Annotated in this window: 33 protein-coding genes and 1 tRNA gene (1 of these 34 running past the window's edge); 18 read left to right on the top strand and 16 right to left on the bottom strand. The window is 71.6% G+C overall.

Features of this window, described 5'->3' with window-relative positions:
• The 3 genes in view from AB0J87_RS49765 to AB0J87_RS49755 are tightly spaced (at most 37 nt apart) and all read right to left on the bottom strand, a layout consistent with a single transcriptional unit that may run on beyond the window.
• Positions 1-1239, bottom strand: partial view of a type I polyketide synthase gene (locus tag AB0J87_RS49765; protein WP_363979369.1) — the 5' end (the start) only. It extends 9651 nt beyond the left edge of the window; 1239 of the gene's 10890 nt are visible here — the first part of the coding sequence; the start codon lies at positions 1237-1239; its stop codon lies beyond the left edge, outside the window.
• A 31-nt stretch (positions 1240-1270) separates the two neighbouring features.
• A complete protein-coding gene (locus AB0J87_RS49760) occupies positions 1271-26725 on the bottom strand; it encodes an SDR family NAD(P)-dependent oxidoreductase (RefSeq protein WP_363979366.1) in 25455 nt (8484 codons plus the stop codon).
• Between the two features lie 37 nt (positions 26726-26762).
• Complete coding sequence (locus AB0J87_RS49755; protein ID WP_363979363.1) at positions 26763-27512, bottom strand: alpha/beta fold hydrolase; 750 nt, start codon at positions 27510-27512, stop codon at positions 26763-26765.
• 336 nt (positions 27513-27848) lie between these two features.
• Between AB0J87_RS49755 and AB0J87_RS49750 the strand changes: the two genes are divergently transcribed.
• Both AB0J87_RS49750 and AB0J87_RS49745 read left to right on the top strand, forming a co-directional pair.
• The gene (locus AB0J87_RS49750) at positions 27849-28889 is read left to right on the top strand and encodes a MupA/Atu3671 family FMN-dependent luciferase-like monooxygenase (protein WP_363979360.1); all 1041 of its coding nucleotides are present in this window, start codon (positions 27849-27851) and stop codon (positions 28887-28889) included.
• Positions 28886-29404 (top strand): flavin reductase family protein, encoded by a 519-nt coding sequence (locus AB0J87_RS49745; RefSeq protein ID WP_350741595.1) that lies wholly within the window; start codon positions 28886-28888, stop codon positions 29402-29404. Before AB0J87_RS49750 ends, AB0J87_RS49745 begins: the two co-directional genes overlap by 4 nt.
• Before the next feature lie 43 nt (positions 29405-29447).
• Here AB0J87_RS49745 and AB0J87_RS49740 read toward each other — a convergent pair.
• The 3 genes from AB0J87_RS49740 to AB0J87_RS49730 form a co-directional block, all read right to left on the bottom strand.
• Positions 29448-29521: transfer RNA gene (locus tag AB0J87_RS49740), tRNA-Lys, on the bottom strand.
• A gap of 41 nt (positions 29522-29562) precedes the next feature.
• Positions 29563-30486 (bottom strand): nucleoside hydrolase, encoded by a 924-nt coding sequence (locus AB0J87_RS49735; protein ID WP_363979357.1) that lies wholly within the window; start codon positions 30484-30486, stop codon positions 29563-29565.
• Between the two features lie 237 nt (positions 30487-30723).
• The gene (locus AB0J87_RS49730) at positions 30724-31116 is read right to left on the bottom strand and encodes an OsmC family protein (RefSeq protein ID WP_363979354.1); all 393 of its coding nucleotides are present in this window, start codon (positions 31114-31116) and stop codon (positions 30724-30726) included.
• A gap of 52 nt (positions 31117-31168) precedes the next feature.
• Between AB0J87_RS49730 and AB0J87_RS49725 the strand changes: the two genes are divergently transcribed.
• Both AB0J87_RS49725 and AB0J87_RS49720 read left to right on the top strand, forming a co-directional pair.
• Positions 31169-31870 carry a hypothetical protein gene (locus AB0J87_RS49725; protein ID WP_363979351.1) on the top strand — a complete coding sequence of 234 codons (702 nt, stop codon included), beginning with the start codon at positions 31169-31171 and terminating at the stop codon, positions 31868-31870.
• Positions 31871-31920: 50 nt separating this feature from the next.
• Positions 31921-32697, top strand: coding sequence for an FAD:protein FMN transferase (locus AB0J87_RS49720; RefSeq protein ID WP_363979348.1), 777 nt, complete (start codon positions 31921-31923; stop codon positions 32695-32697).
• Between the two features lie 74 nt (positions 32698-32771).
• On the opposite strand, the gene AB0J87_RS49715 is transcribed toward AB0J87_RS49720, so the two are convergent.
• On the bottom strand, positions 32772-33047 hold the full coding sequence (locus AB0J87_RS49715) for a hypothetical protein (protein WP_185068012.1): 276 nt from the start codon (positions 33045-33047) through the stop codon (positions 32772-32774).
• Positions 33048-33181: 134 nt separating this feature from the next.
• On the opposite strand from AB0J87_RS49715, the gene AB0J87_RS49710 reads away from it, so the two are divergent.
• Complete coding sequence (locus tag AB0J87_RS49710) at positions 33182-33562, top strand: phage holin family protein (protein WP_185068013.1); 381 nt, start codon at positions 33182-33184, stop codon at positions 33560-33562.
• Positions 33563-33569: 7 nt separating this feature from the next.
• Entirely contained in the window at positions 33570-34928 is a 1359-nt protein-coding gene (locus AB0J87_RS49705) for an aromatic amino acid lyase (protein WP_363979345.1), read from the top strand.
• Positions 34929-35006: 78 nt separating this feature from the next.
• On the opposite strand, the gene AB0J87_RS49700 is transcribed toward AB0J87_RS49705, so the two are convergent.
• A complete protein-coding gene (locus AB0J87_RS49700) occupies positions 35007-35996 on the bottom strand; it encodes a LacI family DNA-binding transcriptional regulator (RefSeq protein WP_363979342.1) in 990 nt (329 codons plus the stop codon).
• A gap of 243 nt (positions 35997-36239) precedes the next feature.
• Between AB0J87_RS49700 and AB0J87_RS49695 the strand changes: the two genes are divergently transcribed.
• Entirely contained in the window at positions 36240-37100 is an 861-nt protein-coding gene (locus tag AB0J87_RS49695; protein ID WP_363979339.1) for an amidohydrolase, read from the top strand.
• Entirely contained in the window at positions 37097-37630 is a 534-nt protein-coding gene (locus AB0J87_RS49690) for a cysteine dioxygenase family protein (protein ID WP_350741611.1), read from the top strand. Before AB0J87_RS49695 ends, AB0J87_RS49690 begins: the two co-directional genes overlap by 4 nt.
• Here AB0J87_RS49690 and AB0J87_RS49685 read toward each other — a convergent pair.
• Both AB0J87_RS49685 and AB0J87_RS49680 read right to left on the bottom strand, forming a co-directional pair.
• Positions 37599-38267, bottom strand: coding sequence for a (2Fe-2S)-binding protein (locus AB0J87_RS49685; RefSeq protein WP_363979337.1), 669 nt, complete (start codon positions 38265-38267; stop codon positions 37599-37601). The genes AB0J87_RS49690 and AB0J87_RS49685 overlap by 32 nt on opposite strands.
• 10 nt (positions 38268-38277) lie before the next feature.
• Positions 38278-39450 (bottom strand): MFS transporter, encoded by a 1173-nt coding sequence (locus AB0J87_RS49680; RefSeq protein ID WP_363979334.1) that lies wholly within the window; start codon positions 39448-39450, stop codon positions 38278-38280.
• A 79-nt stretch (positions 39451-39529) separates the two neighbouring features.
• Between AB0J87_RS49680 and AB0J87_RS49675 the strand changes: the two genes are divergently transcribed.
• Complete coding sequence (locus AB0J87_RS49675; RefSeq protein ID WP_363979825.1) at positions 39530-40504, top strand: LacI family DNA-binding transcriptional regulator; 975 nt, start codon at positions 39530-39532, stop codon at positions 40502-40504.
• A 4-nt stretch (positions 40505-40508) separates the two neighbouring features.
• Here the strand turns inward: AB0J87_RS49675 and AB0J87_RS49670 are convergent, their stop codons facing one another.
• The gene (locus AB0J87_RS49670; RefSeq protein WP_350741616.1) at positions 40509-40829 is read right to left on the bottom strand and encodes a hypothetical protein; all 321 of its coding nucleotides are present in this window, start codon (positions 40827-40829) and stop codon (positions 40509-40511) included.
• A gap of 185 nt (positions 40830-41014) precedes the next feature.
• Here AB0J87_RS49670 and AB0J87_RS49665 point away from each other — a divergent pair, with 185 nt between their 5' ends.
• The 8 genes from AB0J87_RS49665 to AB0J87_RS49630 all read left to right on the top strand — a co-directional run bounded on the left by AB0J87_RS49665 (position 41015) and on the right by AB0J87_RS49630 (position 49711).
• Complete coding sequence (locus tag AB0J87_RS49665) at positions 41015-41980, top strand: sugar-binding domain-containing protein (protein ID WP_363979331.1); 966 nt, start codon at positions 41015-41017, stop codon at positions 41978-41980.
• Between the two features lie 135 nt (positions 41981-42115).
• Positions 42116-43210, top strand: coding sequence for a sugar ABC transporter substrate-binding protein (locus tag AB0J87_RS49660; RefSeq protein WP_363979328.1), 1095 nt, complete (start codon positions 42116-42118; stop codon positions 43208-43210).
• Positions 43210-43971: an ATP-binding cassette domain-containing protein gene (locus tag AB0J87_RS49655; RefSeq protein ID WP_357743857.1), complete on the top strand. Its 762-nt coding sequence runs from the start codon at positions 43210-43212 to the stop codon at positions 43969-43971. Before AB0J87_RS49660 ends, AB0J87_RS49655 begins: the two co-directional genes overlap by 1 nt.
• The gene (locus AB0J87_RS49650) at positions 43968-45200 is read left to right on the top strand and encodes a sugar ABC transporter permease (RefSeq protein WP_363979325.1); all 1233 of its coding nucleotides are present in this window, start codon (positions 43968-43970) and stop codon (positions 45198-45200) included. The genes AB0J87_RS49655 and AB0J87_RS49650 overlap by 4 nt, the downstream gene beginning before the upstream one ends.
• Positions 45200-46675 (top strand): FGGY-family carbohydrate kinase, encoded by a 1476-nt coding sequence (locus AB0J87_RS49645; protein WP_363979322.1) that lies wholly within the window; start codon positions 45200-45202, stop codon positions 46673-46675. The genes AB0J87_RS49650 and AB0J87_RS49645 overlap by 1 nt, the downstream gene beginning before the upstream one ends.
• Positions 46672-48096, top strand: coding sequence for an FGGY family carbohydrate kinase (locus AB0J87_RS49640; RefSeq protein WP_363979320.1), 1425 nt, complete (start codon positions 46672-46674; stop codon positions 48094-48096). The genes AB0J87_RS49645 and AB0J87_RS49640 overlap by 4 nt, the downstream gene beginning before the upstream one ends.
• Positions 48093-48710, top strand: coding sequence for a histidine phosphatase family protein (locus tag AB0J87_RS49635; RefSeq protein WP_363979316.1), 618 nt, complete (start codon positions 48093-48095; stop codon positions 48708-48710). The genes AB0J87_RS49640 and AB0J87_RS49635 overlap by 4 nt, the downstream gene beginning before the upstream one ends.
• Positions 48707-49711 carry a 2-hydroxyacid dehydrogenase gene (locus tag AB0J87_RS49630; protein ID WP_350741632.1) on the top strand — a complete coding sequence of 335 codons (1005 nt, stop codon included), beginning with the start codon at positions 48707-48709 and terminating at the stop codon, positions 49709-49711. The genes AB0J87_RS49635 and AB0J87_RS49630 overlap by 4 nt, the downstream gene beginning before the upstream one ends.
• Here the strand turns inward: AB0J87_RS49630 and AB0J87_RS49625 are convergent.
• The 5 genes from AB0J87_RS49625 to AB0J87_RS49605 all read right to left on the bottom strand — a co-directional run bounded on the left by AB0J87_RS49625 (position 49701) and on the right by AB0J87_RS49605 (position 56368).
• Positions 49701-50558 carry a carbohydrate ABC transporter permease gene (locus AB0J87_RS49625; RefSeq protein ID WP_363979314.1) on the bottom strand — a complete coding sequence of 286 codons (858 nt, stop codon included), beginning with the start codon at positions 50556-50558 and terminating at the stop codon, positions 49701-49703. The two genes, AB0J87_RS49630 and AB0J87_RS49625, sit on opposite strands and share 11 nt — an antisense overlap.
• Positions 50555-51442, bottom strand: coding sequence for a sugar ABC transporter permease (locus AB0J87_RS49620; RefSeq protein ID WP_363979311.1), 888 nt, complete (start codon positions 51440-51442; stop codon positions 50555-50557). Before AB0J87_RS49620 ends, AB0J87_RS49625 begins: the two co-directional genes overlap by 4 nt.
• 48 nt (positions 51443-51490) lie before the next feature.
• Positions 51491-52792 (bottom strand): ABC transporter substrate-binding protein, encoded by a 1302-nt coding sequence (locus AB0J87_RS49615; protein WP_363979308.1) that lies wholly within the window; start codon positions 52790-52792, stop codon positions 51491-51493.
• Positions 52793-52912: 120 nt separating this feature from the next.
• The gene (locus AB0J87_RS49610) at positions 52913-53686 is read right to left on the bottom strand and encodes an AMP-binding protein (protein ID WP_363979305.1); all 774 of its coding nucleotides are present in this window, start codon (positions 53684-53686) and stop codon (positions 52913-52915) included.
• A 327-nt stretch (positions 53687-54013) separates the two neighbouring features.
• Complete coding sequence (locus AB0J87_RS49605) at positions 54014-56368, bottom strand: LuxR C-terminal-related transcriptional regulator (RefSeq protein WP_363979303.1); 2355 nt, start codon at positions 56366-56368, stop codon at positions 54014-54016.
• A gap of 83 nt (positions 56369-56451) precedes the next feature.
• Between AB0J87_RS49605 and AB0J87_RS49600 the strand changes: the two genes are divergently transcribed.
• On the top strand, positions 56452-57671 hold a 1220-nt coding region (locus AB0J87_RS49600), incomplete at its 3' end, for an ABC transporter ATP-binding protein (RefSeq protein ID WP_363979300.1).

Here is a 57671-nt window from a genome sequence, read left to right as displayed (position 1 = left end):
CCGGGGCTCGGTGAGCAGCTCGACGGCGCCGGCCGACCAGTCCACGTGCGTGGACGGCTCGTCCACGTGCAGGGTGCGCGGCAGCGTCTCGTTGCGCAGCGCCATCACCATCTTGATCACGCCGCCGACGCCGGCGGCGGCCTGGGCGTGGCCGATGTTCGACTTCAGCGAGCCCAGCCACAGAGGCTGGTCCCGGTCCTGCCCGTACGCGGTGATGAGCGCCTGGGCCTCGATCGGGTCACCCAGGGTGGTGCCGGTGCCGTGGCCCTCCACCGCGTCCACCTGCGAGGGCGACAGGCCCGCGTCGGCCAGCGCCTCCCTGATCACGCGGATCTGGGAGGGGCCGTTCGGCGCGGACAGCCCGTTGCTGGCGCCGTCCTGGTTGACCGCGCTGCCGCGGATGACCGCGAGGACGTGGTGCCCGTTCTCCCGCGCGTCCGACAGGCGTTCGAGGAGCAGCACCCCCACGCCCTCGCTCCAGCCGGTGCCGTTCGCCGCGTCGGCGAAGGACTTGCAGCGGCCGTCGGCCGACAGGCCCCGTTGCTGGGAGAACTCGATGAAGGTGTTCGGGGTCGCCATCACCGTCACGCCGCCGGCCAGCGCCAGCGAGCACTCGCCGCGCCGCAGCGCCTGCGCCGCCAGGTGCAGCGCCACCAGCGACGACGAGCAGGCCGTGTCGACCGAGATCGCCGGGCCCTCGAGGCCGAGCGCGTACGCCACGCGGCCGGAGACCACGCTGCCGAGCGCCTCGGCGCGGAAGTAGTCGTGGTACATGACGCCGGCGTAGACGCCGGTCCGGCTGCCGCGCACGGAGTTCGCGTCGATGCCGGCGCGCTCGAACGCCTCCCAGCACGACTCCAGGAACATCCGCTGCTGCGGGTCGGTCCCGAACGCCTCACGTGGCGAGATCGCGAAGAAGCCGGCGTCGAAGTCGGCCGCGTCGTAGACGAAGCCGCCCGTCCGGGCCGTGGTCGTGCCCGGGTTGTCCGGGTCGGGGTGGTAGAGGTTCTCGTCCCAGCCGCGGTCGGTGGGGAACTCGGAGATCGCGTCGACGCCGTCGGCGACGAGCCGCCACAGCTCCTCGGGCGAGGTAACCCCGCCCGGGTAGCGGCAGGCCATGCCGACGATCGCGATCGGCTCGTGCTCCCGGCCCTGGATCTCCCGCAGTTGCTGCCTGGTTTGGTGCAGGTCGGCCGTGACCCGCTTCAGGTAGCCCCGGAGCTTGTCTTCGTTTGCCATCGAACGTAGCCCTTCTGAGCCGCTGCAACTGTCAAGAGATCTCGAGCTCGTTGTCGATGAAGGCGAACATCTCGTCGTCGCTGGCGGACTCGAGCTGGTCCGCGACGTCCGACTCGCCCGTGCCGTTCAGGCCCGACAGGAGCTCTTTGAGGCGCGCGGTGAGCCTGGCGCGCACCGTGCTGTCCTCGGCGAGTGTGGTCAGTGAATCCTGGATCTGGTCCAGCTCCGCGAAGATCCGCAGGATGCCGGCCTCCTCGTTCTCCGCCCCGGCTTCGCCGAAGTACCCCATGAGGTGGTCGGTCAGGGCCACCGGCGTGGGGTAGTCGAAGACGAGGGTGGCGGGCAGCCGCAGGCCCGTGGCCCTGCCGAGCTGGTTGCGGAACTCGACCGCGGTCAGGGAGTCGAACCCGAGGTCCTGGAACGGGCGCTGCGGGTCGATGGCGGATCCGTCGGAGAACCCGAGGACGGCCGCCACCTGGCCGCGGACGGTGTCCGACAGCGCCGACCGGCGCTCGGCCGGTTCCATCGCGGACAGCCGCTCGGCGAGCCCGTCGGTGGTTCCCGCCCGCCGCATGGAGGTCCGCGCGCTGGCGCGGGCCTGGACGAATCGGGCCGGGATGAGCAGTGACCGGCCGGACGCGACCGCGGTGTCGAACAGCTCCAGCCCGTCGGCCGCGGACAGCGGCGCCACGCCCATGCGCGCCAGGCGCCGCAGGTCGGCCTCGGTCAGCTCGCCGGACATGCCGCCCTGCTCCCACAGCCCCCAGGCCAGGGACGTGCCCGCCAGCCCTTCGGCGGCCCGCAGCTGGGCCAGCGCGTCGAGGAACGCGTTCGCCGCGGCGTAGTTGCCCTGGCCCGCTCCTCCCAGCACCCCCGACATCGAGGAGAACAGCACGAACGCCCGCAGGTCGAGCCCTCGCGTCAGCTCGTGCAGGTGCCAGGCGGCATCGGCCTTGGGCCGCAGGACCGTGTCAAGGCGCTCGGACGTCAGGGACGTGATCACCCCGTCGTCCAGCACGCCGGCCGTGTGCACGACACCGGTGAGCGAGTCCGCCACCCAGGCGACCGTCGCCGCCAGCGACTCACGGTCGGCCACGTCGCAGGCCGCCACCTCCACCTCCGCACCCAGCTCCGAGAGCTCGGCCACCAGCTCGGCCGCGCCCGGCGCCCCCAGGCCACGACGGCTGACCAGCACCAACCGCCTGACCTCGTGCTCGGTGACGAGGTGCCGGGCCACCAGCGCACCCAGCCCGCCCGTGCCACCGGTGACCAGCACCGTGCCCTCCGGCCCGAACACCGGACCCTGATCCTCCAGATCCGTGGCCCGGCCCAGCCGCGGCACCCACAGCTCGCCCGCCCGCACCGCGAGCTGCGACTCGCCCGACGCCAGCGCCCGGCCGATCACGTCCTCGGACGTGTCCCCGTCCAGGTCCAGCAGCACGAACCTGCCGGGCTGCTCGGCCTGCGCGGCCCGCACGAGGCCGCCGACCGCCGCCTGGGCGAGGTCCGGGCTCTCACCGGTGGTGGGTGCGAGGGCGCCGCGCGTGAGGATGACGAGCCGGGACGACGCGAGGTGCTCCTCCGCCAGCCAGCTCTGCAGCAGTTCGAGGACGCCGTGCGTCGCCGCGTGATGGTCCTGCCCGGTGGAGGGGCCGGTCAGGACCGCCTCCGGGAGATCGGCCGGGTCGTGCAGCGAGACCAGAGTGGCCAGGTCCGGATAGGTGACGCGGCCGGTGCCGAGGTCGTCGGCACCGAGCAGCGCCCAGCGCGGCGTCTCGGACGCGGGCGCGTCGGGGAGCCGGGTCCACTCGATCTGGTGCAGGGCGCCCTGGTTCCCGCCGCCTTGCCGGCCGCCGGCCATCGGGCGCAGGGTGAGGGTCTCGACGGCGGCGACCGGCGCGCCGAGCTCGTCGGCGATGCTCAGCGTGATGGCCGCGCCGCCGACGTTGGCGATCTTGACGCGCAGGCTGGTCGCTCCCGCCGCGAGCAGGGACACGCCCGACCATGCGAACGGCAGGTACGGCCGCCCCGGCTCGGGCCGCGGCAGCAGACCACCCAGGGCGGTGGCGTGCAGCGCGGCGTCCAGCAGGGCGGGGTGCAGCACGAACCGGCCGGCGTCCGCGTGCGCCTCCTCTGGCAGGACGATCTCGGCGAACACCTCGCCGCCCCGCTCCCAGGCGCTTGTCAGCCCCTGGAACGTCGGCCCGTAGTCCAGTCCGATCGCGAGCATGTCGTCGTAGAGGTCCTGGACCGGGACCGGCTCCGCGCCCGCGGGCGGCCACTGCCGCAGGTCGATGTCCGGCTCGGGCACGGTCGCGGTGAGCGTGGCCTCGGCGTGCTGGGTCCACTCGGTCGCGTCCTGCGTACGGGAGTGGATCGCCAGCGACCTGCGGCCCGGCTCCTCGGTGGCGGTGGACACCAGCTGGAGCTGGACGCCGCCGCCCTCGGGCAGGACCAGCGGGGCCTGCAGGGTGAGCTCCTGGAGGTGCGGGCAACCGCTCTCGTCCCCGGCCCGGACGGCCAGCTCGACGAGCGCGGTGCCCGGCACGATCACGCTGCCTCCCACGACGTGGTCGGCCAGCCAGGGGTGCGTGGCGACCGACAGCCGCCCGCTGAAGATCACCGTCTCGCCGCCGGCCACCTCGGTCGCGGCGCCGAGCAGCGGGTGCTCGACGGCGCCCAGGCCCGCGGTGGTGACGTCGCCGGTGTCGGGGCCGGGCATGAGCCAGTAGCGCTCGTGCTGGAAGGCGTACGTGGGCAGGTCCACCCGGGACGGGCGGGCCGGCGCGAAGAACGCTTCCCAGTCGACGGCGACGCCGTTCGCGTGCATCCGGCCCAGGGCCTCGACGAACGTACGGGTCTCGTCGCGGTCCTTGCGCGCGGCCGGTACGAAGGCGCCGTCCTCCAGGCTCTGCTGGGCCAGCGCGGTCAGAGTGGTGTCCGGACCGACCTCCACCCACACCTTCGCCCCGGCGGCACGAGCGGCAGCGACCCCGTCGGCGAACCGCACGGCCTGGCGCACGTGCTCCACCCAGTAGCTCGGGGTGGTCAGCTGGCCCGGCTCGGCCAGTTGGCCGGTGAGGTTGGAGACGATCGCGAGAGTGGGTTCGTGGTAGGTCAGACCGGTGATGGCCTGCTCGAAGTCGGCGAGCATCGGCTCCATCAGCGGCGAGTGGAAGGCGTGCGAGACCCGCAACCTGCGTGTCCGGACGCTGACCCGCTCCTCGATCTCCGCGATTGCCTCGGCGTCGCCGGAGATCACCACCGCTGCCGGGCCGTTGACCGCCGCGATCCCGACCTGGCCCTCCAGCAGCGGCAGAACCTCCGCCTCCGGTGCGGCGATCGCGAGCATCGCACCGCCGGTCGGCAGGGCCTGCATCAGCCGCGCCCGGGCCGCCACCAGCGCGCATGCATCGGCCAGCGAGAACACTCCGGCCACGTGCGCGGCGGCGATCTCGCCGATCGAGTGACCGACCAGCACATCCGCGCGGACGCCGAGGGACTCCAGCAGCCGGTACAGCGCGACCTCGAAGGCGAACAGTGCCGGCTGGGTCATGCCGGTCTCGTTCAACACGCCATCGGGGTCGTCGAACATGACTTCACGGATCGGCAGGAGCTGGTTGATCTCTTCGAGGGTCTCGGCGAACACCGGGAACGCCTCGGCCAACTGCCGGCCCATGCCGACCCGCTGGCTGCCCTGACCGGCGAACAGCAGTGCCAGCTTGGCCCGCGAGCGCACCAGCCCCGTCTGGGTCCTCGGCTCGTCCGGGCTGCCGTCGGCTAGCGCCGCCAGTGCTTCGAGCAGTTCGGCGCGGTCCGCGCCGGTGATCACCGTCCGGTGCTCCAGCACCGACCGGCCCGCCGCCAGCGACCAGCCGACATCGGCCACGTCCAGCTCGGGCCGCGACTCGATCCAGGAGCGGAGCCGTCCGGCCTGCGCCGACAGCGCCTGCTCGCTGCGTCCCGACAGCACCCACGGAACCATGGGCAGCTCGCCGGCGGGCTCCGGCTCGGGCGCGACCGGGGACTCCTCCAGGACGACGTGGGCGTTCGTGCCGCTGATCCCGAAGGAGGAGATGCCGGCGCGGCGCGCGTGCCCGTTCCGCTGCCAGGGCTGCGCGTCGGTGAGCAGCCGGACCGCGCCGGCCGTCCAGTCCACGTGCGTGGACGGCTCGTCCGCGTGCAGGGTCTGCGGCAGCGTCTCGTTCCGCAGCGCCATCACCATCTTGATCACGCCCGCGACGCCCGCGGCGGCCTGGGAGTGGCCGATGTTCGACTTGATCGAGCCGAGCCACAGGGGCTGGTCCCGCTCCTGGCCGTAGGTCGCGATCAGCGCCTGGGCCTCGATCGGGTCGCCGAGCACCGTGCCCGTGCCGTGCGCCTCGACCGCGTCCACGTCCGCGGCCGACAGTCCGGCGTTGGCCAGGGCTTGGCGGATCACCCGCTGCTGGGAGGGGCCGTTCGGGGCGGTCAGGCCGTTGCTGGCACCGTCCTGGTTGACCGCGGATCCGCGGACGACCGCCAGCACCTGGTGGCCGTTGCGGCGCGCGTCCGACAGCCGCTCCACCAGCAGCATGCCCGCGCCCTCCGACAGCCCGACGCCGCCCTCCGCCTCGCCGAACGCCCTGCACCGGCCGTCCACGGAGAGGTTGCGCTGCCGGGCGAACTCGATGAACGTCCACGGGGTGGCCATCACGGTCACGCCGCCTGCCAGCGCCAGGTCGCAGTCCCCCGACCGCAGCGCCTGAACCGCCAGGTGCAGCGCGACCAGGGACGACGAGCACGCGGTGTCCACGGTCATCGCGGGGCCCTCGAAGCCGAAGGTGTACGACACCCGGCCGGAGGCGACGCTGCCCGAGTTGCCGGTGCCGATCAGGCCTTCCAGCTCTTCCGGCACCGAGGACAGCTGGGACGCGTAGTCGTGGTACATCACACCGGCGAACACACCCGTCCGGCTGCCCCGCAGCCCGTGGGGATCGATTCCGGCCCGTTCGAGCGCTTCCCACGAGGTTTCGAGCAGCAGCCGCTGCTGCGGGTCCATGGCCAGCGCCTCACGCGGCGAGATCCCGAAGAAGCCGGGGTCGAACTCGGCGGCGTCGTACAGGAAGCCGCCGTGCCGGGCGTACGAGGTGCCCCGGTTGCCGGGGTCAGGGTCGTAGAGCCTGTCCAGATCCCAGCCTCGGTCCGCCGGGAACTCGCCCACGGCGTCCCCGGCCTGCGCCACCAGCCGCCACAGATCCTCGGGCGAGGCGACCCCGCCGGGGTAGCGGCAGGCCATGCCGACGATCGCGATGGGCTCGTCATCCGCCGCCGAGGTCCGTGCCGTGACCGCGACCTCATGCGTGCCCAGCAGCTCGCCGGACAGGAACCTGACGAGCGCCGCCTGGGTGGGATAGTCGAAGACCAGCGTCGCCGGCAGCCGGATGCCCGTGACCTCGCTGAGCCGGTTGCGGAACTCCACCGCCATCAGCGAGTCGAAGCCCAGCTCCTGGAACGACATGCCCTCGTCGAGGGCCGACCGGTCGGCGAAGCCGAGCACCACGGCCAGCTGATCGCGTACGAGGTCTTCCAGCACGGACTGCTGTCCGGCCGGCGGCATGCTCGCCAGCTGCTGCTTCAGCGTGGCGGCGGCCTCCGACGCGGCCGTCACCACGCGCCTGGCGGGACCGGACACGAGCCCGCGCAGCAGCGGGGGCAGCATGTCCGCGTGGGCGCCGAGGACCTTGAGGTTCAGCTGGGCGGGGACCAGCGTGGCCCGGTCGGTGCCGAGCGCCGCGTCGAGCAGGGCCAGCCCGTCCTCGGCCGACAACGGGTCGACGCCGGAGCGTGCGAGCCGCCGCAGGGCGGCGTCGTCGAGCTCCGCGAGCCCGCCTTCCCTCCACAGGCCCCAGGCCAGCGAGATCGCGGGCAGCCCGTGTGCTCTGCGGTGCTCCGCCAGGGCGTCCAGGTACGCGTTCGCCGCCGCGTAGTTGCCCTGGCCCGCGCCTCCCATGACGCCTGCCAGGGAGGAGAACAGGATGAACGCGGACAGGTTCAGATCGCGGGTGAGCTCGTGCAGGTGCCAGGCGGCGTCGGCCTTGGGCCGCATGACCGTGTCGAGCCGTTCGGACGTGAGGGAGGTGATCACGCCGTCGTCCAGGACGCCGGCCGCGTGCACCACACCGGTCAGCGAGTCCGCCACCGAGGTCACCAACTCCGCCAGCGCCTCACGGTCGGCCACGTCGCAGGCGGCGACGCTCACCTCCGCGCCCAGCGCGGACAGCTCGGCCACCAGGTCCGCGGCCCCCGGAGCATCCGGCCCGCGCCTGCTGACCAGCACCAGACGCCCCACCTGGTACACCGTGACCAGGTGCCGGGCCACCAGCGCGCCCAGACCGCTCGTACCGCCGGTGACCAGCACCGTCGACTCCGGCCCGAACACCGGCGCCCGGCCTTCCGGCACCGCCGCCCGCGCCAGGCGCGGAACCCGCGCCTCACCGGCCCGCACGGCCACCTGGGCCTCGTCGCCGGCCAGTGCCCGGCCGATCACGTCCTCGGACGTGTCGTCGTCCAGGTCGAGCAGGACGAACCGGCCGGGCTGTTCGGCCTGCGCGGCCCGTACCAGGCCCCAGATCGCCGCCTGTGCCGGATCCGGCACGTCCGCCGGACCCGCCGCCACCGCGCCACGCGTGACGACGGCCAGCCGCGACGACGTGAACCGCTCGTCCGCCAGCCACTCCTGCAGCAGGTCCAGCGTCTCGTGCACACCGGCCGGAGCCGCCACCGGCACGCATTCCGGAACCGTCCCGATCTCGGCGAGCCCTGCCAGGATCTCTTGCGGGTCGCCCGTCGCGCTCAACTCCACCGGCACCCAGTCGACCTGGAACAGCTTGTTCCTGCTCCTGGCCGCCGGGGTGGTCTCCAGCGGGCCGGCGGAAACCGGACGTACCGCCAGCGAGGCGACCGTGGCCACGGGCAGGCCGCCCGTGTCCGTCAATGTCACGGAAACCGCGCCCTGTGCCCGCAAGGAGATCCGTACGCGAAGCTTCGTGGCGCCGGAGGCGTGCAGCGCCACGCCGCTCCAGGCGAACGGCAGGGACGGGCGGCCGGGCTCCGCGTCCGGCGCGAACCCGCCGAGCGCGGTGGCATGCAGCGCCACGTCGAACAGCGCCGGGTGCAGCCCGAACCGGGCGGCGTCGCGCGCCATCTCCTCCGGCAACGCCAGCTCGGCGAAGACCTCGTCGCCCTTGCGCCATGCGGCCCGGAGCCCGCGGAAGGCGGGGCCGTAGCCGAGGCCCATGGCGGCGAACTGGTCGTACAGGCCGTCCAGCGCCACCGCCTCTGCCCGTTCCGGCGGCCAGACGCTCTCGGGCTCCGGCGCCGTCACGCCGGCTCGCGTCAGAGTTCCGGCGGCGTGCTGGGTCCAGGGCTCGTCCTGCGCGCCGTGGAGGCGGGAGTAGATCCCCAGCCGCCGGCGGCCGTCCTCGTCCGGGGCGCTGACGGCGACCTGGAGCTGGACCGCGCCGCGCTCGGGCACGACGAGCGGGGCCTGCAGGGTGAGCTCTTCGAGCAGGTCGCAGCCGGCCTCGTCGCCGGCCCTGATGGCCAGCTCCACGAAGCCCGTGCCGGGGAGGAACACCTGCCCGTTGACGGCGTGGTCGGCCAGCCACGGGTGGGTGGCGATCGACACGCGGCCGGTGAGAACCACCGCTCCGCCGTCGGCGAGGCCCGTGACCGCGCCGAGCAGCGGGTGTCCCGTGGCCCACAGGCCGAGGCTCTCCGCGTCGCCGGCACCGGCCGACTCCAGCAGCCAGAAGCGCTGGTGCTGGAAGGCGTAGGTGGGCAGTTCGACCTGGTTCGGGCGGGCGGGCTCGTACACCCCGGCCCAGTCGATCTCCGCGCCGCGTACCCACAGCTCGGCGGCGCTGGTCCACAGCCTGCGCAGGCCGCCGTCGTCGCGGCGCAGCGTACCCACCACCACCGCCTCGGCGCCGGCCTCCTCGACCGCCTCGCGCATCCCGATCTGCACCACCGGATGCGCGCTGACCTCCACGAAGAACCGGAAGCCCGAACCCGCCAGCTCACTCACCGCCGGGGCGAACCACACCGTCTGCCGCAGGTTCTCGTACCAGTACGCGGCGTCCACCTCGGTGCCGGTCAGCCAGCGCTGCCGGACGGTCGAGTACCACGGCACGTCGCTCGTTTGCGGGATGACCGGGGCCAGCAGTCTCGCCAGTTCGTCCTCGATCGCCTCGACATGGGCCGAATGCGAGGCGTAGTCCACCTCGATCCGCCGCGCCCGCACCCCTCGGGCCTCGTAGCCGGCGATCAATTCGTCAATGGCGTCCGCATCGCCTGACACCACTGTCGAGGAAGGTCCGTTCACGGCCGCGATGGAGATCCGGTCGTCTGCGGTCACTTCTGCAGCCGGTAGCGGGATCGATGCCATGCCGCCCTGTCCGGCCAGTGCCACGATGGCCTGGCTCCGCAGCGCGACCACCCGGGCGCCGTCCTGAAGCGACAGCGCGCCAGCCACGACTGCGGCGGCGATCTCGCCTTGGGAGTGACCGACCACGGCGGATGGTGTCACTCCGAGCGAGCGCCACACCTCGGCCAGGGAAACCATCACGGCCCACAGCACCGGCTGCACCACATCGACCCGGTCCAGACCTTCCCCGCTGCGCAGCACCTCTGTGAGGGACCAGTCCACGAACTCCGACAGCGCCGCCTCGCACTCCGCCATCCGCGCCGCGAACACCGGCGAGTCGTCCAGCAACTCGACGCCCATGCCGAGCCACTGCGACCCCTGACCGGGGAAGACAAAGGCCGTCTTGCCACCCGGCCCGGCCACGCCCCGCACCGCGCCCTCGTCCAGCCTTTCCAGCCGGGCCAGCAGTTCCTCCTGGTCGGCGCCGATCACCACCGCGCGGTGGTCGAACGCCGAGCGGCCGAGCAGCGACCAGCCGACATCTGCCGGCCGGATCCCGGTCACCGCATCGGCCAACCGGCCCGCCTGGGCCCGCAACGCCTCCGCGCTACGGCCCGACAGCACCCACGGCACCACCGGCGGCTCGTCAACGGGCTCCGGCTCCACCGGGGCCTCGATCGGCGGCTCCTCCAGCACCACGTGCGCGTTCGTGCCGCTGACGCCGAAGGAGGAGACCGCTGCCCGGCGCGGGCGGTCCTGCCGGTCCCACGGCTGCCGCTCGTTCAGCAGTTCCAGCGCGCCCGCCGACCAGTCCACGTGCGGGCTGGGCTCGTCCGCGTGCAAGGTCCTGGGAAGCACGCCGTTGCGCATCGCCATGACCATCTTGATGACGCCCGCCGCGCCGGCGGCGGCCTGCGTGTGGCCGATGTTCGACTTGATCGAGCCGAGCCACACCGGCTGGTCCCGGTCCTGGCCATAGGTGGCGAGCAGCGCCTGGGCCTCGATCGGGTCCCCCAGCGGGGTCCCTGTGCCGTGCGCCTCGACCACGTCCACGTCGGTGGCCGACAGCCCGGCGTTGGCCAGGGCCTGGCGGATCACCCGCTGCTGGGAGGGACCGTTCGGCGCCGTCAGGCCGTTGCTGGCGCCGTCCTGGTTGACCGCCGTACCGCGAATGACCGCCAGCACCTGGTGGCCGTCGCGCTGCGCGTCCGACAGGCGCTCCACCAGCAGCACCCCGATGCCTTCGCTCCAGCCGGCGCCGTCCGCCTCGGCCGAGAACGCCTTGCAGCGGCCGTCGGTGGACAGGCCGCGCTGCCGGCAGAACTCGATGAACGTGCCCGGCGTCGCCATCACGGTCACGCCGCCGGCGAGGGCCAGGTCGCACTCGCCGGACCGCAGCGCCTGCACCGCCAGGTGCAGCGCCACCAGCGACGACGAGCAGGCCGTGTCCACGGTCACCGCGGGGCCCTCGAAACCGAAGGTGTACGACACCCGGCCGGAGGCGACGCTGCCCGAGTTGCCGGTGCCGATCAGCCCTTCCAGCTCTTCCGGCACCGAAGTGAGCTGGGAGGCGTAGTCGTGGTACATGACGCCGGAGAACACGCCGGTCCTGCTGCCGCGCAGCCCGTGCGGGTCCATTCCGGCCCGCTCCAGGGCCTCCCACGAGGTTTCGAGGAGCAGCCGCTGCTGCGGGTCCATCGCCAGCGCCTCGCGCGGCGAGATCCCGAAGAACCCGGGGTCGAACTCCCCCGCGTCGTACAAGAACCCGCCGTGGCGTACGTAGGAGGTGCCCCTGGTGTCGGGGTCGGGATCGTACAGTTTGTCCAGGTCCCAGCCGCGGTCGGTGGGGAACGCCCCGATCGCGTCCGTACCGGAGAGCACGAGCTCCCAAAGGCCCTCGGGAGACACCACGCCACCGGGATAGCGGCAGGCCATCCCCACGATCGCGATCGGCTCGTCGTCGATCACCGTCCGGGCCACGGCGACGGACGCCGCGGACGCGGCTCCCGTCAGCTCCGAGTCCAGGTAATCGGCGACCGCGGCGGCGGTCGGGTAGTCGAAGACGAGGGTGGCGGGCAGGCGCAGCCCGGAAACGGCGTTCAGCCGGTTACGGAGCTCCACCGCGGTCAGCGAGTCGAAGCCCAGCTCCTGGAAGGCGCGATCGGGCTGCACCGCGTCCCCTGAGGCGTGGCCCAGCACGGTCGCCACCTCCTGGCGTACCAGCTCCAGCAGCACCTGCCGGCGCTCCGCCGGCTCCAGACCGGCCAGCCGCCGCCCCAGCGCCGACGCGTCCGAGCGCGCCACCCGCCGGGCCGAGCCGCGTACCAGGCCGCGCAGCAGCGCCGGAAGGCCGTCGCCCCGCGAACGCAGCGCTTGCGCGTCGACCCGCAACGGCACCAGCACCGCCGCCTCCGCGGCCACGCCCGCGTCGAACGACGCCAGGCCCTCGTCCACCGACAGCGCCGGCAGACCCTGACGCCGCATCCGCTCCAGGTCGGCCTCGCTCAGCCAGGCGCTCAGCCCCGTCTCGGCGTCCCAGAGCCCGTACGCCAGGGACGTCGCCGGCAGCCCCAGCGAGCGACGGTGCACCGCCAGCGCGTCCAGGAACACGTTGGCCGACGCGTACGCCGCCTGCCCGGCCGCCAGCACCAACCCGCCGGCCGACGAGAACAGCACGAACGCCGACAGGTCCAGATCGCGGGTCAGTTCGTGCAGGTGCCAGGCTCCGTCGGCCTTCGCCCCCAGCACCCCGTCGATCCGCTCGGCCGACAGCGAACCCACCAGCCCGTTGTCGGCCACGCCCGCCGCGTGCACCACGCCGACCAGCGGATGCTGCTGAGGGACGGAGGCGATCGCCTCGGCCAGCGCGTCCCGGTCGGCGACATCACAGGCCGCCACCGACACCTCGGCCCCGAGCTCGCCCAGCTCGGCCACCAGATCTGCCGCGCCTGCAGCCGATGGCCCGCTGCGGCTGGCCAGAAGCAGGTGCCGCACTCCGTGGGTGACCACCAGGTGCCGGGCGACCAGCGCGCCGAGCCCGCCGGTGCCACCGGTTACCAGCACCGTGCCGTCCGGCCCGAACGCCGGTGACCCGCCTTCCGCGCTCGCGGCCCGCGCGAGCCGCGGCACCCACACCTCGCCCTCGCGCACAGCGGCCTCGGGCTCCCCGGAAGCGACCACCGCGCCCAGAGCGCGCCAGGACTCCTCGCTGCCGTCCACGTCCACCAGGACGAACCGGCCCGGGTTCTCGGCCTCGGCCGCCCGCACCAGCCCCCATACCGGGGCCACGCCGACGTCCACGGACTCGTCGGGCCGCACCGCCGCCGCGCCACGCGTGACGATGACCAGCCGCGACGACGCGAACCGCTCGTCCGCCAGCCACTCCCGCACCGATTCCAGGACGGGACGGATGGCCTGCCGTACGGCGGTGGGGACGTCCGTCGCGGGGTCGGTGGCCGGGCACTCCAGGAACGCCCACTCAGGCACCGCATCCCCCAGAGCCGCCAGGTCCGGGTATTCACCCACTTCGACGGGCGCTGCCGGAACCTCGGCCGGCTTCGTCCAGGTCACCTGGTAGAGGGGGTTCTGACCCGTTTGCAGCTGGCCGGTGGACAGCGGCCGGACGGTGAGCGCGTCGATGTCGGCCACCGGAGCGCCGGTGCCGTCCGCGATGGTCAGCGAGACGGAGGTGCTGCCGGCGGCGGTGTTCTTGGCGGCCTTCACGCGCAGGCCGGTCGCTCCGGTCGCGTGCAGCGACACTCCCGACCAGGCGAAGGGCAGGAAAGGCTGACCCGGCTCGGGCGTCGGCAGCAGATCGCCCAGTGCGCTGGCGTGCAGCGCGGCGTCCAGCAGGGCCGGATGCATCCCGAACCGCGCCGCCTCGGCGTGCGCCTGGTCCGGCAGCGTGATCTCGGCGAACACCTCGCCCGGCCGGGTCCACGCGCTCGTCAGGCCCTGGAAGAGCGGGCCGTACTCCAGGCCGATCCCCGCCAGGTTCTCGTACAGGTCCTCGACATCGACCGGCACCGCGTCCGCCGGCGGCCACTGCGCCACGTCGAAGCCCGGCTCCGCGGCCGTGGCCGCCAGGACGCCCTCGGCGTGCCGGACCCACTCGTCCCCGTCACCGGACCGGGAATGAATGCTCACCGACCGCTGGCCGGACTCCTCCGCCGCGCCGACCACCACCTGCAGCTGCACGCCGCCCTCGGCGGACACCACCAGCGGAGCCTGCAGGGTCAGCTCCTGCAGGCACGAGCAGCCCACCTCGTCACCGACGCGAACCGCCAGCTCCACCAGGCCCGCGCCGGGAAGCAGGACCGTGCCGTTGACCAGGTGATCGGCCAGCCAGGGCTGCGTGGCCAGCGACAACCGGCCGCTGAAGACCACCGACTCGCCGCCGGCCACCTCGGTCACCGCGCTCAGCAACGGATGATCGACGGCGCCCAGCCCTGCGGCGTCCACATCGCCGGTGCTCTGAGCGGCGGGCACCCAGTACCGCTCCCGCTGGAAGGCGTAGGTGGGCAGATCCGCCCGCTGCGCCCCCACGGGGGCGAAGAACGCCTCCCAATCGACGGTCAGACCACAGGCGTGCATCCGTCCCAGGGCTTCGACCAGGGTACGGACCTCGTCGCGGTCCTTGCGGGTGGCGGGGATGAACACGCCGTCGGAGATGCTCTGCTGGGCCAGCCCGGTCAGTACTCCATCCGGGCCGACTTCCAGGAAGTGGCTCGCCCCGGCGGCCGTCACTCCGTCGGCGAACCGCACGGCCTGGCGCACGTGCTCCACCCAATAGGTCGGGGTGGTCAGCTGGCCCGGCTCGGCCAACTGGCCGGTGAGGTTGGAAACGATCGCGACCGTCGGCTCGTGGTAGGTCAGACCGGAGATGGCCTCCTCGAAGGAAGCCAGCATTGGCTCCATCAGCGGCGAGTGGAAAGCATGGGAGACCCGCAGCCTGCGTGTCCGAGCGCTGACCCGCTCCTCGATCTCAGCGATCTTTTGGGCGTCTCCGGAGACCACCACCGCTGCCGGGCCGTTGACCGCCGCGATCCCGACCCGGCCCTCCAGCAGGGGCAGAACCTCTGCCTCGGGTGCGGCGATCGCGAGCATCGCACCGCCGGTCGGCAGGGCCTGCATCAACCGAGCCCGAGCCGCCACCAGCGCGCACGCATCGGCCAGCGAGAACACTCCGGCCACGTGCGCGGCGGCGATCTCGCCGATCGAGTGACCGACCAGCACATCAGCGCGGATACCGAAGGACTCCAGCAGCCGATACAGAGCCACCTCGAAGGCGAACAACGCCGGCTGCGTCATGCCCGTCTCGTTCAACACCCCATCGGGGTCGTTGAACATGACCTCGCGGATCGGCAGGAGCTGGTTGATCTCTTCCAGGGTCTCGGCGAACACCGGGAACGCCTCGGCGAGCTGTCGGCCCATCCCGACTCGCTGACTTCCTTGACCGGCGAACAACAACGCCAGCCGGCCACCAGAGCCACTCTCGGAAACCACGTCCGAGGCCAGCGCCCGCAACCCGGCCAACAGCTCGTCACGGTCGGCGCCCACCACGACCGCACGCTGCTCCAGCACCACCCGGTTCAACGCCAGCGCCGCGCCCGTACCGGCGATCGAGGTCTCCTCCGAGACCCACGACTCCAGACGCCGGGCCTGGGCCTGCAGCGCTTCGGTGGTCCTGGCCGAGATCAGCCACGGCACCATGGGCAGAACCGCGTCATCACTCGCGACCTCGGCATCAGCCTGCTCGATGATCACGTGGGCGTTCGTACCGCTGATCCCGAATGAGGAGACCGCCGCCCGGCGCGGCCGGTCCTGCCGCTCCCACGAGCGGGCCTCGGTCAGCAGCTCAACGGCACCGGCCGACCAGTCCACGTGCGGCGACGGCTCGTCCACGTGCAAGGTCTGAGGCATGAGGCCATGGCGCATGGCCATCACCATCTTGATGATCCCCGCCACACCGGCCGCGGCCTGCGTGTGACCGAAGTTCGACTTCAGCGAACCCAGCCACAACGGCCTGTCCCGCTCCTGGCCGTAGGTCGCGAGGAGCGCCTGGGCCTCGATCGGGTCACCGAGCTTGGTGCCCGTGCCGTGCGCCTCGACCACGTCCACGTCCCCGGCCGACAGACCGGCGTTCGCCAGCGCCTGCCGGATCACCCGCTGCTGCGAAGGACCGTTCGGAGCCGTGATCCCGTTGCTCGCACCGTCCTGGTTGATCGCCGAACCCTTGACGACCGCCAGCACCTGATGCCCGTTGCGGCGGGCGTCCGACAGCCGCTCCACCAGCAGCACGCCGGCGCCCTCGCCCCAACCGGTACCGTCCGCCGCGGCGGCGAAGGACTTGCACCGGCCGTCCGTGGCCAGGCCACGCTGGCGGGAGAACTCGATGAACGTGCCCGGCGTCGACATCACCGTCACACCACCGGCCAGCGCCAGATCGCACTCACCGGACCGCAGCGCCTGCGCCGCCAGGTGCAGCGCGACCAGGGACGACGAGCACGCCGTGTCCACGGTCACCGCCGGGCCCTCGAACCCGAACGTGTACGACACCCGCCCGGACACCAGGCTGCCGCCGCTGGTCGACGCGGGAGTGCCCAGCCCGTAGTCGTGATACATCACACCGGCGAACACACCGGTCCGGCTGCCGCGCAGCGCGACGGGACTGACACCGGCGCGCTCAAGCGCCTCCCACGAGGTCTCCAGCAGCAGCCGCTGCTGCGGATCCATGGTCAACGCCTCGCGCGGCGAGATCCCGAAGAACCCGGGGTCGAACTCGGCGGCCTCGTACAAGAACCCGCCGTGGCGTACGTAGGAGGTGCCCTTGCTCTCCGGGTCGGGGTCGTACACCCTGCCGAGGTCCCAGCCGCGGTCGGTGGGGAACTCCCCGATCGCGTCCGTGCCGGAGGAGACGAGCTCCCACAGACCTTCCGGAGACACCACGCCACCCGGGTAGCGGCAGGCCATCCCCACGATCGCGATCGGCTCGTCGTCGATCACCGTCCGGGCCACGGCGGCGGACGCCGCGGACGCGGCTCCCGACAGCTCCGAGTCCAGGTAATCGGCGACCGCGGCGGCGGTCGGGTAGTCGAAGATCAGCGTGGCCGGCAGGCGCAGCCCGATGACCGTGGTGAGCCGGTTGCGGAACTCGACCGCGGTGAGGGAGTCGAAGCCGAGATCCTGGAACGTCCGATCGGGCTGTACCGCGTCGGCCGAGGCGTGGCCCAGGACGGTCGCCACCTCTTGGCGCACCAGGTTCGACAGTGCCGACTGGCGTTCGGCCGGCTCCATCCCGGCCAGCCGGTCGGCGAGCCCGTTGACCGCGGCGGCCCGCCGCGGCTGGGTACGAGCGCTCCTGGCCTGCGCGAACCGCGCCGCGACCAGCACCGGCCGATCGGAGCACAGCGCGGCGTCGAAGAGCGTCAGCCCTTCTGCCTCCGACAGCGGCTTCAGCCCCACGCGCTCCATGCGACGCAGGTCGGCCTCGGTCAGCTCCTCGGTCATGCCACCCGTGTTCCACAGGCCCCAGGCCAGCGAGATCGCGGGCAGCCCCTGTGCCCTGCGGTGCTCCGCCAGGGCGTCCAGGTACGCGTTCGCCGCCGCGTAGTTCCCCTGGCCAGGGCCACCCAGCACCCCGGCGATCGAGGAGAACAGGACGAACGCCGACAGCTCCAGATCCCGGGTCAGCTCGTGCAGGTGCCAGGCGGCGTCGGCCTTGGGCCGCAGGACCGTGTCGAGCCGTTCGGACGTCAGGGAAGTGATCACTCCGTCGTCCAGGACGCCGGCCGCGTGCACGACCCCGGCCAGCGGACGCTGCATGGAGGCGATCAGCTCGGCAACGGCTTCACGGTCGCTCACGTCGCAGGCGGCCACACTCACCTCGGCGCCCAGCGCGGACAGCTCCGCCACCAGCTCTGCGGCCCCCGGAGCGTCCGCGCCCCGCCTGCTGACCAGCACCAGATGCCCCACCTGGTACGCGGTGACCAGATGCCGGGCCACCAAGGCGCCCAGACCGCTCGTACCGCCGGTGACCAGCACCGTCGACTCCGGCTCGAACACCGGCCTCAGGCCCTCGGGCACCGCCGCCCGCGCCAGGCGCGGCGCCCACACCTCACCGGCCCGGACCGCCACCTGGGCCTCACCGCAGGCCAGCGCCCGGCCGATCATGTCCTCAGGTGTGTCGTCATCCAGGTCGAGCAGCACGAACCGGCCCGGCTGCTCGCCTTGCGCGGCCCGTACCAGACCCCACACCGCCGCCTGCGCCGGCTCCGGCACATCCTCCGGACCGGCCGCCACCGCGCCACGCGTGACGACGACCAGCCGCGACGACGTGAACCGCTCGTCGGCCAGCCACTCCTGCAGCAGGCCCAGCACCTCATGCACTGCTCCCCGTCCGGCCGGGGCCGCCACCAGCACGCACTGCGGAACCGTTCCGGCTTCGGCGAGTCCCTCAAGCAACGCCCATGTGGGCGCCTGAGCCGCGTGATCGGCCGGAACCGTGCTCCACTCGAGGTGGTGCAGCGACTCGAGGCTGTTCCTCTTGGCCGCGGCGAGCTGGTCAGCCGAGATCGGGCGTACGGCGAGCGACTCCACCGACAGGACCGGAGCCCCGGTGGGATCGGCGATGGTCAGGGCGATGGCGTTGTCGCGCAAGGGGGAGATCCGCACCCGTACGCTGGTCGCGCCGGCCGCGTGCAGATCCACTCCGGCCCAGGAGAACGGGAGGACCGTCGGCCCGTCCCCGGCGACCAGCTGCGCGTGCAGCGTGGCGTCCAGCAGAGCCGGGTGGATCCCGAAGCGTCCCGCGTCGGCGAACGCCTGCTCCGGCAGCGCGACCTCGGCGAATATCTCTTCGCCGCGCCGCCAGGCCGCCTGCAGCCCCTGGAAGACCGGCCCGTACTCGTAACCGCGGTCCAGCAGCATGTCGTAGGCGTCTGCCACATCGATCCCGACGGCATCGGACGGCGGCCACTGCTCCAGCCTGGACGCCGACACCGACACCGGCGGAGCCGTGGTCAGCGCGCCTTCGGCATGCCCCGTCCACGCGCCCGCGGCGTCGGTCTCGACACGGGAGTGGATCGAGACCGGCCTCGTCCCGGACTCGTCGCTCGCGCCCACCACGACCTGCAGCTGACAACTGGCATCCGCAGGCAGCAGCAGCGGCGCCTGAAGAGTGAGCTCCTGCAGGCGCGAGCAGCCCACTTCGTTCCCGGCGTGCAGCGCCAGCTCCAGGAACGCCGTGCCGGGGAGCAGGATCGTGTCGTTGACCATGTGATCGGCCAGCCAGGGCTGCGTGGCCACCGACAGCCGGCCGCTGAAGACCACGGACTCTCCGGCGGCCACTTCGGTCATGGCGCCCAGCAGCGGATGGTCCACGTCCGCCAGCCCGACGGAACTCATCTCGCGGGCCTCGACCTGCGCGTTGACCCAGTACCGCTCCCGCTGGAAGGCGTAGGTGGGCAGGTCTACGTGCCTGGCCGGGGTCAGCACCGCTGTCCAGTCCACGGCGATGCCGTGGGTGTGCAATCGGCCGAGCGCCTCCATCAGCGCGCGGACCTCGTCGCGGTCCTTGCGGGTGGCGGGGATGAACACCCCGTCGGAGATGCTCTGCTGGGCCAGCCCGGTCAGCACCCCGTCCGGGCCGACCTCCAGGAAGCAACCGGCCTCCGCAGCCGCAACCCCGTCGGCGAACCGCACGGCCTGGCGCACGTGCTCCACCCAATAGCTCGGAGTGGTCAGCTGGCCCGGCTCGGCCAGGCGGCCGGTGAGGTTGGAAACGATCGCGACCGTCGGCTCGTGGTAGGTCAGACCGGAGATGGCCTGCTCGAAGTCGGCGAGCATCGGCTCCATCAGCGGCGAGTGGAAGGCATGGGAGACCCGCAGCCTGCGTGTCCGAGCGCTGACCCGCTCCTCGATCTCAGCGATTGCTTGGGCGTCGCCGGAGATCACCACGGCTGCGGGGCCGTTGACCGCTGCGATCCCGACCTGGCCCTCCAACAGGGGCAGAACCTCTGCCTCGGGTGCCGCGATCGCGAGCATCGCACCGCCTGTCGGCAAGGCCTGCATCAACCGAGCCCGAGCCGCCACCAGCGCACACGCGTCGGCCAGCGAGAACACTCCGGCCACATGCGCGGCTGCGATCTCCCCGATCGAGTGACCGACCAGCACATCGGCGTGGATGCCGAAGGATTCCAGCAGCCGGTACAAGGCCACCTCGAAGGCGAACAACGCCGGCTGGGTCATCCCGGTCTCGTTCAACACCCCATCGGGGTCGTCGAACATGACCTCACGGATCGGCAGGAGCTGGTTGATCTCTTCGAGGGTCTCGGCGAAGACCGGGAACGCCTCGGCGAGCTGTCGGCCCATGCCGACCCGCTGGCTGCCTTGACCGGCGAACAGCAACGCCAGCCTGCCTCCAGCCGCCACCTCCGGGGAACCCTCGGCCAGCGCCCGCAACCCGGCCAGCAGCTCGTCACGGTCAGCGCCCACCACGACCGCACGCTGCTCCAGGACCGCCCGCTCCGTGGCCAACGACCAAGCGGCATCGGCCGTCTTCAGCTCCGGCCGCTCCTCCAGCCACGACGCCAGTCGAGACGCCTGGGCCTGAAGCGCCTGCGGATCCTTGGCCGAGACCACCCACGGCACCACCGGCGGCTCGTCAACAGGCTCCGGCTGCTCCTCTGCCCCCGGCCCCTGCTCGATGATCACATGCGCATTGGTGCCGCTGATCCCGAACGAGGAGACCGCCGCACGACGGGCGTGCCCGTTCTGCTCCCACGGCTGCGCCTCGGTCAGCAGCTCAACGGCACCGGCCGACCAGTCCACATGCGGCGACGGCTCATCCACGTGCAAGGTCCGGGGCATGAAGCCGTTCCGCATCGCCATGACCATCTTGATCACGCCGCCCACACCAGAGGCTGCCTGCGTGTGACCGAAGTTGGACTTCAGCGACCCCAGCCACAACGGCCGGTCCCGCTCCTGGCCGTAGGTCGCGATCAAAGCCTGCGCCTCGATCGGGTCACCCAGCGTCGTACCAGTCCCGTGCGCCTCGACCACATCCACATCAGCGGCCGACAACCCGGCGTTCGCCAGCGCCTGCCGGATCACCCGCTGCTGGGAAGGACCGTTCGGAGCCGTGATCCCGTTGCTCGCACCGTCCTGGTTGATCGCCGAGCCCTTGAGGACCGCCAGCACCTGGTGACCGTTGCGCTGAGCGTCCGACAGCCGCTCCACCAGCAGCACACCGACACCCTCACCCCAGCCCGTACCATCCGCCGAGGCCGAGAACGCCTTGCACCGCCCATCCGCCGCCAGCCCCCGCTGCCGCGAAAACTCGATAAACATCCCCGGCGTCGACATCACCGTCACACCACCGGCCAGCGCCAGATCACACTCCCCCGACCGCAACGCCTGCGCAGCCCAATGCAACGCCACCAACGACGACGAGCAAGCGGTGTCCACGGTCACCGCCGGACCCTCCAACCCCAACGTGTAAGAGACCCGACCCGACACCAGACTCCCGCCACTGGTGTTCGCCGGCGTCCCCAACCCGTAGTCGTGATACATCACCCCGGCGAACACACCCGTCCGACTCCCCCGCAACCCCGTCGGATCGATCCCCGCCCGCTCAACCGCCTCCCACGACGTTTCGAGGAGCAGCCGCTGCTGCGGATCCATCGCCAACGCCTCACGCGGCGAAATCCCGAAAAATCCCGAATCGAACTCCGCCGCGTCATACAAGAACCCGCCATGCCGCGCATACGACGTCCCACGGCTGTCCGGATCCGGGTCATACAACCTCTCCAGATCCCAACCCCGATCAACCGGGAACTCCCCAACCGCATCCCGACCCGAGAACACCAACTCCCACAAACCCTCCGGCGAGACCACGCCACCCGGATACCGGCACGCCATCCCCACAATCGCGATCGGCTCGTCCGTCGCCGTCGTGGTGGCCACCACGGCCTCCGACGACCGCCCACCGGCCAGCTCACCCGCCAGATACCCGGCCACCGCCTCAGCCGTCGGGAAATCGAACACCAACGTCGCCGGCAACCGCAGCCCGGTGGCGGCGATCAGCTGGTTGCGGAACTCCACGGCGGTCAGCGAGTCGAAGCCCAGCTCCTGGAAGGCGCGATCCGGCTGGACCGCGTCCATCGAAGCGTGTCCGAGCACCTTGGCGACCTCTTGCCGGACCAGCTCCAGCAGCGCCCGGTCCCGCTGGTCGGCCTCCATCCCTGCCAGCCGCCGTGCCAGCCCCGTTCCCGCCGCACGCGCCACCTGCCGCGCGGGACCGCGTACGAGCCCGCGCAACAGCGCCGGAAGCCCTTCACCGCGGTTCCGCAGGGCCGTCGCGTCCACCCGCAACGGCACCAGCACCGCCGCGTCACCCGCCGACCCGGCGTCGAACAGCGCCAGCCCCTCCTCCACCGACAGCGCCGGCAGGCCCTGGCGCCGCATGCGCTCGAAGTCGGCCTCGCTCAGCGCGCCGCCCATGCCCGCGTCGGTATCCCACAGGCCGAACGCCAGCGACGTCGCCACCAACCCCATCGACCGCCGGTACGACGCCAGGGCGTCCAGGAACACGTTCGCCGCCGCGTAATTGGCCTGCCCCGCCGCCAGCACCAGGCCACCGGCCGACGAGAACAGCACGAACGCCGACAGGTCCAGACCCGCCGTCAGATCATGCAGATGCCACGCCGCTGCCGCCTTGGCCCCCAGCACCCGCGCGAGCCGCTCCACCGACAGCGACCCCACCAGGCCGTTGTCACTCACCCCGGCCGCGTGCACCACCCCGGTCAACGAGTCCGCCACCGAAGCGACAACCCGGGCCAGCGCCTCCCGGTCGGCCACGTCGCAGGCCTCGACCGCGACCTCGGCTCCCAGCTCGGCCAGCTCCGCCACGAGGTCAGCGGCGCCGGGCGCCTCCAGGCCACGCCGGCTCACCAGCACCAGCCTGCGCACTCCATGCGCCGTCACCAGGTGCCGGGCCACCAGGGCACCCAGCCCGCCCGTGCCACCGGTCACCAGCACCGTGCCGTCCGGGCCGAACACCGGCTCGCCCGCCGACGCCTGCGCCTTCACCAGCCGGGGAACCCGCACCTGCCCGTCGCGAACGGCCGCCTCCGGCTCCCCCGAAGCGACCACCGAACCCAGGGCACGCCACGACTCCGCGCTGCCGTCCACGTCCACCAGCACAAACCGGCCCGGATTCTCCGCCTCGGCCGCCCGTACCAGGCCCCACACCGGGGCCGTACCGACGTCCAGGCCCTCGGCGGCCTGCACGGCCACCGCACCACGCGTCACCACGACCAGCCGCGACGACGTGAACCGCTCGTCGGCCAGCCACTCCTGGATCACGCCCAGGGCCTCGGCGGTGATCTCGTGGACGGCGTCGAGGACCTCGCCCTCCGGCGCGGACACCACGTACGTCACGGCCTCGGGCACGGCGGCATCCTCGGCGACGGCCGTCAGCTCGGGCAGCTCCTCGGCCCCGGCGGGGGCGAGCGAGAGCGGTGTCCAGTCCACGCGGAACAGCGCGTCGGCGTGGTCGCCGCGAGCGGCGATGAGCTGACCGGCCGAGACGGGCCGCACGGCCAGCGACTCGACCGACAGCACCGGCGCGCCGTCGGCGTCGGCGATGGTCAGGGCGATGGAGGTGTCCCGGATGCGGGAGATCCGCACCCGGACGCTGCTCGCGCCGGCCGCGTGCAGCCGCGCTCCGCCCCAGGAGAACGGCAGGACGGTCTGCCCGTCCCCGGCGATCAGCTGCGCGTGCATGGCGGCGTCCAGCAGAGCGGGGTGCAGTCCCGACCTGGCCGCGTCGGCGTGCGCCTGCTCGGGCAGCGCGACCTCGGCGAACACGTCGCGGTCTCGGGACCAGGCCGCCTGCAGGCCCTGGAAGACGGGCCCGTACTCGTATCCCATGTCCAGGAGGAGGTCGTAGGCGTCGGACACGTCGATCACGGCGGCGCCGGACGGCGGCCACTGCTCCAGCCCTTCGACGGGCGTGGACGCGGCAACGGCCAGCGTGCCGTCGGCGTGCAGCACCCAGGGGGCGTCGCCGTCGGCTCGGGAGTGGATCGAGACCGGCCTCACCCCGGCGCCGTCACCGCTGCCGACCAGCACCTGCAGCTGGCGCCCGCCGTCGGCGGGCAGCAGCAGCGGCGCCTGAAGAGTGAGCTCCTGTACGACCGGGCAACCGACCTCGTCCCCGGCCTGCAGTGCCAGCTCCAGGAACGCCGTGCCGGGCAGGAGAATCGTCCCGTTGACGGCGTGGTCGGCCAGCCACGGCTGCGCGGCCACGGAGAGCCGGCCGCTGAGGATCACGGACTCGCCGCCGGCGATCTCGGTCACCGCGCTCAGCAGCGGGTGATCGACTGCCGCGAGCCCGGCCCCGGCCATGTCCCCGGCGTCGGCCCGCGCCGACATCCAGTACCGCTGGTGCTGGAAGGCGTAGGTGGGCAGATCGACCTGCCTGGCCGGTGCCAGCACCGCGGTCCAGTCCACGGCGATGTTGTGGGTGTGCAGCCGGCCGAGCGCCTCGATCAGAGAGCGGACCTCGTCGCGGTCCTTGCGGCTGGCGGGGATGAACACACCGTCGGCGATGCTCTGCTGAGCCAGCCCGGTCAACACCCCGTCCGGGCCGACCTCCAGGAAGTGGCTCGCTCCTGAAGCCGTCACCCCGTCGGCGAACCGCACGGCCTGCCGCACGTGCTCAACCCAGTAACCAGGGGTGGTCAGCTGCCCCGGCTCAACAAGCCGGCCGGTCACGTTGGAAACGATCGCAAGAGTGGGCTCGTGGTAGGTCAACCCGGAGATGGCCTCCTCGAAGGAAGCCAACATCGGCTCCATCAGCGGCGAATGGAAAGCGTGCGAGACCCGCAACCTGCGCGTCCGAACACTCACCCGGCCCTCGATCTCCGCGATCGCCTCGGCATCTCCGGAGATCACCACCGCAGCCGGACCGTTGACCGCCGCGATCCCGACCCGGTCCCCGAGCAGCGGCAGAACCTCCGCCTCGGGTGCCGCGATCGCGAGCATCGCACCGCCTGTCGGCAGGGCCTGCATCAACCGAGCCCGAGCCGCCACCAGCGCACACGCATCCGCCAGCGAGAACACCCCCGCTACGTGCGCGGCGGCGATCTCCCCGATCGAATGCCCGACCAGCACACCCGCCCGGACCCCGAAGGACTCCAACAGCCGATACAGCGCCACCTCGAAGGCGAACAGCGCAGGCTGGGTCATCCCCGTCTCGTTCAACACCCCATCCAGGTCGTCGAACATCACCTCACGGACCGGCAGGAACTGGTCGATCTCCTCCAGCGCCTCGGCGAACACCGGGAACGCCTCGGCCAACTGCCGGCCCATCCCGACCCGCTGGCTCCCCTGGCCGGCGAACAGCAACGCCAGTTTTCCGCCAGAACCACTTCCGGAAACCCCATCCGAGGCCAGCGCCCGCAGCCCGGCCAGTAACTCGTCACGATCCGCACCGACCACGACCGCACGCTGCTCCAGCACGGTACGACCGGTCGCCAGCGTCCACGCGACCCCGGCGGCGTCCGGCTCCGGGTGTTCCTCCACCCATGACGCGAGCCGCTCGGCCTGCCCCGCCAGCGCCTCGGGCGTCTTCGCCGAGATCAGCCACGGCACCACCGGCAGCCCCGTGTCGTCACCGGCGACCGCGTCGGTCTCCTCACCCTGCTCGATGATCACATGCGCGTTGGTGCCGCTCACCCCGAACGACGAGACGGCGGCACGGCGCGGATGATCCTGAACGTCCCACGACCGGGCCTCGGTCAGCAGCTCAACGGCACCGGCCGACCAGTCCACATGTGGGGACGGCTGGTCCACGTGCAACGTCTGCGGCAGCACCCCGTGCCGCATCGCCATGACCATCTTGATCACGCCACCCACCCCGGCCGCAGCCTGGGAGTGACCGATGTTGGACTTCAGCGACCCCAGCCACAGCGGCCGTTCCCGCTCCTGGCCATACGTCGCGATCAAAGCCTGCGCCTCGATCGGGTCACCCAGGGTGGTCCCGGTCCCGTGCGCCTCGACCACGTCCACGTCTCCGGCCGCGAGCCCGGCGTTGGCCAGGGCCTGCCGGATCACCCGCTGCTGGGAAGGACCGTTCGGCGCGGTCAGGCCGTTACTGGCACCGTCCTGGTTGATCGCCGAGCCCTTGACGACCGCCAGCACCCGGTGGCCATTACGCCGCGCGTCAGACAGCCGCTCCACCAGCAGCATGCCGACACCCTCGGCCCAGCCGGTGCCGTCCGCCGAAGCCGAGAACGCCTTGCACCGCCCATCAGGGGACAACCCGCGCTGCCGCGAGAACTCCACGAACGTGCCCGGCGTCGCCATCACCGTGACACCGCCGGCCAGCGCCAGGTCGCACTCACCCGACCGCAGCGCCTGCACCGCCAGGTGCAGCGCCACCAGCGACGACGAGCACGCCGTGTCCACGGTCACCGCCGGGCCCTCGAACCCGAACGTGTACGACACCCGGCCCGAGGCGATGCTGCCCGAGTTGCCGGTCCCGACCAGGCCCTCCAACTCCTGGGGCACGGAGGACACCTGAGGGGCGTAGTCGTGGTACATCACCCCGGCGAACACGCCGGTACGGCTGCCGCGCAGCCCGGCCGGATCGACGCCCGCCCGCTCGATCGCCTCCCACGACGCCTCCAGCAGCAACCGCTGCTGCGGATCCATCGCCAACGCCTCACGCGGCGAGATCCCGAAGAACCCGGGGTCGAACTCCCCCGCGCTGTACAGGAAACCGCCGTGCCGCGAGTAAGACGTCCCACGGCTGTCCGGGTCCGGGTCGTACAGCTTGTCGAGGTCCCAGCCGCGATCGGCGGGGAACTCCCCGATCGCGTCCCCGCCCGTGGCCACCAGGTCCCACAGGTCCTCCGGTGACTGGACCTCGCCCGGGTAGCGGCAGGCCATTCCGACGATCGCGATCGGCTCGCGCGCCGCCTCGGCGAGAGAACGGTTCTGCGCACGCAGCCGTTCCGTCTCTTTCAATGAGGAACGCAGGGCCTCGATGAGCTTGGTGTCGTTCGCAGCCATTCTCGCCTCGTACTCTTCCTGCAACCGAAAGGGGGACCTACGCCTGGACGGCGGGGATGTTCTCGGTGATCTTCCGCATGACCGCTGCCGCGTGTGAGTTCAGGTAGAAGTGGCCGCCGCGGAAGACGTGCATGTCGAACGGGCCGCTGGTGTGCTCTTTCCAGCGCTCGGCCTCGTCCAGCGACACGTGCGGGTCGGAGTCGCCGACCAGCGTGATGATCGACGCGTCGATCTTGATGCCGGGCGGGCAGCGGTAGGTCATGATCGCCGTGTAGTCGCCGCGCAGCGACGGAAGGATCATGTTCACGAGCTCGGGGTCGTCCAGCATCCGCGTGTCGGTGCCGCCGAGCCGCCGTACCTCGGCGATGAGCGCCCGGTCGCCCTCCTTGTGCACGGTCTCGACGCGTACGCTCGACGGCGCGCGCCGTCCGGACGCGAAGAGCACCAGCGGCGAGACGCCGTCGCCCATCAGCCTCTTGGCCACCTCGAACGCGACCACCGCGCCCATGCTGTGCCCGAAGAAGGCCATCGGCCGGTCCGCCAGGGGCAGGATCTCCCCGGTGAGGCGATCGGCGAGGGTGCCTATGTCGTCGATGCACGGCTCCAGGCGGCGTTCCTGCCGGCCCGGATACTGGATCGCCAGGACGTCGAGCCGCGGTGCGAGCTGTTTGGCGACCGGGTGGAAATAGGAAGCGGAGCCGCCCGCGTGCGGGAAGCAGATCAGACGGGTGGCGGATGCCGGCGCGGCGAAGAACCGCCGTACCCACGCTCCGGTTTCGGTGATCACTGAACATTCCTTCCTCTGCCGACAGGGAATTCGGCACCACGCCGCGGGATATCACCGTTCATTCCAGCCCATGCGGCCGCGGCGTAGCCACGGGATTCGCCCCCTAATGTCCGGGGGTATTCCCCTAACGAATCCGCCGACGCTCCGGCGCGCGGTGAAGCCGCGTCGAGATAAGGGGCGATAAGGGTTGCCCGAGCGCGTCAGGCCGTGCTCAGCAGGGCGGACGCCCGACGGCCGGCACGCCTAGTGGGCGCTAGGGGTTACCCCGCTTTCTCCGCTCACAAATACTTGTGACACCCGGACCGGGCGCATCAACGCGGTACGCAAGGAGAAACGATGGACTTTGGTCTATTCTATTTCGCGGACGATGTCAGGGCGGGAACCGACCAGTACCGGCTGCTGCTGGAAGGGGCCAGGTTCGCCGACACCCATGGATTCTCCGCGGTGTGGACACCCGAGCGGCATTTTCATGAATTCGGCGGCCGATATCCCAATCCCGCCGTGAGCGCCGCGGCCGTCGCCGCCGTGACCGAGCGGGTCGCCATCCGCGCGGGAAGCGTCGTGGCGCCGCTGCACCACCCGGTTCGCATCGCCGAGGAATGGGCCATGGTGGACAACCTGTCCGGCGGCCGGGTCGGCGTGTCCTTCGCCCCGGGCTGGCATGTGGTCGACTTCGCGTTGCGGCCCGAGAACTACGCCGGCCGCCGGCAGGTGACGACGGACACCATCGACACGGTGCGGCGGCTGTGGCGGCAGGAGGAGGTGGAGCTGGTCGACGGGGCCGGCGAGTCGGTCAAGCTGCGCGCCTACCCGGCGCCGGTCCAGCCGGAGCTGCCCACGTGGCTCACCAGCTCGGGCAACCCGGAGACGTTCCGCCAGGCGGGCGATCTCGGCTACGGCATCCTGACGCACCTGCTCGGCCAGAGCCTGGACGACCTCGTGCGCAAGGTCGCCGACTACCGCGAGCACTACGCCAGGGCGCACAGCGGCACCGGCCACGTCGCGCTGATGCTGCACACCTTCATCGGCGAGGACCGCGCCCGCGTGCGCGAGATCGTCCACCAGCCCTTCACCGACTACCTGCGCAGCTCTCTCGGCCTGGTGCTGAAGGCGGCCGAGGACCTGATGCCCGGCATCGACCCGGACTCGATGGACCCGGAGGACATCGAGTTCCTTCTGGAGGTATCGTTCGACCGCTATTTCGACACGGGCGGCCTGTTCGGCACGGTCGACGATGGCATGGCGGTATTGAGCTCGCTCCAGGAGATCGGCGTCGACGAGGTCGCCTGTCTCATCGACTTCGTCCCCGACACGGACACCGTCCTCGACGGGCTGCGCCACCTCGACGAGCTCAAGCGGCGCTGGAGCACACGATGATCGACAGCCTGAGGCTGAGGCGCGTGCTCGGCCACTACCCGACGGGGGTCGTCGTGATCGCGGCGCTGGAGGACGGCGAACCGCACGGTTTCACGGTCAACTCCTTCACCTCCGTCTCCCTCGACCCGCCCATCGTGAGCTTCTGCGCCGCCCACACCTCGGCCACCTGGCCCCGCATCAAGGCCGCGGGCGCCTTCACGATCAGCGTGCTGGGGGCCGGGCAGGAGCAGGTGTGCCGGTCGTTCGCGGCCAAGGGGAGCGACAAGTTCTCGGGGGTCGGCTGGTCGGTGCGGGAGAGCGGTCACCCGGCGATCACGGGCGCGGTCGCGTGGATCGACTGCGTCCTCGATCTGAGCCACGTGGTGGGCGACCACGAGCTGATCCTCGCCAGGGTGGTGTCGCTCACCGTGAACGACTCCGACGACGACCCGCTCGTCTTCCACCGCGGGCGCCTCGGCCGGGTGTGCGCCGAGACCTTCCCGATCCTGACGCGCCGATGCCCGGCGCCCGCCTGATCAAAAAAGCCCAGGCCACCTGAGTGACCTGGGCTTTTCGCTGTGCGCCGCCAGGGACTCGAACCCCGGACCCGCTGATTAAGAGTCAGCTGCTCTGACCAACTGAGCTAGCGGCGCAACAGGTGTAACTGTATCAGCCGCCGAGCCCTGACCGCACATCATCCGAGCCGCCCCGCCAGCCTCTCGTACGCTCCCAGCACCAGCTCCCAGAATCCCTTGACGTCGATCGACGTGGCCACGAGCGCGTTCGAGTCCTGCTCGCTCACCTTGAAGTCCGTCACGGTCATCCCCCGCGTGTAAAGCCCGGCGGTCTCGACGTTCACCGTCGCGGGGACGCAGGTGAAGAGGGAGGGATCGAGCACGTACGCCACCGCGCACGCGTCATGGATGGCCGGCCCGCCGTCGGCCGTCACCACTCCATAGAACTGCGCGGCGGGCACCAGCAGCTCGGCCAGCCTGCCGAGCGGCCGCATCCGGTCCAGGACATCCGAGGTGACCGTGGCGGACAGGGTGACGTCCAGCCCCAGCATCCGCACCGTCCACCCGGCGCCGAAGACGATGGCCGCCGCCTCCGGGTCGGCCAGCATGTTGAACTCGGCCGCCGGATTGTGGTTGCCACGCGTGAACGAGCCACCCATGATCACCAGTTCGCGGGCCCACTCCACGACGCGCGGCTCGCGGCGTACGGCGAGGGCGATGTTCGTCAGCGGGCCCACGGCCACCAGCGTGATCTCGCCCGGAGCGGCCTTCAGGGTCTCCACGATGAAGTCGACCGCGTGGCCGTCCGAGGGCCCCAGCTGCGGGGTGGGGAGCACCACGCCGCCGAGACCCGTGGTGCCGTGCACGCGGGTGGCGCGCACGGTCTCGCGCAGGAGGGCGCCGGCGCTGCCCGGCGTCACGGGGACATTCCCCATTTCCAGGAACTCGCGCAGCGCGAGGGCGTTCGCGGTGGTCAGGGAGAGGTCAACGTTGCCCCCCACGGTGGTAATGCCCACCACGTCCAGGGAGGGGGAGCCGGCGGCGAGGGCCAGAGCGAGCGCGTCGTCGATGCCGGGGTCGCAGTCAATCAGCACTTTCTTCACGAAAGGGGAGGATACGCATAGATCGGGCCGGGCAGTTCCCCCAAAGCTGCCCGGCCCGATCGGCGGCGGTCCAGGCCGGCGCTTCCCCCAAAACGCCGGCGGTCCCGCACTGGCGAACCGCGGTCCCCCTCCGCGTCCGCTTCGGTGAAGGTCTATTGGCCTCTTGACCTGCTACAACGCTACCGAGACGAATGCAACGGTCGCGTCATAACGGGGTCGAATATCTGTTTAATCCGACTACGGAAGCTCCAACCGAACCTCCGTACCTTCCTGAAGCGACCTGCTCACCGTGCAGTACTTCTCGTGCACCCGCTCCGCGACCGCCCTGAACACCTCGTCGGCCTCCTCCGAGGGCAGCTCGACGTCGTACGTGACGGTGACCGGGCCCAGCTTGCTGGGCTCGACCTTCTCCGCCTGCACCGTCATCGCCAGGCGGACCAGCCGGTGACCCCGCTTGGCGGTCAGCGGCTCGACCGTCACGATGTTGCATCCGCCCACGGCCGCCAGCAGCAACTCCACCGGGGTGAACACCCCGTCCTCGTCCCCGCTGCCCATCCGCACCTCGGCGCCGCGGGCGTTCGTGGCCCGGAAGCCGCCGTCCTCAGTTCGTTCGACACGCACGTTAGCCATGTTTCAGACCCTACTCAGAAACCTTTAATGTTCATTCAGCATCGTGAGTGGCATGGCTAGCGAGGCGAATGCGAACCAAGGTCCCATCCTCTTCTGGTGCGGGGTCGCGGTGGCCGAGTTCGGTGCGATCCAGCCGGGATTCGGCTACCCATGGCGACCCAGTGCCTACGCCGCCGCGGCGCTGCTCGTCGCGTTCGGCCTGATCACCGTCAAGGCCGCCGACTACCTCCGCACCGAGGAGGCCAGGCAGCGCCTGCGGCTCGGCAGCTATCTCGCCGGCGCGCTGCTGGTGGCCCACCAGTTCAGCTCCACGGCGTACGTGACCGACCTCAGCCGCGCCGGCTCGCTCGTCCTGTACGCGATGGCGGCCGTCATGGCGGTCTGGAGTCACCAGCTCTCCCACGCGACCAGGCCGACCCTGCTGATCGCCACCGGCCTCGACGCGGCCGCCCTGCGCGAACGGCTGGCCGGCACGCCCGGCACCGTGGCCGTCTACCGCACCGAGCGCGCCACCGACGAGCTGCGCGACCTGGAGGCCCGATACGGGCTCATCCTCGTCGAGGGCGCCGAGCACGACCCGCGCGCCAAGGAGCGCCTGAGCGCCTCCGGCCTGAGCCGCCAGATTCCCGACATCGCCGAGCGCGACGTGGTGGTGGCCGGTCCGCGGCAGTTCAAGAGGTACGTACGCGGCGCGTTGTCACGCCTTGCTGTCCCAAGATCACAAATTCATTTCAAATCACGGCAAAAGGTTTAGCTCCACATTACGCGCCATCTGCAACGGTGGGCTGCGGACAAGGAGGCAAGGTGACGACTTTCCCCGGAAGCGCCCGTGTCGAGATGGTCATGGGCATGCCGGTCAGTGTGGACATCCGCACCGCTCTCCCGGTGCGTGAGATGACGCCCCTGCTGGATGACGCGTTCTCCTGGCTGAGGTGGGTGGAAGACACCTTCAGCCCGGTAAGAGAGGACAGCCAGATCGGCCGCCTCAACCGCGGCCAGACGATCAAGCAGATCCCCGAGCTCATCGAGGTCCTCCACCGCTGCGACGAGATCAGCCAGGCCACCGACGGCTACTTCGAGGCCCGCATCAACGGCGTCACCGACCCGTCGGGCTACATCAAGGGCTGGGCGCTCGAACGCCTTTCCCGCGCCCTGGTCAACGCGGGCGCGGGCGACCACCGCATCAGCGCGGGCGAGGACATCAGGGTGCGCGGCTCGGCCGCCCCGGGCAAGCGCTGGCGGGTCGGCATCCGCGATCCGCGCAAGGACGTGATCCGCAAGGTCGTCTTCGCCCACGACCTCGGCATCGCCACCTCCGGCGGCGCGCCCATCGTCAACCCGCACACGGGGGCCGTGGAGGAAGGGCTCGGCTCGGTCACCGTGATCGGTCCCGACCTGGGCCAGGCCGACGCGTACGCGACCGCCATCTACGCCATGGGGCCCATGCTGTCCAGGCGCTTCGCGGCCGACCTGGCGGCGGCGGGGCCGTACCAGACGATGATCATCACCCGTGACGGGCAGGAGGTCAGCACGCCCGGGTTCGCCGAATTCAGCGGCAGCGAGGCCCGCATGGCGGGCTGAGCGCGCCCGTGTGATTACGGAGGGTGGCCCGTATCGGCCTCGCGAGGTCACCCCCCGGCGCCCTGGGAGCACGGTCAGGCGTCGGGATGTTTACGCAAATACTCTATGTAGATCGGGCGCAGCGCCTCACCCAACTGCCCCTCGCCGGAGGCGATGGCATCGCTGAGCAGCGCGGAGACCCTGCTGAGGTCGTTGGCGGCCTCCGTCCCGTGACCGCTGGCGGCCTCGGCGGCCGGGATCACCTTCAACAGGTCCCAGAGAAACCCCAGGTCCCCGTGCCGTACGGCGTACCGCACCGCACGGTCGTGCAACTCGTCGGCCGGCAACGACTCGAGCCCGTTCGCGTCCATCTCGCTCCCTCCCCCTGGACGCCTCTTCCCGAGTTGGGCCAACCATAACCGACGACTACGCACAGTAGCCGCTGAGAATCGTAGTGGCCGCGCCACTATCGAAGTGCCGATCTCAAGTGGGAGGATCAAGCAGCGTGAGATTCATCATCAGAACCATCGCCGCGGCGGCGGCCCTCTGGGTGGCCATCCAACTGGTCCCCGGCATCGAGGTCAGCACCTCCCCCAACTCCGCCAAATACTGGGGCGTGCTGCTGATCGTGGCGTTGATCTTCGGCATCGTGAACGCGATCGTCAAGCCCATCGTCAAGGCCCTCGGATGCGCGATCATCGTTCTGACACTGGGCCTGTTCCTCCTCGTGATCAACGCGGCCATGCTGCTGCTGACGAGCTGGATCTCGACCCAGCTCGACATCCCCTTCCACGTCGACAACTTCTATCCGGCCGCCTTCTGGGGCGCGATCATCATCAGCGTGGTGAGCTGGCTGCTGGGCCTGTTCATTCCCGACGGCGACTGAACCGCCGGTGGAGCTCGACGGCGCCGGCCTGACCTGCGCGCAGGTCCACGAGGCCGCGTACGACGGTGCCCGGGTCACGATCGCCTCCCTCGATCGGGCCCGGGCCGCGTGGGCCACCGCTCAGGAGCTCACGGGCCCCGTGTACGGGCGGAGCACCGGCGTGGGCGCCAACAGAGGCGTCATCCTCGACAAACCCGGCCTCGACCTGCTCCGCAGCCACGTGTGCGGCGCCGGCCCGATGATCCCGCCGGCCCGCGCCCGGGCCATGCTCGTGGTCCGGCTCAACCAGCTCATCGCCGGCGGCTCCGGCATCGATCCGGCCGTCCTGCCGGCGCTGGCCGAGGCGATCAACGGCGGCTTCACCCCGCCGATCCAGACGTACGGCGCCATCGGCACCGGCGACCTCTCCGCCCTCGCCACCACGGCCCTGTGCCTGCTCGGCGAACTCCCCTGGCACCACGAACCCCCACCCCCGTTCCCTCCGGGGGCGCCTTCGATCGACGTGGCCGGGCCCCGCTTCCCCTTCGCCCCGGAGGACGCGCTGCCGTTCATCAGCTCGGGGGCCGCCACGCTGGCCGACGCCGCCATCGCCTGCCACCGCCTCCGGCTCCTCCTGGAAGCCGTCATCGACGTGGCGGCGATGTCGTTCACCGCCGTGGGCGCCTCGGCCGAGCCGCTGGCGGCCGCCGTACAGGAGGCCCGCCCCCACCCCGGCCAGGCCGCCGTGGCCGCCCGCCTGCGCGGCCTGCTCACCCAGGAGCTGGCGACCCGCGTGCAGGACCCGTACGGCTACCGGGCCTTCGCCCAGGTGCACGGGGCCGCCGTGGACGCCCTCGACCGGGCCACCGCCGCCGTCGAGATCGACCTCAACGCCGCCGCCGAGAACCCCCTCATCGCCGGCTCCCTGGCCTGGCACAACGGCAACTTCCACTCGGCCCCGCTGGCGCTGGCGCTCGACGCGGCGCGTGCCGCGCTCGTACAGACGGCCCAGCTCAGCGCCGCTCGCCTGGCCACCCTCATGGACCCCGCCTACACCGGCCACCACCCCTTTCTCGCCGACCGCCCGGGGTCGTCGGGGGCGCTGATCCTGGAGTACGTGGCCCAGGATGCCCTGGCCGAGCTCCGGCTCCTCGCGACGCCGGTGACGACGGGCACGGCGGTGATCTCCCTGGGCACGGAGGACCACGCGGGCTTCGCCACCCAGGCGGCCCGCAACGCCCTGCGCTGCCTGGAGCCCCTGGAAATCGTCCTGGCCTGCGAACGCACCGCCGCCCTCCGGGCCCTCAACACCCCCACCGCGGACCGCCCCCTCACCGACGACCTCACCGCCTCCCGCCACGCCCTGACCCTCCACCCACCCCTCTGACCCCCCGAGTGCGCCCGCCCTCGGGGGTGCCCGCTCTCGGGTGCCCCCTAAGGGATGCGCACCGAGGCCGGGGAGGCGTCACGTCATGCGGGCGACCGATCCCCGCTCGCGAAGGGTGGGCTCCTGGACGACGCGCCGCCGCCGGGTCCCCCCGTCCGCCGCCGCCGAGATGAGGCGGACCGCGGCCTTGACGATCCCGTCGATGTCCCAATCGACGGTCGTGAGACCAGGCGTGAGCAGCCCGGACATCGGGTGATCGTCATACCCCATGACCGACACGTCGTCGGGCACGGCCAGCCCCAGCTCCTGAGCCGCGGCGTAAACCCCGTAGGCGATCGAGTCCGCGAAGCAGAACACCGCGCTCGGCCCCTGCCCCGCCAGCAGCTCCCGCGCCGCGGCGGTGGCCCCCGCCAGCCCGTGCGGGGCGGTGGCGACCACGATGTCCAGCCCCAGCCGGTCGGCCTCGGCGGTGACGTGCACGTCGGCGGGCCGGTCGGGAGTGCTGGCCCGGGTCGGGGTGAGGACGGCGATGCGGCGGTGGCCCAGCGCGCGCAGGTGCTCCAGCGCCAGCGTCACGCCGCGCCGGTTGTCGAAGACGACCTCCCCGGCCGTGCCCGCGATCGAGTCGCCGATCGCGACCACCGGCAGCGACTCGCACAGCTCGGGCCAGAACGCCGCCGCCGGATCGATCGGCTGGACGATCAGCCCGTCGACGCGCTGGTCGCGCAGCCGCTGGGCGAAGGCCCGCTCGCGGGCGGGATCGCCCACCGCGTCAAGGATCAGGGCATAGCGGTCTTTCTCCCGCAGCCCTCTGCTGATGCCGACCGCCAGGGACTGCTGCCACAGGTCCTCCAGCGAGCCGCACAGCAGGCCGATCATGCCGGTGCGCCCGCTGGCCAGGGCCCTGGCGATGGGGTCGGCCTCGTAGCCCAGCTCGGCGGCCGCCGCGCGTACGCGCTCCATCGTCTCCTCGGAAACCTGCAGGCCGCGCAGCGCGTATGAGACGGCTGCCGGTGACAGGCCTGTGGCCTGAGCCACCTCCCGGATCGTGGCTCTCTTGCGAGGCATTAAGCCAGCCTATTCGCTAGCGCCGACAGAACCGATTCCAGTCAGACGATTCGCGCTCCTCACCGCGCGTGCGCCGCCCCGGAACGCCGGGCCTGTCGGTGTTTCCGGCGGCGCCGGGCCCGTTGACAACGGCCTTGTGAAGCGGTTCACTGAACCGTATCACTGAAACGCTTCACAGCTCAGTGTCGCAAGGTGGCGCGGGTTACCTGTAATGTTAGTAGGGAATAGGGGAAGGAGGAGGCCGTGAGCATCGACGTCCATCAGCACGTCTGGACGCGCCCGCTCGTCGACGCCCTGCGCGCCCGCTCCTCCCCTCCCCACGTCGACGGCTGGACGTTGTTCCTCGACGACGAGCCCCCGTACGAGATCGATCCCCAGGACCTCGAGCACCGCGACACCACCGGCCTGGAGCTGGCGCTGGTGTCGCCGTCGAGCCCGCTCGGCATCGAGTTCCTGCCGCCGGAGGAGTCCTGGCCGGTCATCGACGCCTACCACGGCGGCGCGCTCGCGCTGGGCGAGCCGTTCGGGGCCTGGGCGTCCACGTGCCTCAGCCGGCCCGACCCCGAGCGCCTGGCCCGGGACCTCGGCCGCGGCTTCGCGGGGCTGCAGATCCCCGCGACGGCCGTGCCCGACGACGGCCTGCTCGAGGTGCTGACGGACCTGGGCCTTCCGCTGTTCGTCCACCCCGGCCCGGCCGCGAAGACCCCGGGCACGCCGCCCTGGTGGCCCGCCGTGGTGCCGTACGTCCAGCAGATGCACGCCGCGTGGCACTACTTCCACGCCGTCGTCCGCCCCAGGCACCCGGAGCTGCGCGTCTGCTTCGCCCTCCTCGCGGGGCTGGCCCCACTGCACTCCGAGCGCCTGATCGCCAGGGGCGGCGGCAGCCGCGGCCTGGTCGATCCGAACTTCTTCGTGGAGACCTCCTCCTACGGCCCGCGGGCGATCGACGCGATCGTCCGCGAGCTGGGCATCGACGTCGTCGTCAACGGCTCCGACGCCCCTTACGCCACCGCACCCGAGCCCGGACTCGGCGCGGCCGCCGGCCACGCCATCCGGGTCGTCAACCCCCGTCGTCTATTGAGCGGAAAGGAGACTCGTACGTGAGCACTCAGCAGATCCAGGACGGGGGCACCTGTGCCCGGTTGCCCGAGCGCACGCTCGACCGGCGCGAACTGCGCGACCTGGTGAACGAGCTGGCAACCCACCCCGAGGAGTGGCGGGACCAGGTGCAGTTCCCCGAGGACGGCGGCAGGCACTACGCCTCGCTCTACCGTGACGCGTACGTGGACGTCTGGCTGCTCTGCTGGCGCCCCGAGGACGACACCGGCTGGCACGACCACGACATCTCCTCCGGCGCCGTCCACGTGGTGCAGGGCGCGCTCCTGGAGTGCAACCCGCGCATCGGCGGCGAGCACCTGGAGACCGTGGTCACGGAGGGGCAGTCGTTCTCGTTCGGGCCCGACCACATCCACCGGCTCAACGGCGCGGTGGACGAAAGCGTCTCCATCCACGCCTACTCGCCGCCGCTGTGGCGGCTCGGCCAGTACTCCATCGACGACACCGGCGTCATGCGCCGCGTCTCGGTGAGCTACGCCGACGAGCTCAGGCCGCTGGACGACGCGGTGGTGGCCTGAGCACGCAGCAGCTTCCGCAGGGCTCGACATCGGGCAGTGTGATCCACAGGCAGCAGGTCCTGCGGAAGTAGCCGTCGCCGGCGGGCTCGATCAGCCCGTCGACCGGCGGGCCGATCTCCTTCAGCAGCCGCATGTAGTCGCCCGGCACGATCGACGTCAGCGGATGGGCGAGCGCCTCGGCCGTGGATCCCCACAGCGTCCGCTCGCCCACCTTCGCGATCGCCCCGACGGCCCGCACCAGCGGCGCCTGCGACTCGGCGAGCGCCTCGCGGATCGCGGCGGCCCCTTCGGACCAGCTCACCCGCGTGGCCGCGATCGTCACCCCGGCGTCCGACACCTTGAAGTACGTGTCCGCCGGCCGCATGATCGGCACCCGCCCGTCCAGCGCCCAGCCGAGCGCCATGGGCATGGTGTGCCAGTAGCTGTAGGTCTTCCAGAACAGCGCCGCGCCGACGTGGCGTGGCGCGTTCCAGCGCGCGGCCGTCTCGTCGATCAGCCCGAGCAGCGTCGCGTACGGCTCCCGCAGCAGCTCGGTGACCGGCGTCCAGCTGCCGTCGGGCTCGATGACCAGGCTCGGCTCGACGCCCAGCACCCCGCCACGCGCGTCGGCGACCCGCTGGAGCGTCTCGGTCAGCACCCTGAACCCCCTAAAGGTTAGCCTTACCTAAGGTAGCAGGCCGCCCCGCGAACCACCCAGCCGCGATCTGCACCACGAGCACCCCCAGCCCCGCCAGCAGCGGCACCGTCCAGCCGCCGGAGACCTCCCTGAGGAACCCGAACAGCAACGGCCCCACCGCCGCGATCCCGTACCCCACGGACTGCGCCACGGCCGACAGCGCGGTCACGGTGGCCGGATCGGCGGGCCGCAGCGCGATGATCAGCAGTGCCAGCGCGAACGAGGCCCCCTGGCCGATCCCCAGCACGATCATCCACAGCCAGGGCGCGGCCGTGGGGGCCAGCAGCATGCCGAGGTAGCCGAGCACGGTCAGCACCCCCGCTCCGACCACGTACGGCACCTGCGAGGCCCGCCGGCCCGCCAGCACGGGGATCGCCAGCGAGGTGCCGACCTGGACCAGGTTCGTCAGGCTGAGCAGGTAGCCGGCCTGGTCGGCGGGGAGTCCGGCCTCCAGGAAGATCGTCGGCAGCCAGGCCAGCATGACGTAGAAGGTGAGCGACTGCAGGCCCATGAGAGCGGTCACGGACCAGGTCACGGGGCTCCTGAGCACCACTCCGAACGGCCTGGGCCCGTTCTGCGCCCCGCTCTGCTTGCGCAGCGCCTGGGGCAGCCAGAGCAGCGCGGCCAGCAGGGCGGGCACGGCGAGCAGCGCGGAGACGCCGCGCCAGCCGTACCCGGTGGCGTGCTCGATGGGGACGACCAGCCCGGAGGCGAGGGTGGCGCCGGCCACCACGGCGGCGACGTAGACGCCGGTCAGCAGGTTGACCCGGGTGGGGAAGTGCTCCTTGACGACGGCGGGCATGGAGACGTTCATGACGGCGATCGCCGTGGCGGCCAGGGCGGAGCCGAGGTAGAGCACGGGCGCGCCGCCGAGGCCGCGCAGCGTCACGCCCGCCGCGATGACCAGCAGTCCGGCCAGCAGCGTGCGGTCGAGCCCGAAGCGCCGCGCGAGCAGCGGCGTGACCGGCCCGAACACGCCGAGGCAGACCACCATGACCGTGGTGACGGCGCCGCCGCCGGCGGGCGACAGGCCCACGTCCTTCATGATCTCGTCGAGGAGCGGGGAGACCCCCGCGATGGCGGGGCGCAGGTTGAGCGCGGCCAGCACGAACCCGGTGACCAGCACGGCAGATCTCAACGACATAGGGCACCACTCTCGCATAACCCCTGACAACGTTGTCTGCCTGGTCCAGGTGAGGAATGATCCTGGCGTGAGACCGACGATGAAGGACGTCGCCTCGGCGGCGGGCGTGGCGCTCAAGACCGTCTCGCGCGTCGTGAACGGCGAGCCCGGCGTCCACCCGGCCACCGCCGAGCGGGTGCGCGCGGCCATCGAGCGGCTGGGCTACAGCCGCAACGAGAGCGCGGCGGTGCTGCGCAGGGGCAGGACCGCCACGGTCGGGCTGGTCATCGAGGACGTGGCGGACCCGTTCTACTCGGGTCTGAGCCGGGCCGTCGAGGACGTCGTCATCGAGCACGGCTGCCTGCTGCTGAGCGGGTCGTCGAGCGAGGAGCCGCTCAGGGAGCGCGAGCTGGTCGAGACGTTCTGCGCGCGCCGCGTGGACGGGCTGATCATGGTGCCCGCCGGCGAGGACCACACGTACCTGCGGCCCGAGCTGGAAGCCGGCACGCCGGTGGTGTTCGCCGACCGGCCGCCGGGAGCGGGGATCGACGTGGACACGGTGCTCGCCGACAACCTGGGCGGCACCGGGGAGGCGATCCGCCACCTCATGGGCCACGGCCACCGCAGGATCGCCTTCCTCGGGGACGCCCCGGGGATCTTCACCGCGGCCGAGCGGCTCAACGGCTACCGGCAGGCGCTCGGAGGGTTGTTCGACGAGCGGCTGGTGTCGATGCGGCCGCCCTCACTGGAGGGCGTACGCGCCGACCTGGCCCGCATGTTCGCCCTGGACGATCCGCCCTCCGCGCTGTTCACCGGCAACGGCCGCTACACCGTGACGGCGCTGCGCGCGCTGGCGGGGCGCCGGGTGGCGCTGGTGGGGTTCGACGACTTCGAGCTGGCCGACCTGCTGACCCCTGGGGTGAGCGTGGTGGCGCAGGACCCCGCGTGGATGGGGCGGGTGGCGGCCGAGCTGCTCTTCCGCCGCCTGCGCGGCGACACGGGCCCGCCGGAGCACATCGAGCTGCCGGTACGGCTCATCGCCCGCGGCTCCGGCGAGCTCCCCCCACCGGCCTGACCGGTCAGGCGACCCGCTCGTCCACGCCCACGGCGCCCACGCCGCTGGTGAAGATGCCGCCGCAGTATCCCCGGGACTCCCCCGACGCGCCGGGCGCGAGCGTCACCCACTCGCCCACGACGTCCGGCGCCCGGCCGCAGACCACCACGGCCCGGAACCTCCAGGTCTGGCCCGTGGGGTTGGTGCAGGACGCGATGCCGAGGTCTCGGTCCTGCGCGTGCACGTAGGTGTCGCAGCGCAGGACCGTGGCCGCCGCCACGGCGGGCGGCGCCATGTTCCCGACCACCAGGCCGACGGCCACCGCGACGTACATCCCCTTGGACATTGCCTCTCCCCTATCCCCCGTATTACTGTGCGCAGCCGATCGTAAGCGCAGAGTAGTAGTCCTGTCTGGAGAACCTCATGGCGGCTAGCCTTTCCAGCGGAGGACGCGGCAGTGGCCCCCGGGGACATCACCGCCTATAGTCGTTTGCGCATCGGTTCAGCAAAAATGTTCACAGGAGCGCGCGCATGAATGCCGCCGACGTCGCACCCGAGACGCAGGCCAGGTTCCCGCTTGAGCTGATGTACGCGGCGGCCCAGCAGTACTACATCGAGGAGGCCACGCAGGGCGACATCGCCCAGCGGCTCGGCGTCTCCAGGGCGACCGTGAGCCGGCTGCTCACCGAGGCCCGCAAGCAGGGCATCGTCGAGATCAAGGTGCACCGGCCGGCCGCGCTCGCGGACGGCCCGCTGGCCGCCGAGGTGGCCGAGGCGCTCGACCTGGAGCGCGTCTACCTGGTCCCCAAGGTCAGCGGCCCCACCCTGGGCCCGTGGCTGGCGCCCGCCGTGACCCGCGCGCTGGCGGCGGTCGGGCTGGAGTCCGGCGACGTCGTGCTCGTCTCGTCCGGCACCACGGTCTACGAGTGCGCCCGCGAAGGGCTCGGCCAGTACCCGGGCGTCACGATCGCGCCCGCCGTGGGCGGCCAGGAGGAGCCGCAACCCTGGTTCCAGACCAACGAGACCACCCGTATCCTGGCCGAACGCGCCGGCGGCGTGCCCGCCTACCTCTACGCGCCCGCGCTGCCCGGCCCCGAGCTGTTCTACTCGCTGCAGCACGAGCCGTCCGTACGCCGGGTCATGGACCTGTGGGCGCACGCCAAGTGCGCCGTCGTCGGCGTCGGCTCGGCCCCGCTGATGCGGCAGATGACGCCCTCCCTCATGCCGCGCGACGCCGACAGCCTGCGCCAGGCCGTGGGCGACGTGTGCATGCGCGTCTACGACCGCGACGGCGAGCCCGTCACGTACCCGGGCAGCGAGCGCCTGGTCGCCACGAAGCCGGAGGAGCTGCGCCGCATCCCCGCCACGATCGCGGTCGCGGTGGGCGCCGAGAAGGTGCTGTCCATCGTCGCGGGCGCCAAGGGCGGCTACTTCAACCAGCTCGTCACGGATGTCCCGACGGCAGAGGGCCTGGTGGCCGCCGCTCGCCAGCTCTGAACATTTTTGCTGGACAAAGTTTCAGCACCCGCGCTACCGTGAGCCGCACCACAGGATGTGCCTGGTTGTGAGGGCATTGTCCTGTTTCGGGGGCAGTGCGTCATAGATCCCGGTAGCAAGTGAGGAACGAAACCCGTGAACAGAGCTAAGATGCGGACCTCCGCGTTCGCCGCAGCAGCAGTGCTCGCAGGCTCGGTGCTGGCCGCGTGCGGCTCCGGCTCCGGCTCGACCGGCGGGGACACCAGCGGCGGCGGCAGCGGCGCCGTCCAGAACGCCAAGGTCGCCTTCCTCATGCCCGACCTCGCCTCCACCCGGTACGAGCTGGCGGACAAGCCGCTGTTCGAGGCCAAGATGAAGCAGCTCTGCCCGACCTGCCAGGTCATCTACCAGAACGCCGACTCCGACGCCGCCAAGCAGCAGCAGCAGGCCAACTCCGCGCTCGCCCAGGGCGTCAAGGCCATCGTGATCGACCCGGTCGACTCCGCCGCCGCGGCCACCATCGTCAAGTCGGCCCAGGCGCAGCAGGTGCCGGTCATCGCCTACGACCGGCCGATCCCGGCCACGCCCGCCGATTACTACATCTCGTTCGACAACGAGAAGATCGGCTCCATGATCGCCCAGTCCCTGGTCGACCACCTGAAGAAGGAGAACGCCAAGGGCGGGATCCTCCAGGTCAACGGCTCGCCCACGGACGCGGCGGCCGGTCTGATCAAGAAGGGCATCCACAGCGCGGTCGACCCGAGCGGGTTCAAGGTGCTGGCCGAGTACGACACCCCCGACTGGCAGCCGGAGAAGGCCCAGACCTGGGTCAGCGGCCAGATCACCCAGTTCAAGGACCAGATCGTCGGCGTGGTCGCGGCCAACGACGGCACCGGCGGCGGCTCGATCGCCGCGTTCAAGGCCGCGGGCGTGAAGGTGCCGCCGATCACCGGCAACGACGCCGAGCTGGCCGCCGCCCAGCGCATCATCGCGGGCGACCAGTACAACACGATCTCCAAGCCGATCAAGATCGTGGCCGAGGCCTCCGCGAACGTGGCGTGGGAGTTCATGCAGGGCAAGAAGCCCGCGGGCAAGGCCACGCTCTACAACACCCCGTCGGAGCTGTTCGTGCCCACGGTGGTGACCAAGGAGAACATCAAGGAAGTGCTGTTCGACAGCGGCATCATGAAGGCCGCCGACGCCTGCACCGGTGAGTACGCCAAGGGCTGCGGCGAGCTCGGAATCAAGTGATGAGCGTCCTCTCTCTGCGCGGGATCAGCAAGACCTTCGGCGCGGTGGCGGCGCTGACCGACATCGAGCTCGACGTCGCCGCCGGCCAGGTCGTCGCGGTCGTGGGAGACAACGGCGCGGGAAAGTCGACCCTGGTCAAGATCCTCTCGGGCGTGCACCCGCCGGACGGCGGCACGATCACGTTCGAGGGGAACGAGGTCCACATCCCCACCCCGGCCGCCGCGCACAAGCTCGGCATCGCCACGGTCTTCCAGGACCTGGCGCTCTGCGAGAACCTCAACGTGATCCAGAACCTGTTCCTCGGCCAGGAGATCCGCCCGCTGCGCCTCAACGACGTGGCCATGGAGACCCGCTCGTGGGAGCTGCTCCGCCAGCTGTCCGCCAAGATTCCGAGCGTACGGGTACCGGTCGCGGCGCTGTCGGGCGGCCAGCGGCAGACGGTGGCCATCGCCCGGTCGCTGCTCGGCGACCCGAAGGTCATCATCCTCGACGAGCCCACCGCCGCGCTGGGCGTGGCGCAGACGGCCGAGGTGCTCAACCTGGTCGAGCGGCTGCGCGAGAACGGCCTGGGCGTCATCATGATCAGCCACAACATGGCCGACGTGAAGGCCGTCGCCGACACCGTCGCCGTCCTGCGGCTCGGCCGCAACAACGGCGTGTTCGACGTGGACCAGGTCTCCACCGAGGACATCATCGCCGCCATCACCGGCGCCACCGACAACGTGGTCTCCAGGCGGGCGCAGAGAGGGAACGGCTCATGAGCGCAGTGACGACCGACCGCCAGGACGAGCGCCTGCAGGACCGCGACGGCCTGCGCGGAGCGCTCGCCGACGTGATCGAGCGGGCCCGCGGCGGCGACCTGGGCGTCATCCCCGTCGTGGTCGGGCTCGTGGTCATCTGGACGGTCCTGCAGGTCCTGAACCCGATCTTCCTGTCCAGCGCGAACCTGGTGAACCTCACCCTGGAGTCCGCCGCTGTCGGCATCATCTCGCTCGGCATCGTCTGCGTGCTGCTGGTGGGCCAGATCGACCTGTCCGTCGGCTCGGTCAGCGGGCTGTCGGGAGCGGTGCTCGCGGTGCTGTTCGTGGGCCAGGGGCTGCCGGTCTGGCTGGCCATCGCCGCGGCGGTGATCATGGGTGCGGTCGTCGGCTGGCTGTACGGCCAGCTGTTCAACCGGTTCGGGGTACCGAGCTTCGTGATCACGCTGGCCGGCCTGCTCGCCTTCCTCGGGCTCCAGCTGTACGTGCTGGGCACCAAGGGGTCGATCAACCTGCCCTTCGACTCGGGCCTGGTGAACTTCGCGCAGCTCGACTTCGTGCCGGCCTGGCTGTCGTACACGTTCGCGGTCGTCGCGGCCGTCTGGCTGTTCGTCACCGGATACCTGCACGCGCAGGAGCGGCGCAAGGCCGGGCTGTCGGCCAGGAGCGTGTCCACGCTGGCCGTCAGAAGCGCGGCGCTGCTGGTCGTGCTGGCCTTCGTGGTCTGGTACCTGGGCCAGACGCGCGGCGTGGGCTGGATGTTCGTCTTCTTCGTGGCGCTCGTGCTGATCATGCACTACCTGCTGTCGCGGACGAAGTGGGGCCGGGCCGTCTACGCCGTCGGCGGCAACGTGGAGGCCGCCCGCCGGGCCGGCATCAACGTCAGGGCCGTCTACACCTCGGTGTTCGTGCTCTGCTCGACGTTCGCCGCGGTCGGCGGCATCCTGGCCGCGGCGAGGCTCGCGGCGGCCAACCAGTCCAGCGGCGGCGGCGACGTCAACCTCAACGCCATCGCGGCGGCCGTGATCGGCGGGACGAGCCTGTTCGGCGGGCGCGGCACCGCGTTCGGCGCGCTGCTCGGGATCATCGTCATCCAGTCCATCTCCAGCGGCCTGACCCTGCTCAACCTCGACTCGTCGATCAGGTTCGTGGTCACCGGAGCTGTGCTGCTGCTCGCCGTGATCGTCGACTCCGTGTCGCGCCGGTCGAGGACCTCCCACGGCAGGGCCTGATGGCGATCATCTGCGTTGACGCAGGCACCACGGTCATCAAGGCGGTCGGGTACGACGCCGAAGGCGCGGAGGCGTTCGTCGCCCGGCGGGAGACCGTGGTCTCCAGACCCCTGCCCGGCCACGCCGAGCAGGACATGAACGCCGTCTGGGACGCGGTCGCCGCCACCGTGCGCGAGGTCGCCGCCCAGGTGGACGGGGTCGACTTCGTGGCCGTGACCGCCCAGGGCGACGGCTGCTGGCTGGTCGGCCCGGACGGCGAGCCGACCGGCCCCGCGATCCTCTGGAACGACGCCAGGGCGGCCTCGGCCGTGGACGGCTGGACCCGCTCCGGGACCGCGGCCGAGGCGTTCCGGCTCAACGGCTCGTCGGCCGCCTCCGGGCTGCCGCACGCGATCCTGACCTGGCTGCGCGCGAACGATCCCGGCCGGCTGGAGCGGTCGAGCGCCATGCTCACCTGTGGCGGCTGGATCTTCGCGCGGATGACCGGGGAGCTGGCGGCCGACGAGTCCGACGCCTCCGCACCGTTCATGGACCTGCGGGCGCGGGCGTACTCCCCCGCGCTGCTGGCCCTCTTCGGCACGGAGTGGGCCGAGCGGCTGCTGCCCCCGATCCGCTCCGGCCACGTCGCCGAGCTGTCCGGGGACGCGGCCTCCGCGCTGGGGCTGCCCGCCGGGACACCCGTCGTGATGGCCCCGTACGACATCGCCGCCACGGCGCTGGGCGCGGGCGCGGTGCGGGCCGGGCAGGCGTGCGGCATCCTCGGCACCACGCTCTGCACCGAGGTCATCGTCGACTCGGCCGACCTGGAAGGCGAGCCGATCGGGATCACGATCGCGCTGACCGGCGGCTACCTGCGGGCCTTCCCCACGTTCGCGGGCACCGAGGTGGTGCAGTGGACATGCCGCATGATGGGGCTGAGCGGCCCGGCCGAGCTGGGCGACCTGGCCCTGCTGAGCGAGCCGGGCGCGCGCGGGCTGACATTCCTGCCGTATATGTCGCCCGCCGGTGAGCGGGCGCCGTTCTCGGACCCGCTGGCCAGAGGGTCGCTGCTGGGCATGTCGTTCGAGCACGGCCGCCCGGACGTGGCGCGGGCGGTGCTCGAGGGGCTGACGATGGTCATCCGCGACTGCCTTACCGCCACCGGCGCCGCGCCCACGGAGCTGCGCGTGTGCGGGGGCGGTTCGAACAGCACCGCCTGGCTCCAGCTGATCGCCGATGTCACCGGCCTGCCCGTGCGCCGCCCGGCCGACACCGAGGTGGGCGCGCGGGGCGCGTACCTGGTGGGACTGGCCGCCACCGCCGCCGCCCCGTCCATCGCGGCGGCCGCCTCGGAGCATGTACGGCTGCGCGACGCGCTCGAACCCAACCCCGCCCGCCAGGCGTCGTACGACCGGCTGTTCGACGACTTCTTGACCCTGCGCCAGGCGAACGCGGTCTCCTGGCCGCTGCTGGCCGAGATGAGGGGCCGTACATGAGTGTCTGGATCGGCATCGATCTCGGGACCCAGAGCGTGCGCGCGATGGCCGTCTCCGGGGACGGGCAGGTGGTCGGCACGGCCGGCCGGCCGCTGACCAGCCACCGCGACGGGCCCCGCCACGAGCAGGACCCCGAGCAGTGGTGGCGCGAGCTGGCCGCCGCCACCCGCGAGGCGCTGCGCGACGTGCCTCCCGAGCAGGTCGCGGGCGTGGCCGTGGCCGCCACATCTGGAACGATCCTGCTCACCGGCCCTGACGGCCGGGCGCTGACGCCCGCCCTCATGTACGACGACCGGCGCGCCGACGCCGGGCGCGCCAACGAGGCGGGCGCCCGCGTCTGGGAGCGGCTCGGCTACCGGCGCATGCAGCCCAACTGGGCGCTGCCCAAGCTCCTGTGGCTGCTCCAGGACGCGCCCGCCGGAGCGCGGCTGGCGCACCAGAACGACTTCGTCAACCGGCGCCTCGTCGGCCACGAGGTGGCCACCGACCTCAGCAACGCGCTCAAGACCGGCGTGGACCTCATCGAGGAGCGCTGGCCGTCCGAGGTGCTGGACTCCCTGGACGTGCCGGCGGAAATGCTTCCCGAGGTCGTACGGCCCGGCACCCGCCTGGGCGTGGTCTGCGCGGCCGCCGCCGAGGAGACCGGCATCCCCGCGGGCACGCCCGTGATCGCCGGGACCACCGACGGGTGCGCGGCCCAGCTCGGCGCGGGCGCCACCCGGGTCGGGAGCTGGAACTCGGTGCTCGGCACGACGCTGGTGCTCAAGGGCGTGACGAAGGAGCTGATCCACGACCCGCTCGGCGTCGTCTACTCGCACCGCGCTCCGGACGGCTCGTGGCTGCCGGGCGGCGCGTCGAGCACCGGCGCCGGCGTGCTCTCCCGCGACCTGCCCGGCCGCGACCTCGACGCGCTGAGCGCCCAGGCCGCCGCCCGCCCGGGCCCGCCCGCGAGCGTCACGTACCCGCTGGTCTCGCGGGGCGAGCGCTTCCCGTTCGACGCGCCCGGCGCTGAGGGGTTCACGCTCGGCAACCCGGCCGACGACGTCGAGCGCTACACGGCGATCCTGCTCGGCGCTGCCTTCGTCGAGCGCCTCTGCTTCGACTACCTCGACCTCCTCGGCGCGCCCGTGGACGGCGAGATCATCCTGACCGGCGGCGCCACCCGCAGCGCGTACTGGACCCGGCTCAGGGCGGACGTCCTGGGACGTCCGGTGACGCTGCGGGAGAACGCCGAGCCCGCCCTGGGCATGGCCGTCCTGGCGGGCGGCGACCCCGGCCGGATGATCAGGACCCGCGCGGTCGTCGACCCCTCGGGAGCCGACTTCACGGAGCCCTACCTGCGCTTCGTCACCGAGCTGGAAGGGCGCGGCTGGCTCGACCCGGCCGCCGCCCGGCACGCACGCGAGAGGACCGCCCGATGACCGACCTCGTCCTGGTCCGCCACGGCGAGACCGTCTGGCACGCCGAGAACCGCTACGCGGGGATCAGCGACATCGAGCTGACCCCGCGCGGCCACGCCCAGGCCGCCCAGCTGGCCGAGTGGGCAGGTCAGGCGGGCCTGGCGGCCGTGTGGGCCTCCACCCTCAGCCGGGCCCGGATCACCGCCGCGTCCGCCGCCGACCAGGCGAAGGTGGAGCTCCGGACCGACCCGAGGCTGCGCGAGCTGGACTTCGGCGAGGGAGAGGGCCTGACCTCGGCCGAGATGGCGGCCCGCTTCCCCGAGGCCCGCGCCGCGTTCGAGTCCGACCCCGCCGCGCACCCGCTGCCCGGCGGCGAGGACCCGAGCCTGGCCGCCGACCGGTTCGTGGCCGCCCTCGACGGCATCGCCGCCGCCCACCCCGACGGGCGCGTGCTGGTGGTCGCGCACACGACCGCCATCAGGCTCGCCCTGTGCCGCCTGATCGGGGTGCCGCTCGGCGAGTACCGGCGGCTGTTCCCGCGTCTGGACAACTGTGCCCTGACCGAGCTGCGCCTGCGCACCGGGCGGCGGGCCGCGATGCTGCAGTACAACTCCCCGATTGGAGCCGTTCGTTGACCATCCGTGTGCTTGCCGCGGGCGACCACTTCGTCCAGAACCGCCTGCTCATCGACGCGCTCAGGCGCGAGGTCCCCGGCGAGTTGGACATCAGCGAGCTGACGCTGCCGTGGCCAGTCGAGCCGTTCGGCCGGGTGGGTGAGGTGGACGAGGCCTCGGACGTGGAGGACGAGCTGATCGAGGCGCTACGCGGCGTCGAGGTCTGCGTGACCCAGATGGCCCCTTTGACCAAGCGTGTCCTGGACGCCTCTCCCGACCTGCGGCTGTTCTGCGTGAGCCGGGGCGGGCCCGTCAACGCCAACCTGGAGGCGGCCACGGCGGCGGGCGTGGCGGTGACGTTCGCGCCGGGCCGCAACGCGGTGGCCACCGCCGAGCACACCCTGGCCATGCTGCTGGCCGCCACCCGCCGGATCCCCCAGACGCACGGCGACCTGGCGGGGGGCGTGTGGCGGGGCGACTACTACATGTACGACAACGTCGGCCCCGAGCTGGACGGCAACACGGTCGGCCTGGTCGGCTACGGCGCCATCGGCCGCCGCGTGGCCCGCATGCTCGAAGGCTTCGGCGCGGAGGTCCTGGTCTATGACCCGTACGTGGACGTGCCCGGCCGGGTGGAGCTGGACGAGCTGCTCCGGCGCTCCCACTTCGTCTCCCTGCACGCCCGCGCCACCCCCGAGACCAACGGCATGATCGGCGCGGCCGAGATCGCCGCCATGCCGCGCGGCTCGGTCCTGGTCAACTGCGCCAGGGGCGCGCTGGTCGACTACGACGCCGTGTGCGACGCGCTGGACTCGGGCCACCTGTTCGGGGCCGCCATGGACGTCTTCCCGGAGGAGCCCATCCCGGCCGGCTCGCGCCTGCTCACGACCCCGAACCTGATCATGACTCCGCACCTGGCCGGGGCCAGCAAGCAGACGGCCATGAAGGCGGCCTCGATCGTGGCCGCCGACGTGGCCCGTTACGTACGCGGCGAGCCCCTGTCCCACGTGGCTACCCCTTGAGCGCCCCCGCCATCAGCCCGCGCATGAAGAACCTGCCCAGCAGGACGTAGATCAGCATCGTCGGGATCGACGACAGGATGGCCGCCGCCATCTGCTGGCTGTACGGAGTGGCCTGCGCGCCGGCGATGTTGTTCAGCATCACGGTCGTGGGCCAGTTCGTCGGCCCGGTCAGGAAGACGGCGAACAGGAAGTCGTTCCAGAGCGAGGTGAACTGCCAGATGACGACCACCGCGATCGCGGGCGCCGACACCGGCAGCACCACCGACCAGTACGCCCTCAGCATGCCCGCCCCGTCCACCCGGGAGGCCTCGATCAGCTCGTCGGGGATCGTGACGTAGTAGTTGCGGAAGATCAGCGTGCAGATCGGGATGCCGTACACGACGTGGGCCAGCACCAGCCCGGGGATGCCACCGTAGAAGACGCCCTGCAGCCCGGTCAGCTCGTTCAGCCCCACGAGCAGCTGCACCAGCGGGATCATGACCCCCTGGTACGGGATGAACATGCCGAACAGGAACAACGTGAACAGCACGTCCGCCCCGGGGAAGCGCCACTTGGACAGCACGTACCCGTTCATGGACCCGAGCGCGCACGACAGCAGCGAGCCCGGCACGGCCAGCAGCACGCTGTTCCACAGGCCGGGGGCCAGCTTCTCCCAGGCCACCTGCCACGCCTCGGTCGTCCACGTCCGCGGCAGGTTCCACGCCTGGCCGGGGTCGGCCTCCGTGAGCGGCTTGAAGCTGGTGACCAGCAGCACGTAGATGGGGATCAGGAAGATCACCACGAAGAGGATCAGCAGCCCGAAGCGCAGCCAGGGGAAGGCCGCCCGGCGCGTGGCCACCGCCGTCATGAGCGCCTCTCCTTACGCACGGACCAGATCAGGTACGGGATCACGAAGATCGCCACGCTCAGCACGATGTACGACGCGATCGTGGCGCCCTTGGCCGGGTCGTGCGAGTCGAACACCGCCACCCACATGAACACCGCGGGCACGTCCGTGATGATCTGCTTGCCCGACACCGCCACGATCAGGTCGAACACCTTGAGCGAGATGTGCCCCAGGATGATCAGCGCGGACAGGGTGACCGGCCGGAGCAGGGGCAGCACCACGTGCCGGTAGACACCCCACTCGGTGCAGCCGTCCACCCGCGCGGCCTCCCGCAGCTCCTCGGGCACGCCGCGGAAGCCCGCCAAAAACAGCGCCATGACATATCCGGACATCTGCCAGATGGCGGGGATCGCCATCGCGGCCATCCCCCAGTCCGGATCCCTGAACCACTGCCACTGCGGCAGCCCGATCCAGTCGAACAGCCGGTTCAGGCCGACCGCCCGCTCCCCCGTCCCCGAGTTCATCAGCCACCGCCACACGATGCCGGTCGCGACGAACGAGATGGCCATCGGGAACAGGTAGATCGCCCGGAACGTCCCCTCGCCCCTGATCCCCTTCTCCATGAGGAACGCCAGCAGCCACCCGAGCAGGAGCGCGCCCAGCACGAACGCGACCGTGAAGACGATCGCGTGGTTCACCGAGAGGTGCCATCGCGGCTGGTCCCAGATGTCGATGAAGTTCCGCAGCCCCACGAACTTCCCCTCGGACACCTCATCGTGCTTGTCCGTCATGGCCAGCCGGAAGTTCCAGCCGAGCATGCCGTACACGAAGACGCCGATCAGGATGATCGACGGCGTGACGAGGAGGAGTCCGGGCAGCCACGTGCGTGCCCGCCTCACAAGCATTCCCTCCCACGGACCCGGCGGGCGCCGGTCGGCGCCCGCCGGACCTCGCTACTGAGCGTTGGACTTGGCCGCGTCGGCGAGCCCCTGCTGCAGGGCCTTGACGTCCTTGCTGCCGATGAACAGGCCGACCGACTCGGTGATCGCCGCCAGCCACGGCTGGTTGACCGAGACGCCGTGCTGGATCGACCCGGCGAGCTTGTTGCTCGACCAGTCCTTCAGCGCGTCGGCCAGGTAGTCGGTGTAGAGGGCCTGGTCGGCGTCCTTGCGGGCGGGGATGGAGCCCTTCTTGGGGTTGAAGGCGTCCTGGCCCTCCTTGCTGGCCGCGACCTTCAGCCAGGCGATGGCCCCGTCACGGTTCTTCGCGCCCTTGGGGAGGGTGAAGCTGTCGGACAGCCACATGTACGTGCCCTCGGTCCCGGGAGCCGGCGCCCAGTCGAAGTCCGTCTTCGACTTCTTGCCCAGGCCGCCCTCCGGCGGGTTGTGGAAGTAGCCGTACGCCCAGTCGCCCATGATGTTGAACGCGGCCTCGCCGTCGGCGACCTGCTTGGCGGCCGGCTGCCAGTCGTCCTGCGGGTCGCCCGCGTACGACATGATCTTGGCGAAGCTCTCCAGCGCCTTGGTCACCTGCGGGCTGTTCCAGTCGGCGCCCGGCTTGAACAGCGCGTTGTAGGCGTCGGTGCCCATCGAGCCGAGCAGGACGTTCTCCATCAGGTGGGTGACGGTCCACTCGGAGCCGATCGACAGCGGGATCTTGCCCTTGGCCTTGACCTTCTCCAGGTCCGCGATGAACTCGTCGATCGTCTTGGGCGCGGCGGCCACGCCGGCGTCCTTGAGCACCGCGGGGTTGAACCACAGCACGTTGGAGCGGTGGATGTTCACCGGCACCGAGTAGATCTTGCCGTCGACGCTGATCTGATCGACGAGCTGCGTGGGGAAGACGTCCTTCAGCTTCAGCTCGTCGTACAGGAAGGTCAGGTCCTCAAGGTTGCCGGCCTTGATGTAGCCCTGCAATTCGGCGCCCGCGTGGCCCTGGAAGGTGTCGGGCGGGGTGCTGGCCTGGAGCTTCGACTGGAGCAGCGCCTTGGCCTTGTCACCGGAGCCGCCCGCCACGGCGGCGTCGAAGAATGTGTAGTTCGGATTCTGCTGCTCGAAGATCTTCTTCATCGCCTGGAGGCCGTCGGCCTCGCCGGGGCCCGTCCACCAGGAGAAGACCTCAACCTGTTTCTTCTCTCCGCCGCCGCCACTGGCGGCCGGAGACTGGGACGACTGCCCGCCTCCGCCGCCACCGCAGGCCACCAGGCTCAACGCGCTCACGATCGAGATCGAGACGGTCGCTAACCACCGTCGCATCGCACACCATCCCTTCGAAGCCCCCGAAGTTGGTGATTTGACAACGTTGTCAACCAACGGCCATCTACCCACTTCCCGCCGCGCGGCGTCAAGGGATGGGCGGATAACAGCTCCGCATACTCAGCGGACGCGCTCGAGCCCGCCGTCGGGGTTCGTCACCACCGTGACGCTGAAGTCGTAGCTCGTGCCGGGCGGCTCGCCGCCGCCCGCGGCCACCACCAGCGCGCCCTTGGACACGCCCAGGCAGACCAGGACGACCAGGTCGCACCGGCTGTCGGGCTGCCACGTGGTCAGCACGACGTCGGACTCGGCCAGGCCCACGGGCAGGTCGAGCTCCGCCATCCTGGACAGCAGGTCGGCGTGGGACATCCGGCGGCCGTCCGCCGTCAGCAGCGCGTCCTGGCGCTTGGCGTCGAGCGCGGGCAGCGGGGTGGGCTCCAGCGTGAGCAGGCAGCGGAAGTCGATCGTGTCGAGCGCCGTGCCCAGCGAGACGACCTGGCGCACCCGGGACTCGTCGGCCGCCCGCACCGCCGTCTCCGCCAGGTCGGGGGTGGTGATCAAGGTGCGCGCGTCGCACTCGCGCAGCCACGCGGCCATCTCCCCGGCGCCGAGCGCGGGATCGATCGGCGCCGCCACGCCGCCCGCCGCGAGCACGGTGTGCACGGCCAGCGTCTGCGCGCCGGCCGTCGAGACGTGCACGCCCACCACCTGGTCGCGCCGCGCGCCCCTGCGTACGAGCCCCGAGGCCGCCCTGGTCACCTCGGTCACCAGCCTGCGGTAGCCGTAGACGTGGCCGCCGCGCAGATCGACGAGCGCCGGCCGCTCCCCGCGCTCGTACGCCTGGCGGAACACCTCGTGGATCACGGTCCCGGTGGTCGAGGCGGCAGGCTTCATGACCGCCAACGTACGGCCGCCGGGCATGCACAGCATCCACCGATCTATGTAGGCAGATGTGCATTCCCGCGGGCGGGCCCGAGCCCTGCGCGACTCGAGCCCGCTGCCACGCGCCCGGAACCGGACCTCCACCCCTCCGAGGAGGCCCAGCTCCGCGCGGACGCGTGACGTCCCCGATGGATCGGCCGCACCGCAAAGGGTGGAACGTCGGTGCGGCCGATCACACGTAGCAACGGTAGGTGTGCAGATGGGTGCCGCACATGCGCTGACATGGCCATTCGACGATGTAAACCGGCAGGCTCCGTGATGTGTAGAGAGGTACGCGGATCAGCGGCTCTCGATCACCCATGCGGCGATCTGTGTACGTGTGGAGAAGCCCAGCTTGGACAGAATGTTGGCCACGTGGCGGGCGGCGGTCGCCGGGCTGATGACCAGTTCGTCGGCGATGGCCCGGTTGCTGAGCCCTCTGGCGATCAGCTCGGCGATCTCGCGCTCCCTGACCGTGAGCCTGCTGTCCTGGCTGACCGGTACGACCGGCTCCATGGGGCGTTCGGGCAGCGCGCCGTCCAGAGCGCACGCCACAGCCTGTTCGGCGGTCATCCCCGCGCCCTCGGCCCACAACATGCCGACCACGGCCTCGCCCAGCCCGGTCCGCGCCGGTCGCAGGACGTCCTCCGTACGCGCGTCCGGCTGGCGGCTGCGCAGCGCCACCGAGGCAGCGGCCAGCAGGACCGCGCGCCGGTGGTCGCCCTCGGCGGAGACCAGGACCGCCCACTCCTCCAGCCGCCTGGCGATGCCCGCGCGCAGCCCCGCGTCGCGGCTGAGCACCAGCGCCTCGGTGAACCTGGCCCTGGCCTCCACCAGGTCACCCTGGTCGAGCGCCACCTTGCCGAGCCCGGCCAGGCAGCTCACGATCTGCTGCCTGGCGTCCACGTGCCGCAGCAAGCTCAGCCCCGACTCGTAGTGCCGCTTCGCCGTCGGAAGGTCGCCCGAGCGCCTGGCGACCTGGGCGAGCCCGATGTGGGCGAAGGACCGGCCCACGTGGTTGTCGAGCCCCTCGTTGATCGCCAGCACCTCCTCGAACCCGCGCTGCGCCTCCCGCAGGCGGCCGTGGTGCAGGCCGAACTGCGCCCGGGTGCCCTGAGCCAGCGACTCCAGGATGAGGTCGCCGGAGCGCCTGGCCAGCTCCAGCGCACGGGTCAGGGTCTCGGGCTCGCCGGTGAGCTGGGCCAGCACGATCATGCCGACGGCCTCGCCGTACGCGTCGTCGACGGACCTGCACAGATCGAGCCCGGCGCGGGTACACCACGTGGCCAGTTCGAGATCGCCCGCCGCCAGCGCCAGCTCGCCGCGCAGGATCGTGGCCTGACCGCGCAGCGCCGGCCGCATCTGCGGGACGTCGAGGGCCAGCAGCCGGTCGAGCCGCTCGGCCATGTCGAGCTTCCTGCCGCTGCCGACCAGCAGGTAACGCAGGTCGGTCAGCAGGCTCAACGCGGTCTCCGGCAGGCCGATGGCGACCGACCACTCGCAGGCCGAGCCGACCTCGACCTTGAGCGCGTCGAACAGGTTCACGTACCGCTCGATCACCGGCCACGACGTGCGCGCGCCCGGCGCGATCGCCTCCTTGAACCCGCTCGCCATCGCGGCCAGCGCCGTCAGGTGCCTGCGCCGCAGCTCCGTCTCCTCGCCGGACTCGGCGAGCTGCTCCAGCGCGTAATCCCGTACGGTCTCCAGCAGCCGGTAGCGCGCCTGACCGGCGATCTCGCCGTCGAGCGCGACCAGCGACTTGTCCACCAGATCGCACAACCGGAGCAGCACGTCCTCCTCGGGCAGCCCCGGCCCCGAGCAGACCGCCTCGGCCAGGTCGAGCGTCCACGAGGAGCGGAAGGCCGCCGTGCGGCGCAGCAGCAGCCGCTCCTGCGGGGAGAGCAGCCGGTAGCTCCAGTCCACCGCGGCCCTGAGTGTGCGGTGCCGGGCCGGAGCCGTACGCGCGCCGCCCGCCAGCAGCCTGAACCGGTCGTCCAGCCGCTCGACGAGCTGGCGGACGGACAGGACCCGCACCATGGCGGCGGCCAGCTCGATCGCCAGCGGCAGGCCGTCGAGCGCCTGGCACAGCTCCGTGACCAGCGGCCGGCTCTCGTCGGTCAGCTCGAAGTCGGGCCGGGCGGCGGTGGCCCTGGCCACGAACAGCCGCACGGCCTCGCTGTCCTCCCCACCCACCGACAGGGGCGGCACCCGCCACACGGTCTCGCCGGGCACGCGCAGCGGCTCCCTGCTGGTGGCCAGCACGGTGAGCCCCGGGCAGGCGCAGAGCAGGTCACGGCACAGCTCCGCGCACTCCCCGATCACCGGCTCGCAGTTGTCGAGCACCAGGAGCGCGCGCCGGCCCGCGATCGACTCGGCCAGGTCGCCCGCGATGCCGAGCGCGGCGGCGACGTACTCTCTCAGCTCGCCCTTCTCCAGGTCGGCCAGCTCGATCAGCCACACGCCGCCCGGGTGGTCGGGGCCCACCCTGGCCGCGAGCCGCATCGCCAGCCGGGTCTTCCCGATGCCGCCCGCGCCGCAGAGGGTCACGGCCCGGGAGACGCGCATCAGATGGGCGAGCTCATCTAGATCGGACTCCCGGCCCACGAACGCGTTCGGCTCGGCCGGCAGGTCGCTGAAGTCGGCGAATCGCAGCATCACTGTGAGTGTGTCACCAACTACGCCGCGCGCCCAGACATAATCGGTGGAGATCTGTCAGTGCCCGTGGGCACACTCAAGTCATGGTCGATGAGCCGCTCGAGCTCGGTGAGATCTCCTTCTCCGACTGGCACGCCCATCAGGACAAGCTGGCGGAGGTCGGTTTCCTGACCATCGCCAGGCGGCTGCCGTCACTCGTGACACAGGCGATGCGCATGGCCTGGCAGGCCGGCCGGCGCGACACCCTCGCCACGATCACGCTCAACCTCCTCGGCGGCGTCTTCACGGCCTTCGGCCTGCTGGCGACCACCGGCGTCCTCAGCGCCCTCTTCAGCGAGGGCCCCACCCCCGACCGCGTGCTGGCCGCGCTGCCCAGCCTCGTGCTGGTCGGGGTGGCCGCGACGCTCCGCACCGGCGTGCAGGCCGGCGCGGGCTGGGCGCAGTCCCGCCTCGACCCCCAGGTGAGCCGGCTCACCGAGGAGCGCCTGTACGGGCTGACCAGCCGGGTGGAGCTCGTGGCCTACGACGACCCCGAGTTCCACGACGCGCTGCAGCGGGCCAGGTTACGCGGCGTGGCCATGGCCGACTCGGTGGTGACCTCGGCCATCAACGTGGTCACGGCCGCGGTCGGCATCGCGGCCGTGGCCGGCGTCCTCGGCGTGCTCCATCCGGTGCTGCTCCCGCTCCTCCTGCTGGCGGTGCTGCCCGACGCCTGGGCGGCGGTCCGCAGCGCCAAGATGCGCTACACCACCCTCTACGCCCTCATCCCTGCCAACCGCCGCAAGTGGATCATCGCGGAGCTGCTGGCCGAGCGCGAGCCGGCGGCCGAGGTGCGCTCGTTCACCATGCGCGGCTTCCTGCTGCGCATGTACGACGCGGTGGCCAGGGCCGAGCAGGACGTCCTGCTCAAGCTCGCCCGGCGCCAGACCTTCGCCCGCCTGGTCGGCGAGGCCCTCGGCGGCCTCGGCTCCGCCCTCGTCTACGTGGCCCTCGGCGTGCTCCTGGCCCTGGCCGCGATCCCGCTGGCGGTGGCGGGCACCGCGGTCCTGGCGATCAGGTCCGCCCAGTCCTCGCTGGCCAACCTGATGTACGCCACCAACCGCCTGTACGAAGAGGGCCTGTACTTCACCGACTTCCTGGAGTTCTGCGAGGACGCCGAGCGCCGCGTCCCCGCCGCGCGCGAGGCGTCGGTGCCCGAGAACTTCGAACGCATCACGGCCACGGACATCACCTTCACCTACCCCGGCGCCGAGGCGCCCGCCCTGCGCGAGGTCTCGATCGAGATCAAACGCGGCGAGGTCAT

Origin of the sequence: Nonomuraea sp. NPDC049625, from assembly GCF_040675285.1 — a bacterium.
Lineage (GTDB): Bacteria > Actinomycetota > Actinomycetes > Streptosporangiales > Streptosporangiaceae > Nonomuraea > Nonomuraea angiospora_A.
This window is presented reverse-complemented; position numbering and strand designations above follow the sequence as displayed.

Bases quoted from the DNA above. Each gene is read 5' to 3' on its own strand.
- AB0J87_RS49760 (WP_363979366.1), bottom strand. From the start codon at position 26,725: ATGGCTGCGAACGACACCAAGCTCATCGAGGCCCTGCGTTCCTCATTG.
- AB0J87_RS49750 (WP_363979360.1), top strand. From the start codon at position 27,849: ATGGACTTTGGTCTATTCTATTTCGCGGACGATGTCAGGGCGGGAACC.
- AB0J87_RS49745 (WP_350741595.1), top strand. From the start codon at position 28,886: ATGATCGACAGCCTGAGGCTGAGGCGCGTGCTCGGCCACTACCCGACG.
- AB0J87_RS49730 (WP_363979354.1), bottom strand. From the start codon at position 31,116: ATGGCTAACGTGCGTGTCGAACGAACTGAGGACGGCGGCTTCCGGGCC.
- AB0J87_RS49725 (WP_363979351.1), top strand. From the start codon at position 31,169: ATGGCTAGCGAGGCGAATGCGAACCAAGGTCCCATCCTCTTCTGGTGC.
- AB0J87_RS49715 (WP_185068012.1), bottom strand. From the start codon at position 33,047: ATGGACGCGAACGGGCTCGAGTCGTTGCCGGCCGACGAGTTGCACGAC.
- AB0J87_RS49700 (WP_363979342.1), bottom strand. From the start codon at position 35,996: ATGCCTCGCAAGAGAGCCACGATCCGGGAGGTGGCTCAGGCCACAGGC.
- AB0J87_RS49680 (WP_363979334.1), bottom strand. From the start codon at position 39,450: ATGTCGTTGAGATCTGCCGTGCTGGTCACCGGGTTCGTGCTGGCCGCG.
- AB0J87_RS49675 (WP_363979825.1), top strand. From the start codon at position 39,530: ATGAAGGACGTCGCCTCGGCGGCGGGCGTGGCGCTCAAGACCGTCTCG.
- AB0J87_RS49670 (WP_350741616.1), bottom strand. From the start codon at position 40,829: ATGTCCAAGGGGATGTACGTCGCGGTGGCCGTCGGCCTGGTGGTCGGG.
- AB0J87_RS49665 (WP_363979331.1), top strand. From the start codon at position 41,015: ATGAATGCCGCCGACGTCGCACCCGAGACGCAGGCCAGGTTCCCGCTT.
- AB0J87_RS49655 (WP_357743857.1), top strand. From the start codon at position 43,210: ATGAGCGTCCTCTCTCTGCGCGGGATCAGCAAGACCTTCGGCGCGGTG.
- AB0J87_RS49650 (WP_363979325.1), top strand. From the start codon at position 43,968: ATGAGCGCAGTGACGACCGACCGCCAGGACGAGCGCCTGCAGGACCGC.
- AB0J87_RS49645 (WP_363979322.1), top strand. From the start codon at position 45,200: ATGGCGATCATCTGCGTTGACGCAGGCACCACGGTCATCAAGGCGGTC.
- AB0J87_RS49640 (WP_363979320.1), top strand. From the start codon at position 46,672: ATGAGTGTCTGGATCGGCATCGATCTCGGGACCCAGAGCGTGCGCGCG.
- AB0J87_RS49635 (WP_363979316.1), top strand. From the start codon at position 48,093: ATGACCGACCTCGTCCTGGTCCGCCACGGCGAGACCGTCTGGCACGCC.
- AB0J87_RS49625 (WP_363979314.1), bottom strand. From the start codon at position 50,558: ATGACGGCGGTGGCCACGCGCCGGGCGGCCTTCCCCTGGCTGCGCTTC.
- AB0J87_RS49620 (WP_363979311.1), bottom strand. From the start codon at position 51,442: ATGCTTGTGAGGCGGGCACGCACGTGGCTGCCCGGACTCCTCCTCGTC.
- AB0J87_RS49615 (WP_363979308.1), bottom strand. From the start codon at position 52,792: ATGCGACGGTGGTTAGCGACCGTCTCGATCTCGATCGTGAGCGCGTTG.
- AB0J87_RS49610 (WP_363979305.1), bottom strand. From the start codon at position 53,686: ATGAAGCCTGCCGCCTCGACCACCGGGACCGTGATCCACGAGGTGTTC.
- AB0J87_RS49605 (WP_363979303.1), bottom strand. From the start codon at position 56,368: ATGCTGCGATTCGCCGACTTCAGCGACCTGCCGGCCGAGCCGAACGCG.